Annotated in this window: 49 protein-coding genes and 1 tRNA gene (1 of these 50 running past the window's edge); 19 read left to right on the top strand and 31 right to left on the bottom strand. The window is 56.1% G+C overall.

Annotation, left to right across the window (positions count from 1 at the left end):
- The 9 genes from H0921_RS09790 to H0921_RS09750 all read right to left on the bottom strand — a co-directional run.
- Nucleotides 1-1288, bottom strand: partial view of a molybdopterin-dependent oxidoreductase gene (locus tag H0921_RS09790; protein ID WP_194537894.1) — the 5' portion only. The gene continues 440 nt to the left of window position 1, outside the view; the window shows 1288 of its 1728 coding nt (coding positions 1-1288); it begins with the start codon at nt 1286-1288; its stop codon lies off the left edge, out of view.
- A 66-nt stretch (nt 1289-1354) separates the two neighbouring features.
- Complete coding sequence (locus tag H0921_RS09785; RefSeq protein ID WP_194537893.1) at nt 1355-1771, bottom strand: hypothetical protein; 417 nt, start codon at nt 1769-1771, stop codon at nt 1355-1357.
- 341 nt (nt 1772-2112) lie between these two features.
- Entirely contained in the window at nt 2113-2697 is a 585-nt protein-coding gene (locus H0921_RS09780; protein ID WP_194537892.1) for a hypothetical protein, read from the bottom strand.
- A gap of 48 nt (nt 2698-2745) precedes the next feature.
- Complete coding sequence (gene nuoF, locus H0921_RS09775) at nt 2746-4110, bottom strand: NADH-quinone oxidoreductase subunit NuoF (protein ID WP_194537891.1); 1365 nt, start codon at nt 4108-4110, stop codon at nt 2746-2748.
- 59 nt (nt 4111-4169) lie between these two features.
- Nucleotides 4170-4652 (bottom strand): NADH-quinone oxidoreductase subunit NuoE family protein, encoded by a 483-nt coding sequence (locus H0921_RS09770; protein WP_194537890.1) that lies wholly within the window; start codon nt 4650-4652, stop codon nt 4170-4172.
- A gap of 57 nt (nt 4653-4709) precedes the next feature.
- Nucleotides 4710-5942 carry an NADH dehydrogenase (quinone) subunit D gene (gene nuoD / locus H0921_RS09765; protein ID WP_194537889.1) on the bottom strand — a complete coding sequence of 411 codons (1233 nt, stop codon included), beginning with the start codon at nt 5940-5942 and terminating at the stop codon, nt 4710-4712.
- A 59-nt stretch (nt 5943-6001) separates the two neighbouring features.
- Nucleotides 6002-6508, bottom strand: a complete 507-nt coding sequence (locus tag H0921_RS09760; protein ID WP_194537888.1) for an NADH-quinone oxidoreductase subunit C — start codon at nt 6506-6508, stop codon at nt 6002-6004.
- A gap of 87 nt (nt 6509-6595) precedes the next feature.
- Nucleotides 6596-7195 (bottom strand): NADH-quinone oxidoreductase subunit B, encoded by a 600-nt coding sequence (locus tag H0921_RS09755; protein WP_194537887.1) that lies wholly within the window; start codon nt 7193-7195, stop codon nt 6596-6598.
- Entirely contained in the window at nt 7186-7623 is a 438-nt protein-coding gene (locus H0921_RS09750) for an NADH-quinone oxidoreductase subunit A (protein WP_315851872.1), read from the bottom strand. The genes H0921_RS09755 and H0921_RS09750 overlap by 10 nt, the downstream gene beginning before the upstream one ends.
- 275 nt (nt 7624-7898) lie before the next feature.
- Between H0921_RS09750 and H0921_RS09745 the strand changes: the two genes are divergently transcribed.
- The 4 genes from H0921_RS09745 to H0921_RS09730 all read left to right on the top strand — a co-directional run bounded on the left by H0921_RS09745 (nt 7899) and on the right by H0921_RS09730 (nt 12310).
- A complete protein-coding gene (locus H0921_RS09745) occupies nt 7899-9137 on the top strand; it encodes a DNA polymerase Y family protein (RefSeq protein WP_194537886.1) in 1239 nt (412 codons plus the stop codon).
- A 687-nt stretch (nt 9138-9824) separates the two neighbouring features.
- Nucleotides 9825-11006 carry a hypothetical protein gene (locus H0921_RS09740; RefSeq protein ID WP_194537885.1) on the top strand — a complete coding sequence of 394 codons (1182 nt, stop codon included), beginning with the start codon at nt 9825-9827 and terminating at the stop codon, nt 11004-11006.
- A gap of 19 nt (nt 11007-11025) precedes the next feature.
- Nucleotides 11026-11619 (top strand): cysteine peptidase family C39 domain-containing protein, encoded by a 594-nt coding sequence (locus H0921_RS09735; RefSeq protein WP_194537884.1) that lies wholly within the window; start codon nt 11026-11028, stop codon nt 11617-11619.
- Between the two features lies 1 nt (nt 11620).
- A complete protein-coding gene (locus tag H0921_RS09730) occupies nt 11621-12310 on the top strand; it encodes a DUF1559 family PulG-like putative transporter (RefSeq protein ID WP_194537883.1) in 690 nt (229 codons plus the stop codon).
- 221 nt (nt 12311-12531) lie between these two features.
- Here H0921_RS09730 and H0921_RS09725 read toward each other — a convergent pair whose 3' ends face one another.
- The 3 genes from H0921_RS09725 to H0921_RS09715 all read right to left on the bottom strand — a co-directional run bounded on the left by H0921_RS09725 (nt 12532) and on the right by H0921_RS09715 (nt 16527).
- Nucleotides 12532-14514 (bottom strand): WD40 repeat domain-containing serine/threonine protein kinase, encoded by a 1983-nt coding sequence (locus H0921_RS09725; RefSeq protein ID WP_194537882.1) that lies wholly within the window; start codon nt 14512-14514, stop codon nt 12532-12534.
- Between the two features lie 162 nt (nt 14515-14676).
- Nucleotides 14677-15564, bottom strand: a complete 888-nt coding sequence (locus H0921_RS09720; RefSeq protein ID WP_194537881.1) for a hypothetical protein — start codon at nt 15562-15564, stop codon at nt 14677-14679.
- A 273-nt stretch (nt 15565-15837) separates the two neighbouring features.
- On the bottom strand, nt 15838-16527 hold the full coding sequence (locus H0921_RS09715; RefSeq protein ID WP_194537880.1) for a phosphoribosyltransferase: 690 nt from the start codon (nt 16525-16527) through the stop codon (nt 15838-15840).
- Between the two features lie 505 nt (nt 16528-17032).
- Between H0921_RS09715 and H0921_RS09710 the strand changes: the two genes are divergently transcribed.
- Entirely contained in the window at nt 17033-17893 is an 861-nt protein-coding gene (locus H0921_RS09710; RefSeq protein WP_194537879.1) for a hypothetical protein, read from the top strand.
- Nucleotides 17894-18074: 181 nt separating this feature from the next.
- Here the strand turns inward: H0921_RS09710 and H0921_RS09705 are convergent, their stop codons facing one another.
- The 6 genes from H0921_RS09705 to H0921_RS09680 all read right to left on the bottom strand — a co-directional run bounded on the left by H0921_RS09705 (nt 18075) and on the right by H0921_RS09680 (nt 25208).
- Nucleotides 18075-18392, bottom strand: coding sequence for a hypothetical protein (locus H0921_RS09705; RefSeq protein WP_194537878.1), 318 nt, complete (start codon nt 18390-18392; stop codon nt 18075-18077).
- 518 nt (nt 18393-18910) lie between these two features.
- Nucleotides 18911-19789, bottom strand: a complete 879-nt coding sequence (gene murB / locus H0921_RS09700) for a UDP-N-acetylmuramate dehydrogenase (RefSeq protein WP_194537877.1) — start codon at nt 19787-19789, stop codon at nt 18911-18913.
- 182 nt (nt 19790-19971) lie between these two features.
- Nucleotides 19972-22512: an ATP-dependent Clp protease ATP-binding subunit gene (locus H0921_RS09695; protein ID WP_194537876.1), complete on the bottom strand. Its 2541-nt coding sequence runs from the start codon at nt 22510-22512 to the stop codon at nt 19972-19974.
- 785 nt (nt 22513-23297) lie between these two features.
- Nucleotides 23298-24128 carry an Mrp/NBP35 family ATP-binding protein gene (locus H0921_RS09690; RefSeq protein ID WP_194537875.1) on the bottom strand — a complete coding sequence of 277 codons (831 nt, stop codon included), beginning with the start codon at nt 24126-24128 and terminating at the stop codon, nt 23298-23300.
- Nucleotides 24125-24484, bottom strand: a complete 360-nt coding sequence (locus tag H0921_RS09685; protein WP_315851871.1) for a DUF971 domain-containing protein — start codon at nt 24482-24484, stop codon at nt 24125-24127. The genes H0921_RS09690 and H0921_RS09685 overlap by 4 nt, the downstream gene beginning before the upstream one ends.
- Nucleotides 24485-24797: 313 nt before the next feature.
- Complete coding sequence (locus H0921_RS09680) at nt 24798-25208, bottom strand: cytochrome c (protein WP_194537874.1); 411 nt, start codon at nt 25206-25208, stop codon at nt 24798-24800.
- Between the two features lie 743 nt (nt 25209-25951).
- On the opposite strand from H0921_RS09680, the gene H0921_RS09675 reads away from it, so the two are divergent.
- Nucleotides 25952-27715 (top strand): DNA repair helicase XPB, encoded by a 1764-nt coding sequence (locus H0921_RS09675; protein WP_194538038.1) that lies wholly within the window; start codon nt 25952-25954, stop codon nt 27713-27715.
- Nucleotides 27716-27836: 121 nt separating this feature from the next.
- Here H0921_RS09675 and H0921_RS09670 read toward each other — a convergent pair whose 3' ends face one another.
- Nucleotides 27837-28034 (bottom strand): hypothetical protein, encoded by a 198-nt coding sequence (locus H0921_RS09670; protein WP_194537873.1) that lies wholly within the window; start codon nt 28032-28034, stop codon nt 27837-27839.
- Nucleotides 28035-28139: 105 nt separating this feature from the next.
- Here H0921_RS09670 and H0921_RS09665 point away from each other — a divergent pair, with 105 nt between their 5' ends.
- Together H0921_RS09665 and H0921_RS09660 are read left to right on the top strand one after the other, a co-directional pair.
- Complete coding sequence (locus tag H0921_RS09665) at nt 28140-28397, top strand: hypothetical protein (protein ID WP_194537872.1); 258 nt, start codon at nt 28140-28142, stop codon at nt 28395-28397.
- A 137-nt stretch (nt 28398-28534) separates the two neighbouring features.
- Nucleotides 28535-30847, top strand: coding sequence for a hypothetical protein (locus H0921_RS09660; protein ID WP_194537871.1), 2313 nt, complete (start codon nt 28535-28537; stop codon nt 30845-30847).
- A 117-nt stretch (nt 30848-30964) separates the two neighbouring features.
- Here H0921_RS09660 and H0921_RS09655 read toward each other — a convergent pair whose 3' ends face one another.
- Entirely contained in the window at nt 30965-31135 is a 171-nt protein-coding gene (locus H0921_RS09655) for a hypothetical protein (RefSeq protein WP_194537870.1), read from the bottom strand.
- A gap of 57 nt (nt 31136-31192) precedes the next feature.
- On the opposite strand from H0921_RS09655, the gene acnA reads away from it, so the two are divergent.
- A complete protein-coding gene (gene acnA, locus H0921_RS09650; RefSeq protein WP_194537869.1) occupies nt 31193-33958 on the top strand; it encodes an aconitate hydratase AcnA in 2766 nt (921 codons plus the stop codon).
- A 62-nt stretch (nt 33959-34020) separates the two neighbouring features.
- Here acnA and H0921_RS09645 read toward each other — a convergent pair whose 3' ends face one another.
- Nucleotides 34021-35109 (bottom strand): NHL repeat-containing protein, encoded by a 1089-nt coding sequence (locus tag H0921_RS09645; RefSeq protein ID WP_228499341.1) that lies wholly within the window; start codon nt 35107-35109, stop codon nt 34021-34023.
- Between the two features lie 614 nt (nt 35110-35723).
- On the opposite strand from H0921_RS09645, the gene bamA reads away from it, so the two are divergent.
- Together bamA and speA are read left to right on the top strand one after the other, a co-directional pair.
- Nucleotides 35724-38132, top strand: coding sequence for an outer membrane protein assembly factor BamA (bamA, locus tag H0921_RS09640; protein WP_194537868.1), 2409 nt, complete (start codon nt 35724-35726; stop codon nt 38130-38132).
- A gap of 255 nt (nt 38133-38387) precedes the next feature.
- Complete coding sequence (gene speA / locus H0921_RS09635; protein WP_194537867.1) at nt 38388-40340, top strand: biosynthetic arginine decarboxylase; 1953 nt, start codon at nt 38388-38390, stop codon at nt 40338-40340.
- 179 nt (nt 40341-40519) lie between these two features.
- Here speA and H0921_RS09630 read toward each other — a convergent pair whose 3' ends face one another.
- The gene (locus H0921_RS09630) at nt 40520-40693 is read right to left on the bottom strand and encodes a hypothetical protein (protein WP_194537866.1); all 174 of its coding nucleotides are present in this window, start codon (nt 40691-40693) and stop codon (nt 40520-40522) included.
- Nucleotides 40690-42249, bottom strand: a complete 1560-nt coding sequence (locus tag H0921_RS09625; protein ID WP_194537865.1) for a hypothetical protein — start codon at nt 42247-42249, stop codon at nt 40690-40692. The genes H0921_RS09630 and H0921_RS09625 overlap by 4 nt, the downstream gene beginning before the upstream one ends.
- An 82-nt stretch (nt 42250-42331) precedes the next feature.
- Here H0921_RS09625 and H0921_RS09620 point away from each other — a divergent pair, with 82 nt between their 5' ends.
- Nucleotides 42332-42814 carry a hypothetical protein gene (locus tag H0921_RS09620; protein WP_194537864.1) on the top strand — a complete coding sequence of 161 codons (483 nt, stop codon included), beginning with the start codon at nt 42332-42334 and terminating at the stop codon, nt 42812-42814.
- 63 nt (nt 42815-42877) lie between these two features.
- Here the strand turns inward: H0921_RS09620 and H0921_RS09615 are convergent, their stop codons facing one another.
- The gene (locus H0921_RS09615; RefSeq protein WP_194537863.1) at nt 42878-43612 is read right to left on the bottom strand and encodes a radical SAM protein; all 735 of its coding nucleotides are present in this window, start codon (nt 43610-43612) and stop codon (nt 42878-42880) included.
- Between the two features lie 111 nt (nt 43613-43723).
- On the opposite strand from H0921_RS09615, the gene H0921_RS09610 reads away from it, so the two are divergent.
- Nucleotides 43724-44773, top strand: a complete 1050-nt coding sequence (locus H0921_RS09610) for a peptidylprolyl isomerase (RefSeq protein WP_194537862.1) — start codon at nt 43724-43726, stop codon at nt 44771-44773.
- A gap of 269 nt (nt 44774-45042) precedes the next feature.
- Here H0921_RS09610 and H0921_RS09605 read toward each other — a convergent pair whose 3' ends face one another.
- Nucleotides 45043-45792, bottom strand: coding sequence for a pyridoxine 5'-phosphate synthase (locus tag H0921_RS09605; RefSeq protein ID WP_194537861.1), 750 nt, complete (start codon nt 45790-45792; stop codon nt 45043-45045).
- Between the two features lie 70 nt (nt 45793-45862).
- A complete protein-coding gene (locus H0921_RS09600) occupies nt 45863-46480 on the bottom strand; it encodes a hypothetical protein (protein ID WP_194537860.1) in 618 nt (205 codons plus the stop codon).
- A 450-nt stretch (nt 46481-46930) separates the two neighbouring features.
- On the opposite strand from H0921_RS09600, the gene H0921_RS09595 reads away from it, so the two are divergent.
- Entirely contained in the window at nt 46931-47233 is a 303-nt protein-coding gene (locus H0921_RS09595; protein WP_194537859.1) for a putative signal transducing protein, read from the top strand.
- A gap of 137 nt (nt 47234-47370) precedes the next feature.
- Here H0921_RS09595 and gatB read toward each other — a convergent pair whose 3' ends face one another.
- On the bottom strand, nt 47371-48894 hold the full coding sequence (gene gatB / locus H0921_RS09590) for an Asp-tRNA(Asn)/Glu-tRNA(Gln) amidotransferase subunit GatB (protein ID WP_228499370.1): 1524 nt from the start codon (nt 48892-48894) through the stop codon (nt 47371-47373).
- Between the two features lie 337 nt (nt 48895-49231).
- Here gatB and H0921_RS09585 point away from each other — a divergent pair, with 337 nt between their 5' ends.
- Complete coding sequence (locus tag H0921_RS09585; RefSeq protein WP_194537858.1) at nt 49232-50557, top strand: hypothetical protein; 1326 nt, start codon at nt 49232-49234, stop codon at nt 50555-50557.
- 152 nt (nt 50558-50709) lie between these two features.
- Here the strand turns inward: H0921_RS09585 and H0921_RS09580 are convergent, their stop codons facing one another.
- Entirely contained in the window at nt 50710-51627 is a 918-nt protein-coding gene (locus H0921_RS09580; protein WP_194537857.1) for a sugar phosphate isomerase/epimerase family protein, read from the bottom strand.
- 265 nt (nt 51628-51892) lie between these two features.
- On the opposite strand from H0921_RS09580, the gene H0921_RS18205 reads away from it, so the two are divergent.
- Nucleotides 51893-52768 (top strand): BON domain-containing protein, encoded by an 876-nt coding sequence (locus H0921_RS18205; protein ID WP_194537856.1) that lies wholly within the window; start codon nt 51893-51895, stop codon nt 52766-52768.
- A gap of 89 nt (nt 52769-52857) precedes the next feature.
- Here the strand turns inward: H0921_RS18205 and H0921_RS09570 are convergent, their stop codons facing one another.
- Nucleotides 52858-53277 carry a 2Fe-2S iron-sulfur cluster-binding protein gene (locus H0921_RS09570; protein ID WP_194537855.1) on the bottom strand — a complete coding sequence of 140 codons (420 nt, stop codon included), beginning with the start codon at nt 53275-53277 and terminating at the stop codon, nt 52858-52860.
- Nucleotides 53278-53793: 516 nt separating this feature from the next.
- On the opposite strand from H0921_RS09570, the gene H0921_RS09565 reads away from it, so the two are divergent.
- The 3 genes from H0921_RS09565 (at nt 53794) to H0921_RS09555 (ending at nt 55196) form a co-directional block, all read left to right on the top strand.
- Entirely contained in the window at nt 53794-54294 is a 501-nt protein-coding gene (locus tag H0921_RS09565) for a hypothetical protein (protein ID WP_194537854.1), read from the top strand.
- On the top strand, nt 54291-54830 hold the full coding sequence (locus H0921_RS09560) for a hypothetical protein (protein ID WP_194537853.1): 540 nt from the start codon (nt 54291-54293) through the stop codon (nt 54828-54830). The genes H0921_RS09565 and H0921_RS09560 overlap by 4 nt, the downstream gene beginning before the upstream one ends.
- A 291-nt stretch (nt 54831-55121) precedes the next feature.
- Nucleotides 55122-55196: transfer RNA gene (locus H0921_RS09555), tRNA-Pro, on the top strand.
- A gap of 261 nt (nt 55197-55457) precedes the next feature.
- Here the strand turns inward: H0921_RS09555 and H0921_RS09550 are convergent.
- Nucleotides 55458-56657, bottom strand: a complete 1200-nt coding sequence (locus H0921_RS09550) for an anhydro-N-acetylmuramic acid kinase (RefSeq protein ID WP_194537852.1) — start codon at nt 56655-56657, stop codon at nt 55458-55460.
- Between the two features lie 82 nt (nt 56658-56739).
- Nucleotides 56740-57537: a gamma-glutamyl-gamma-aminobutyrate hydrolase family protein gene (locus tag H0921_RS09545; protein WP_194537851.1), complete on the bottom strand. Its 798-nt coding sequence runs from the start codon at nt 57535-57537 to the stop codon at nt 56740-56742.
- Nucleotides 57538-57671 lie beyond the last annotated feature (134 nt).

The following is a 57671-nucleotide window of genomic DNA, read 5'->3' as shown; positions in this document are numbered from 1 at the left end:
CTGTGAAGTGGCGGAGAACTGCTGCCACCCCAACGCGATTGGGGCATTTTTCCGCACGTATGATGAATTTCGCCGGCTCCATGGCTCGACCATGCACATCCTTAGGATAGGCGTCGTCTTCACCAATGAGGGGCACCGGCCCCATGGTCAGTTGCACTTGGGGAGCCAGGGACCGCAAGGCAGTTGCCAGTAGAAAGGCCTCCTCCACTGTCAAAAATGGCGAGAGGACGGCGGCTACACGGGCGTGGGAATGTGCCAAGTTTTGCCACTCCCGGCGGAGGTAGGACAAAAGCACTGGCCACTGCAACCAACTGCGACCGTTGCTTCCTTCGATTCCTTCTCCTGCCCGGCGGATCAGACACGCTCGGCGGATACGCTCCGCGGATTGATTGAAGTGATAGCCGTAACGTCCTTCATCACACATAAAATGGCCGTTCACCTCGGGATTGTACCGCGGGCGCAGCCGATAGACGATATCTTTGTTGCAATCCACATAGATACTACAACCTGTACTACAACGGCAGCAGACACTTTCCCGACTCTGCAAATACCACACGCGCTGCTTGTACAAAAAGTCTTTGCTTCCCAAAGCCCCTACAGGACACAGATCTACGACATTGCCAGCCAATTTGTTTTCCAGGGGACGGCCGGGAAAGATATCGATTTCTTCATGATGTCCACGGCGTGTCACACACAGTTCCGCCGTTCCGCTGATCTCCCGGAGAAATCGCACGCACCGCGTACACATGATGCAGCGATCTGTGAACAACGTAATCTTGCTAGAGATATAGGGTTTGTTTGGCGGTGTATTTTTGGCATCCACCATTCGGGAGGTCGAACGCCCGTAACGGAAACTGTAATCTTGCAGCAAGCATTCTCCCGCTTTGTCGCATACAGGGCAATCGAGCGGATGATTGAGCAGGAGTCCCTCCAAGGTGTCGGCTTGGGCTTTTTTAGCCCGGCTGCCGGGCGGCCCGCCTTGCAAATAGGCGCTGTCATAGGGCAAGGCCGGCCAGGAAGGATCCCGCCGTTCATATTCCCCAGTCACAATTACCATCCCGTCTCTGACAGGTGTTTGACAGCCCGGCACCACCTTCGGTTGCATCACCACTTTCCCATCTTTCCACTCTCCGATCTCCACCAGACACATACGGCAAGATGCCACAACCGACAGTGCTTCATGCCAGCAATAATGGGGAATGAAAACACCTGCCCTTTGTGCAGCTTGGATGCAGTTCCATCGTTCAGAACCCAACTCCACTGGCTTGTCATTGACGTAAACAGGCATCGCTACGGTCCCTTGGGAATGATTTACAAGGCGCCTCTTCGGACTTTTGGCGATACTCCGATAGTGCTAACGTGTCTGAACCAGACGGCGTTTCAATTCAGATGCCGACACGTTCTCCACGCCACTTGGCCCCGCCACCCAGCCGCCGTGCTGCAAGGCCGCGGTTTCAAATGCCCAGACACTCTCGCGGTTTTTCGCCCCCGTCAAAATAATGGCACCGCTGCGCACCAACTCGGCTGCCTTAGCTTGGGTCTGAACCAGGGCCGCGTACACCTCAGCGGGAGGCGGCAAGCGACCACTCACAGCCGAGGCATTCTCCATATAAATCCATACCTCCTGCATATCCGCTTGTGTCACAGCCGGTCTTACCGACGTCACAGGTCGAACGGCGTCGTTATTGGCCGGAACCGTAGGCAAGGCTGGCGCTACTGGCGGCGAGCCGCCAACTGTCGTGGCTCCGGCTGTTCCGGCTGGTTGCTCCATCCGACCTGTTCCGGTTCCACCGCTTCCCTTGACACGAGCAGGATTCCTCTCCCGAACATAGCGTGGATCGCCGATCCAATTGGGTTGTTGTTCTTGCCCTTTCGACGAATTGAAAGAGGATGGTCCAGTCCCTGGTTCGGATATGGATAATCGACCCACCTCCTCATCACCACTTCCCTTCCCTGTTTTTGATGTTTCTGCAATCGAGCCGTCCGCAGAAGGGCCGGTCAACCGCACTTTACGCTGGCAGCTCGTCGTACCACACAACAGAACTACCATCATCCATATTCCCACCCGGTACTCCCATCGCAAATGGACTGGAATCATGGCATGCCCTCCTATCAGCGCCGCAGGTAGCGGGCGAGTTCCTCGGGGCTGATGGAGGTCACTCGTCCACCGATCACTGCTAGTCCAGGGCGGATGTCGGCTTCCACTTCGTAGGCCCATACACCGCTGCCGTCGGTGGTACCCGTGAGAATGTAGGACCCCTCCTGAATCGCCTGATACAACTGAGGATAACTTCGCTGCAACTCTTGGAGGATTTGTTCGCGCGTGGGCATTTTGCCGAATGGATCTCGCATCTGCTCGATGAGCAGGCCCAAGTTATGCAATTCATTGCGAGCCTGGGTGCGCCGCGCTGCTTTGCGGACCGCCTGGATGGCACCTCCACCTCCGCCACCAATCACGCCGGGAGTGACAATTCCAACACCTCCTGCCGGGTAAATGAGGCCACCGCCTGGTGTTTCATCCCCTGATCCGGCCTTCTTCGCTGCGGCGTCCTGGGAATCGTTGTGGGCTGAGACCGCAGGCGGCGGTGGAGTGTCGGGAGGCTTCGGTTTGGACTTGTGACAGCCAGCGGACAAAATCAACATCACTCCCAGGACAACTCCCCCCACATTCAACGCCCCTTTCACTCCGGGTTTCATGGCGCCCTCCCGCGACGTTGTTTCCGTCGCTACTGATGCCCTTCCACTTCAATGCGTGGCGACGACCTCCAGCGGACGGACATACCGGCTCACCTTTCCTTCTCGGATCGCTGCCTCGAACTCATCCCGGAACTTGCGGATCGCCGTCTTGACTGGCCAGCCAGCGCCATCCGCCAGGCCACAGATCGTCGTCCCTGGTATGATCCCAATTCTTTCGGCTACATCCAAGAGAATATCCAAGTCTTCTCGCCGGCCGCGGCCCCGACGCAACCGTTCCATGATCTTCAGCATCCATCCCGTCCCTTCCCGACAGGGTGTACATTGACCACAACTCTCATGACTGAAGAACTGACAGACATTGTGCACGACGTCAATCATGCTCGTTTGGTCATCGATGACAGTGACGGCCCCCGTCCCCAATCCCAAGCAACCGGCGCGGCCGGGACCGTTGAAGTCCAAAGGAATGTCGTATTCTGTACCTTCGCCATTCTTCAATGGAAGATCACAGCGTAAAAAACCCATAGAAATACCACCGGGATTAACTGCTTTTGCCTTACGTCCTTTCCACACTCCGCCACCATATCTTTCTACCAGTTCACGTACAGTAACTCCCATAGGCAGTTCCACACACTTAGGTTCATTCACATGACCTGCGAGCGTATAGAGCTTCGGTCCGTAACTACCGAGGTCACGGGGATTCTTGGGATCCGGTGGCACTCCTAGGGAGCGAAACCACTCGACCCCCCGCCGCATGATCTGCGTCACGCAGGCCAGTGTTTCAACGTTGTTGACAATCGTCGGCTTACGAAACGCCCCCTCTACAGCAGGAAATGGCGGCTTGATTCGAGGCCAAGCCCGTTTTCCCTCCAGCGATTCGATCAATCCCGTTTCCTCGCCGCAAATATAAGCCCCTGCACCACGATGCAAGACAATATCCAAACTATATCCACTGTTTAGAATATTTTGACCCAAAAGACCGGATTGGTATAATTCATCTATGGATTCGTGAAGAATCCTGTACGCATCTCCGTATTCATATCTGATGTAGAAAAAAGCAACACGTGCTTGAATTGCATAGCTACTAATTAATACACCTTCCAACACTTGATGTGGATCCTTTTCCATGAGAATGCGATTGTTGTATGTACATGGTTCAGATTCATCAGCGTTGACTGCCAAGTAGACAGGACCGGGATGGTTTTTGGGCAAGAAGGCCCATTTGATACCCGTTGGAAAGCCAGCGCCGCCTCGTCCGCGCAAGCCAGATTCCTTGACTCGGGCTACCACCTCCTCTGGCTTCATCTCGCGCAACACCCGAGCGAATGTCTCGTAACCGCCGTCCTGGCGGTACCCTTCCAATTGTTGGCTTCGAGGCTTGTTGATGCGGGCCAATAATACAGGCTCATAATTCATAGTAGAAACCATAGCTATGACTAACTTTATGATAGAGTATTCCAAATGCACTAATATGGCTACAAATTTTTCAATTCTCTCAATAAATTATTCAATTTTTCTACATTCATGTTCATTACGTGTACATCATTTCGCAAGCAAGCGGGAGCACCATCGCAAGCACCTATACATTCTGCAAATTCCAATGTTACTTGGCCATCCGGGGTTGTTTGGCCGCATCGAATACCCAAGTATTGTTCAGCCTGCTCAATCAGTTCGTAAGCTCCACGTAGCATACATGCCAAGCCCCGACATATCCACAAACGGGTCTTTCCTAATCGCTCTCCTTCACCTTTGAAAAATTCGTAGAAAGTCATCGTGTCATATACTTCGGACGGGTGTAGCTCCAGTAGTTCTGCGATCTCCACTATCGCTTCATGAGGAACATGACGGAGAGCATCATGAACAATATGTAGCGCTGGCAATGTCACAGCCCGCTTGTTCGGATATTTAGGGACATAAGATAGTATCTTGTCTCTCAACTCTTGTGTCAGGATTGTCATATATATCTCCTGCTGGCTATTTCCTATCATCCCACAAGAGTAATGGAAGGCAAAAAACTAACGATCTAACTCTGCAGCAATTATGTTTAAGCTACCCAGGACGGCGGGCACATCTGAGATCAGATGTCCTTCGATTAGGTGGGGGAAAATGGCAAAATGGATGAAAGAGGGCGGCCGGGTCCGAGCACGCCAGGGGCGACCGCTGCCGTCAGCCACAATGTAGAAACCCAGCTCACCATTCGCTGTCTCATTAGCACCATAGACTTCCTCTACCGGTGTCTCCCATCTCCGATTCCACATGAATAACTCAAAATGTTGAATCAATCCTTCAATACTGCGATAAACAGCAGTCTTATCTGGGATTGTCATCTTTTCGTTGACATCTACATTAACCGGACCACTCGGCATGTTCTCAATTGCCGCCTCAATAATATGGAGGGATTCTATCATCTCTTCCATACGCACAAGATAGCGCGCATAACAATCACCTTCCTTAGCACAAATAACTTTGAAAGAACCATTAAGCTCATCATATGCCAGGTATGGTTCGTCTTTGCGTAAATCTCGCACAACTCCAGAAGCACGCGCCACCGGACCAGAACAACTGAAGTTGATAGCCTCTTCTTTCGTGAGCACTCCGATGCCACGGGTGCGATCCAGAAAAATGCGATTGCGGTTCAGCAACCGACTAATGTCAGCGTGAGCCTTAGGGAATGTACGAACAAACTGTCGAACTTGGGCAATCCATTCGTCGCCGACATCCGCGGCCAATCCACCCACACGCGTGAAGCTCGGATGGAAGCGCTGGCCGCTGGCCGTCTCAATAATATTGTAAATCGCCTCACGTTGATTGAATGCATACAGAAAGGCTGTGAGGGCACCAAGATCCAAAGCGGCAGCTCCAATACATAACAAATGATCCGATATCCGCGCCAACTCCGCCAATATTGTCCGAATATACTTGCAGCGGGGAGTAATTTCGATGCCGAGAAGTTTTTCCACTGTATGATGCCAAGCAATTTCATTCGCTACTGGAGATATATAATTCATTCTATCGACAATGGTGATATATTGATTATAATCCAGGTCTTCACCAAGCTTCTCGAATCCAGAATGGAGGTAACCGATATCTGGCACAGCTTTAACGACCGTCTCTCCATCCAAGGTCAGTATTAGGCGTAATGTGGTGTGGGTCGCAGGGTGCTGCGGCCCGAAATTGAGAGTGTACAAATACTCGCGATCCGCACCGATTAGGTCTTCATCGGCTGGAGTTATAGCGGTCAATGGCATCGTCGTATTCCCCACTCAGAACTGTGGCTGCTTGGAATCGAAGGTCTGAAGAGCGCGTTTCAACTCTCGGCCCGACTCACGGGTGAAAAGTTGTGCCGTTCTCCATAACCTCGAAGCGGATAGTCCTTGCGCAGCGGATGATCTTCAAATCCATCCGGCATCAGGATCCGACGCAGATCCGGATGCCCAATAAAGCGAATCCCATACATGTCATACACTTCACGTTCCAGCCAATTAGCACCACGCCACAATCCTGTCACAGAGGGCAATTCCGGTTGGGGATCATTGGCATAGGCTTTTACAAACAAACGTTCACCTGTCTGCGTATTTGTCAAACCATAAACAACGGCGTAGCGGTCTTGCGCTTGGGGATAACCCAAATAGTCAATCCCCCCCAACTCGGCGAGCATGTCGAAGCCATACTCTTCTTTCAAACACTGGAGCAACGGAAGCAACACGTGCGGCGCATGGACAGCAGGAAGGATCAATCGGCGATTGTCCCGGAACTGACTGGTGGTAAATACCTCCCCGAAACGGTGTCGCAAGGCATCGAAATTGACAGGCACGGCGGTGGCTCCTGTGATCGTCTCTCCGGAGAATACAAACTAGCGGTGTCTGCCTGCCGGCATGCCTCAGGGGACTGTAGTATCCATTCAGTTCAGTGGCACTCGCAATCGGCTAGCCGTTCGATAGTCTCCCGGAGCTACAATAGTCTTTTCTGCTGCCAACTCGCATGCCAAGGCCGTCGGTCCCTCATAGCTTTCGCGGTGGGTGAACTCCCGCCCATCAATGGTACCTGTTTTTTGAATCTTTTCCTGCAAATCGAGAATGGCTCGAATTAGCTGTTCCGGCCGTGGCGGACAACCCGGAATGTACACATCCACAGGGATAAAGCGATCAATCCCCTGAACCGTCGCATAGGTGTCGAACACTCCTCCCGAACTGGCACAGGCACCCATGCTGATACACCACTTCGGTTCCGGCATTTGCAGCCAGATGCGTTGCATGACTGGGACCATCTTCATCACGACCCGTCCGGCCACGATCATGACATCACATTGTCGGGGAGAAAACCGCATCGCTTCGCTGCCGAACCGCGCGATGTCATAACGGCTGCTCGCCGTGGCCATCAATTCGATACCACAACATGCTGTGGCAAATGGCATCGGCCAGAGACTGTGTTTCCGCAATAAACTGGCCAGATAATCGATCCGGCTCACCAGGACATCGGGTAGCCAACTTGTCAGCGCCATGTGAAAGCCCCCTTGCGCCATTCGTAGTAATAGGCCAAAGCCAGCACCGCCAGAAACACTGCCACGGCAGCCAGAGCCGTTGACCCAAACGCCGCGCGCCAGGAAGCCGAGCTTTCCTCTCCGAACGCCACCACGGCCCAGGGATACAAGAACAGCAACTCGACGTCAAAGATCACAAACATGATGGCAACCATGGCATACTTGACGTCGAATTGCAAGCGGGCTGTCCCTACAGGATCCATGCCGGATTCGTAAGGCATCCGCTTGATCCCGGTGGGCTTGCGCGGCTTGAGGGGAAACAAATGCGAGGCCGCTAATGTCCCCGCAGCGAAAAGCAACACCACCACCGCATACAGCAGTATGGGATAGTAAGCCGACAGATCAAATGCCGGTTCCAGGCCTGCCGGTGTCTGCACTGGGATCACCACAACCGTATCCCCTGGTTACCTCGGCTTATCTTTGTGAATCTTTTCACAAGCCCCGGTAAAAAACAACCTCGACCTGATCGAGGCTTCTCCCTGCTTGATCTAGAGACCGCATGATCCGTAGTCAAGACAACTGCATGACTCACCAAACCGCTACTATTTCACCTTCCTGCACCCCTCCGCCCCCCTGTCACGCCTACCGACATTGTGCTGTTGTTCATAGTGTCATAAGTTCATTGTGGATTATAGTCCATTATCCTACTGGAAAGGCCATCGCCATGACTCTCCGCAAGCTTTTCATTGACATGAATGCCTTTTTCGCCAGCATCGAGCAACAGGACGATCCCACCTTGCGGGGCCGGCCCGTCGCCGTCATTCCGACCGATGCCCCCACCACCTGCTGCATCGCGGCCAGTTATGAAGCCAAGCGCTATGGTGTCCGCACGGGCACTCCCGTATGGCAAGCGCGGCAGCTTTGCCCTTCTCTGGTTTTCCGCTTGGCACGCCACCGCCGCTATGTCCTCTTTCATCAGCGTATCCTAGACGCTGTCGAGACGGTGCTTCCCATAGAAAAAGTGCTATCCATCGACGAAATGACTTGCTCTCTCGGTCTCAACGAACGGTCCCCTCAACAGGCACTTGCCCTAGCTAACGCCATCAAGCAGGCCATCCGCACTCGCGTAGGCGAATGTCTGACTTGCTCGATTGGTATCGCCCCCAACACGCTGCTGGCCAAAGTAGCTGCTGACATGCGCAAGCCCGATGGCTTGACTCTGCTCACCGCCGCCGACCTGCCCCATGCCTTACACTCCCTGCAGTTGACGGATTTTCCCGGTATCGGGCCGCGCATGCTGCGCCGTTTGCACTCGTTCGGCATTACCTCCGTCCGCCAGCTTTGTGCCGCTCCTCTTGCCACACTGAGTGCCGTCTGGAAAAGCAAAAAAATAGGCGAGCGTTGGCACCGCCTCCTCCACGGGGGTGAGGATGAAGACCTCTCCACGGCCCGCCGGAGTCTGGGCCACTCCCACGTTTTGCCACCGCCCCTGCGCAACGACAGCGACGCTTATGGCGTCCTGACGCGTCTCACCCACAAAGCGGCCGCTCGTCTTCGCAAGGAAGGCTACTGTGCAGGCTGTGTCAGCATCCATCTCACTTTCCTGGACTCAAAACGTCCCGTCAGCCGCCGCCGCTGGAGTTGGGCCTGCCGCATCCCACATGCCCAGGATACTCCCGCCATTCTCCGAGCTGTCAACCAGCTTTGGCAGGCACGCCCTCAAGGGTTCGCTCCTTTCCACGTCGGCGTCCTCCTGACGGAGCTGCGATCCGCCGATTGCACAACCCCCTCTCTATTCGATGACAATCGAAGGTCCATTGCCCTCTCCCATACCCTCGACGTGGTCAACACGCAGTGTGGCCCTCACGCCCTTCATTTCGCCTCCATTCACGATCACCGGAACACCGCTCCCACACGCATAGCGTTCACTCAAATTCCATGTTTCGATCGTGCTATCCTCTGATTGTTGGGGAGATTATCGAGCTACCACTACGTGCAACAGAGTCGTAAAAAATTTCATTTTGGGATTGACAGGTTCCAATTCGATTTGGTATGTTGTAGCGGAAGTCCCTGATTCCCCCTGATTCCCCCTGATTCCCCCTGATTCCCCCTGATTTCCCCTGATTCCCCCTGATTCCCCCTGATTCTGTAGATTGGTGGGGAGCAGGGCACGGGGCGAATAAGTAAGGGGGAAACGGAAAAGGGGCCAAAGAGATACTACTACACATCAGCCCAGGGGGAGTGCCTATGTTCAGCAAAGCTGGTCAAATCGTGTTAGCGAGTGGGGTTGTGCTGTTAGCTTTGTACGATGCTGGCCCGAAGGTGGTCGGTGAGCCGTGCCTCAAACGCCTTATCGGCAGCGAGGCAGATCCCGTCCCAGTTCTGCCCAATTGTAACACTTCAGGCCTCGTAACGGCACCTTGTGAACCAGCAAAAGAAGGAGTAGCATGTACATTGAGCTACAGAGCATGTGCAAAACCAAATCCAGGAATCAAGTTAACGTTACTATGCGATGCAGAGAATGGAGGATCTGCATGCCAGTCTCCTAAGGGAACATGCAAACATAAAAGACAAGATAGGTTAAGTTATGAGAAATGCAATCCAGTTATTCCTTAGTAAACAATGCACCTAGCAGTTAGAGGAATATAATATGTATAAACTTATAATTTTGTCGGTATTAACAATTCTAATATCTATAAAAACTAATATATACCAATATTATGATACATATATTTATTCTAGTGAAAAATCTAATTTTTTAAATATAATATGTGAGCCATTTGAGATTTATAAAAATGCGCACTACTCTGTAGTTACGAAGATGTATTTTGATACACCAAGATGGCCAGAACGCCATGTTCCCACGGCTCACAGTCGATGTACCTTAAACGTAAGGTATCCAAGATATCAGATAAATGAGGAAACAATTGGTCAAAGATATTTTGAAGGGAAAAAGATTAATCTCAAAGAACATGTGGAGATACTAGGAGATGATAAAAAAGTGATCATAAAAAGAACGGAATTTTCTGGTACAGATAAAGAACAAAACACCACATATTCTTCATGGGAACTCAGAAAGAATTTATTGTTAAGCAACTATGCATGTATCTATGGATATATACCTAACTTGTATGAAACGAACTCACTTTGCGAGGTAATATATAAACATATTGACAAAATAATTCAGAATGTCAATATGAAAATTAAGGATATAAACATATTACATAACGACAATTATGGAGAATATAAGATAAACATAATATTGCATAATAATAGATATTTGATAAAAAGTATTAATCGTATTTCAAAGCAGCATCACTGGTATAAGCCTAATACTCCCATATTCATGATGTCATGGAAAGACAATCCTGACTACCCCGAATCCTCCTTAAACTACGAGACGGAGTTGATTAACTATGATGAATTCAAGATTGTTGATGGAAAATTGACATTTACTAGTATACACAGTAAATTAGAAAGATATCATAATAACGGACAGCGTGTTCTTGAGGAAACTCACTATAAGATAGAAAATATCAGTCTCAATCATAATATCCCCATCAAGATTGATATACCAAATGATACACCTATCTCTATCTTCAGATACGACAAAGATACCGACTCTATGAAAACACTGGAGGGTATTGAGTACATCTGGCGTGATGGGCAAATCGTCAAAAAGGTTCCCCAGGGGGTTCTGGAAAAACTAACGGGTGCTCATTTTGAAGGAGGAAGTCTTTGGAGCCGAGGACTCGTCGTTATCCTCATCTTTCTTGTCCTGACCCTGACCCTCGCTGCTATCCTCTACCGCCGTCGCCGAGGAAATACCTAATGTGCAAGGACCTATGATCATGACTGGCGCCGCTGGTATACATACTCGTGCAATTGCCTTCCAAAGTAAACATATTTTGCCAAGTAAGACCTCTTTTTCTAGCTTCCTTGGCTTCGTAACTGTAACGTTACTGGCAGTCACACCCTCAACAATAGCCAGGGCAGATGATAACTTTTTGACTCAGGCCTCCGGCCCATATTGCGGTCTGTATTGTGTTTATATCACTCTCAACAGCTATAATATTCCTGTAGATTTTGAAAAATTTCTCGATCAGAAATACATATCTTCCTGGGAAGGTAGTACTATGGAGCAACTCAAGCTGCTCGTTGAAGATCATGGGGCTTACGCCATCCCCATGGAGGGTCTATCGATTTCGAGCTTGCGTGCCTCTCAGCATCCGATGATCTTGCACGTCAAACGTCCTGGCCCCGGTAGTCCTTATGCGCATTGGCTGCTGTTCCTAGGCGTCGATGGCAATCACGCTTGGATTGTGGACCCCCCACTCGAAAAACAACGCCTACCACTAGCAGATTTACTGGCTATCTGGGACGGTACTGGCCTGATCATTAGCCCACAACCTTTTTCTCCCACATGGATACGCCTCTGGTCATAGTATGAGGGTAGACGGTAATCGCTATCGTTATCTGGGATGGACAAGGCGTATTCTACCATACATCGAACAAGAGCCGCTCTGGCGTCAGATTGAACAAGCTTTTGCTACCGACCCTCATCCTGACAACTTTTATGGCCATCCTGCCCATCTGCCGATTTTGGCCACAGTCATTCGCGTCTATGTTTGTCCCAGTGATCCCCGCGTTCAACAGGCGGTAACCATGGGGAATTATCAATACGCCTTTACCAGTTATTTAGGTGTGATCGGGCAAGATCATTTGAATCCAGATGGAACTCTTTTTAGCGACTTACAACTATGCTTTGGAGACATTCGAGATGGTTTGAACAATACGATCTTGGTGGGGGAGCGTCCGCCTTCTTTTGATTTTCGCTTTGGGTGGTGGTATCGCGGATGGGGACAGAACAAAACGGGGTCCGCAGAGATGATCTTAGGGGTCCGGGAGTTGAACGCGTTAGGCATGCGTTACCCTTGTCCACCAGGACCTTACCACTTTCGGGCAGATCAACTCGACAATCCTTGCCATATGTTCCACTTTTGGAGCTTGCACAGCGGGGGAGCTAATTTTACCGCAGCAGACGGGTCGGTACGGTTCCTGCCTTACACGGCAGAGGCTTATTTGCCAGCACTTGCGAGTCGAGCTGGAGCAGAACCCTGGAGCTGGCCGGACTGATCAAAGCCTTTGTCCCACAAGGGTATCACATTAGATTCGAACTGCAATTGTGCATACATTATCAGTAATAATCAACGAGAACAGGAACAAGAACTGATAACTGTCAACGTTCTCTCAAGGAAGGCTGCTGGAGTAATCACGGCTCCTCGTGCAGGGATATTTGCGGGGCGCGGTTGAGTAAGGAAAAATGGAAGCGACGTGAAGTCCATCCCTTGGGGGTGCTAGATGATAGGCAGGCGCCAACGGCGAAGCCGCCCAGCGGCATCCCCACTGAAGGCAGCAGAACGATCAGGGGCAAGGGCAATCGCACGCACCGGTCCGGTGTGGCCAGGGTAACATGCCGCTTCCGTACCTTCATCGGTGCTCCATACACGCACAGTGTCGTCATGTCCCGCACTCAGGAGAACCTTGCCATCATCGCTGAGTACGACATTGAGAACAGGAGGAGTATGTCCCGGAAGATGGATGAAAGTTTTGTCGGGACGGCGCAGGACCAGTTGGTCTCCCGCCAAGGCCACGCGTTTGCGGGCAAAGGCCAGAGCACGCAGAGGACCCGCTTCGATTGCTTTGCTCGCTTTGAGTTGACCTGTCGTGAGGTCCCATTGGCGTAAGGTACCGTCATGTCCTACAGAGAGAAGCGAGTCCACCCCGACAAAGCATAGCCCTGTTACTGGGCCTTCGTGGCCGCGCAAGCAGTAAGTTTGCGGTCCTTTGGGATCGACGGACCAAACCCAGAGGAATCCATCATGTGTTCCAGCGGCGATTGTTGTTGCATCGGGTGAAATAGCCAGCGACAGGACATTATCCGTCGGTCCTCGGAGACGGCGGCGTGCCTGACCACTTTGCAAATCCCAGAGCTGCACTCCGATTTCTTCGGGTGTCAAGCGAATGGCACAGGTGGCGGCCCACCGGCCGTTGGGAGCGATAGCGATCTGTTCCACGACCCCGAAATCACCCTGGAAGGTCTGCCGCGCTGTCAGCGTCACCGAATCCCAGAAAGTCAATGCACCGTCATCTCCGACACTCAGGAGCGTTTTCCGATCCGGGTGGAAGGCCAAGGCCCGGATGGCTCCCTTATGGGCCACCACTTCGGCAAGCAGAGGCGAAACGGCGAAGACCTCCGGTGTCTCTTCTACCTGGACCTTTTCTCCACGCAAGATCCGGTCTAAAGCGGCAGCCAATTCCGCGGGGGTTTGGTACCGGCGGCGTGGTTCTGGGGCCAGCATTTTCCGCACGACCACATCTACGACCGGAGGAACCTCGGGACGTAGGGAGCGTGGCGAGGGCGGACCGCTTAAGGCTTTGCGGACTTTCTCCACTAAGGTGCGACCGGGATAAGGAACTTTCCCTGTGAGAAGGAAATAAAAAGTCGCCCCCAAACTGAAAATATCGGACCGAATATCGGCCTGCTGAGCATCCTCAGCTTGCTCGGGGGAGACATAGTCAGGCGTTCCCAGAAATACCCCCGGTTGAGAGATGCCGGCTTCGGAGTCGGTTCCATCCGGCGCTACCACTCGTGCTAAACCCATGTCCAGAATTTTGACACGGGGTAAGCGTCCCTTCAACTCCGGGGCACCTAGGGGTGCCGGAGTGACCATGAGATTGCTCGGTTTGATGTCCCGGTGGATCAATCCACGCTCGTGGGCATGCTGCAATCCTTCCGCGGCCTGGCGGATGTAATATACCGCGTCGAGCACAGGCACAGGGCCTTGTTGCCGGACCAACCGGAGCAGATCAATCCCCGGCACATACTCCATAGCTAGGTAGGGAAAGGGGCCATCGAGGTCCGCCTGATAGACTGTTACGATGTTGACATGATTAAGCAGAGCAGCGGCTTTGACTTCCAACTCGAAGCGGGCGCGGACGGTAGGCTGGTGCAGCTTGGCGGCATTGATGGCTTTCAGGGCCACGAGGCGATTCATGGCCAATTGCCGCGCTTTGTAAATAACTCCCATCCCACCCCGGTTGATCTCCTCCAAGATTTCAAAGCCGGCGACCACTTGGCCTGGAACCAGTTGGGACGGAACAACCCCAGTGCCTGAAGCCGGCTGCCGGGCCTCTTCAGGGGGTTGGCGAGTACTCTCGTTAGCCATCCGACAGGAGGGACACGCAGCACGCCAGTCTTCCGGCGTCACGGGCCGTGCACCGGGATGTTCCCAGCGATAGCCGCAATAAGGGCACGTCAAGCTAGCAGGAGTGGTCATATCAGCAATATAACCGTGCGGTTACAAACCGTGGTCCGCACTCTGGCTGCGATGCGAGTCCTGCGTGTTCCCAACTCTGCTGGGAAAGCGAACAGCTACCTTGACCCATCCCTCCCCCCATTCGTACCAACGGAGGGAAAAGAGAAGCCCCGAATGTAACGATCACTCCGCGCGGAATACCTTAGTACGCGATTCCCCGCTGAATGGGCCGCTCATTGCGATTTCCACTTCCGCGTCGTCCACTTTCTGCGTGCCGGCAAGGGTGATCTTGCCGCTGAATTCGCCTTTGATTTCCACACCTGTGCGGAGCGAACGCCAAGCTCTCCCTCGCATTTCCATTTCCACATCGATTGTGGGTTCGCCGTCCTCGTTTTTCATCTTACCTCGGATCTTACCTTGGGATTCGATCACGGCGCACTCTTCGCCATCGACCGTCTCCACTTTGACGAACTTCTGTTTCACTTTTCCGCTTACATTGACGATCGCGTTCCCGAAGAGTTTCCGCAGGGCCTCGGCTGGGACTTCCCATTCATGTCCTACCGCCACTTTCTCCGCCGGATACAAATCATCGTCGTTTTCGAGGCCAATCCGATTATCCAACTCCTTCTTTTGTTTTTCGGTCGGTTGGGCGTCCACCAGCCGGTGTTTCCATTTTCCCTTGCCCACCAATTCACTGATAACCGTTTGGCCTTCCAACTCGGTCGGCTGAGTGACTTCCATGCCTCCGCCAAAATCGGACTTGATGATGGCCCGCTCCTTGCGAATATGAGCCTGGGACTTAGTCACTTCACGCCCCTGAACTTCCAGAACTTTCTGCTCTTCTTCGCTGACCATCGTCATCGACATTTTCATCTTCAAAGACTGCCCCATGACTTTCAACGTGGTATCCGCGTCTTTGATTCTCAGGGTGGTGTTGGTCTCTAAAGTTAGGCCTTTGCGGGGAGCGGGACCGCGCAAGTCATAGGTCTTCCCCCCTTGCACTGCTTCAACCCAAGATGCTATCCCCAATAGCAGGACCGCACTACCGCCCAAGGCTAGAAGTGTACGCATGGCTACATCTCCTTTTCGTTCTCGTGCTCCACCGTCTTATCTTGTGAAACACCCAATAACGCTATCATTGTACTTCGTGATCTGCGTGGCAACATTACCCTGCCAGCACTCAACCGCTTCGCAAACCTTGCGCAGTGCTTGAATCCGCGAGAGTTCAGGCAGATGGTGAAAAACGCAGTCACTCAACTAGTGTTTGGCTTTCTGAATCCCTTGCACTACCATCAGATTCCCATTGAACCCACGTAACCGAGAACGAAATGCCAGGTGAACTGATCATCCAACATCGCCCGTCATGTTTTGGGAGCGGTGGTTCTGCTGGGCGGAACGAAGGATTTGAACCATTTCTGCATCGTCCACTGGTTCGAAGTGGACATAGTATTGGCCCACTGCCTGAAAATCCTCCGGAGCGAGGAGATAAACAATCCGGTCACAGTGACGTGCCAAGGCCCGCAGCCGTTCCGGAGGACCTACAGGTACAGCGAGGATCAATTCGCGGGGATGGCGTGCCCGGACAGTTTGCAAAGCGGCCAAGGCGGTGGAACCTGTGGCGACACCATCATCCGTGATGACGACAGAACGCCCCTCCACCTCCGCGGCAGGACGAATCGCCCGAACCAACTTCTGACGCTCAGCAATTTCCTGCAATTGGTACTGCCTCTCTGCTTCTAGGTATTCCTCGATGTCACGGATCAGATGCAGAGCATCGGGGTTGAGGATGATACTGCCATCCTCAGCGATGGCCCCTAGGGCATATTCCGGCTGAAAGGGCGCCCGCAGTTTGCGGGACAGAATAACATCCAGCTCGGCTCCCAAGGCTTGCGCCAGGGCTGCTCCCACGACAACACCCCCGCGAGGAATTGCTAGTACCACAGGACGAACCAATGGCACCGCACGTAACTGCTCGGCCAGCAATTGGCCAGCTTGTCGACGATCTCGAAATCGTTCCCCTTCCCAAATGGACATGGAGGATTCCTCTCTTTAGTTACCCACGAATGGGTCATTTTGACCCACTCCACAGGTCTGACTTGGTCACTCCCGCACATCGCAATTCCACCAACCACTTTCAGATTCAGATTAATTCTGCCCGATCTTTGTTGCGGATGGAACTGGCGGGACAACTCCTCAAGCGCTCACCCTTCAAACTGCCTCCATGTACGATGCCATCTCCATGCACGATGCCATAATTTCCCACGGAACATCCTACAACTTTCGTACCAAAAACCGAGCGCAGAGCATTACTCCATCCCACCGCAGCTCCTTCGCCCAATTGCGTTCGTGGATATACGGGGGGTTACTTGCCGCTAGATTGTTACATAGGGTCTATTGTCAGCTCCTTACAAACTCCGGTATGATCGGTAGTGGATAGAGCAGGCGTTCCGGGTTAGCCCCTCCGGTGTCAATCGTCTTGTTTGTAATGAGGGGTCGTGCGTTGGATACAGCAGGCTCATATACTTTCGGAGGCAGAATCATGTACAGTATCCTAGCAGGAGTTGCGTTGAGTGTCGCGGCGCCCGTTCCTCCTCCCCCGCCTAATGTGACGCCCGCTCCGACTGGCCCAGCGCCGGTGTTGCTGTTCCTCAAGGCTGATGCGAACGGCAAGGTCATGGTCCAGGTAGCACGGGAGGAAAAAGTGGAGGTAGCTCAACCGATAGCCCCTGCCCAACCCGGAGCAGCAGGCCGAGCTGTCATTATCCGCAATCTTCGCCGCCATGAGACTGTCGAGTTGGGCCAAGTCAAGGACCTTACCATCACCACTGTGGATGGCCGCAAAGTTAGCGTCGAGGAAGCCGCTAAACGCCTGGAGAAAGGTGAAACGGTCCTCATCGCTCCCGCGGGCCAACCCATCAGTCCGGCCTACCTCAAAGTATTCAAGGACGACACCCTGATCCTTTCGTCACCCGAACTGATCGGTGCCGGGGGAACGACGATTCCTAACCGTATTCAGCCCAGACCCGTGCAAATTCAACCTGCCGTCCCTCCCGCGGTGCTTCCTGCCCAACCGGGAGGCGTGATCCAAATTCAGATCGGCCCTGCGGTGGAAGCTATTCCGCTGCCAGCAGCCCCAGTTGTACCCGTTGAAAAACTCAAAAAGGCACTCCCCGCGGATCAGGCGGATCGCGAACAGCTACGGAAAGCCCTAGAAAAACTTATAAAGGAACGCGCCGATCAGGTGGATCGCGAACAGCTCGAACAGCTACGGAAAGCCCTGGAAAAACTTATAAAGGAACGCGCCGATCAGGTGGATTCCGATCGGAAGGCCGTACCTCCGCTGCCACCGGCCAAACCCACCGAGAAGGAATCCTCTAGACCCGAAAAGCAAGACAAGTGATGCCGAGTTAGACCGAGGAGGAAATACCCGCTTACCCTTTCAACCGTGAATACTCTGACCAACGCCTCGGCGTTCCGTTGAAACACCGCTGTCACTCTTTCCCGGAGTGGAGCGGTGTTTTGCATTGAGAAAGGTGTGAAGAGCGAACTAGTAAACGCCCCGCCTGGTCACTACTCCTTTCTCAATCCAAGGTTCGAGCCGCCACATGCAAGATTCGGCCATCTGCGAGGATCAGTTCCCAGTGTTGCTGGCGGTACTCCAATTGCCGGGGCTGATAGGCCTGAACCAAAGCTAAGGCCTGTAGTACAATCGGGTCTTCCCATTGCCGCCCAGCCGGAATATCTGGCGGCAGCCGGGGAGTACGTAATACCGCACCCGGCATGCCTCCGCTCGGATACGAGTTCAAAGGAGGCAGAAGTATTCCTTGCTCGTCCACCCAGCGCGGTGGGCCTTGCACCAAAGTCACTTGCAACACAGGAGTGCGAAAGCGGAGATCCACATGGACCTGACGCGGTAACGCGGAGGCAATCGTTACACTTCTGACCTCGGCAACCCACGGATGGGAAGCAAATGCCGCCCGCAAACTCTCCGCCAGATCGGGTGACAGGATAGAAAACCGAGGAGGATATTGTGAAAGATAGCGTACTTCCGCCAGAAAACTGAGCCGATCGGAAGCTGGTGGAGTTGGACAGTCGATAGCATGAAAATCAAATAGGTAGCGTTCTCGTGAGGAAATCTTTTGTTGCAGGGTGGAATGGATTCCCTGAAACCCATGGAATAATCCCAGGATGAGCAAACAGCCTCCCGCAAGGACAATGAGGAAACGAAGCGGACGGCCAGGCGTAGGACGTTTCGTTCCATCAGTTCGTCTTGAGACTCGCAGGCGGTTCATATCACCGTGTTGTGTTCCCCTTCGAAGATGATTCCTTTGGGAAACGCTCATGCTGATTGGATGCGTGGATCGGTTGTTGTCGGAGTCTGGCGCTAGTGCGAAAGCTGTGCAGCGGGACACTACGGTCACCACACATGGAGTTCCTGTTCCAGCAGGACGCCAGTCCGTGCTTTGACCTGGGTCCGTACTATATCGAGCAGCCGCAGAATATCCGCAGCCGTGGTACCGGGGTGGGCGACCACGTAGTTGGAGTTGCGTTCGCTCAGTTCTGCACTGCCGATGCGTGTTTTGGCCAGACCCGCTCGGTCGATGAGAGCGGCTGCGGTGTTTCCCGGAGGATTCCGAAAGAGGCGGACGGCTGCTTGGAAACTCCACGGTTCCTGCGCCTTTCGGAGAATCCAAGCCTTACGCATCCTTTTGAGAATAGCCGAGGTGTTCTCCGGCTCTAGCTCAAAGAGTACGGAAAGAATCACCGGTTCATCGATGTCACTGGAATGTTCGGCAAAGTGGAGATCGTCTCGCTGGCGGTGGTGAATGGTACCGTCCTCAGTCATGACGGTCACTTCACGGACGACCGTCGCGATCTCTCCGGTTCGATCCCCGACGTTGCAGCGAACGCTTCCTCCCACTGTCCCCCGAAGTCCGACGAGGGTTTCTAGTCCCGTGAGGCCAGCGCGGACAGAGGTGGCAATGAGATGCCAGAGCGATCCGCCCCCTCCTGCTCGAAGATATTTCCCCTGCACTTGGACTTCCGTAAACGCCGGAGCTGTTAGGCGAATCACCGCGGCAGCGATCGGATCGTCCCGGACGAGGAGGTTATTTCCGCCCCCCAACATGCGTACGGGGAGTTGGGCTTGCCGGCACGCCAAGAGGACTTGCCGTAATTCCTCCACCGTTCGCGGTTGCACCAGATAATCTGCTGGTCCGCCAATGCGCAAATGGGTGTAAGGAGCCAATGGCTCCCGACACCGCACGATTTCTGGGAACTGTTGGGCTAGGGACATGCCAACCTCCTCCACTTGCCAACCTTGGTGCTACTGTAGCGGCTCCGCTAGCCATTCACCACCCGACCCCTGGAAAATCTCCGATAGACGAAGTGGAGTTGCACCGCATAGACAAAAGAGGACGCTTGCATGAGGCAAGCGTCCTCAGACTCACCATTCCGTGGTTTGCTGGTGGTCCCGGTTTAGCCTACCGTCACAGGCACGGCTTCCGGGGATGACTCCTTGCGACTGATTTCAAAGCCGAGTTTCCGCTGATCTCCTTCGCCGACGACTTTGACCACGATTGTGTCACCGGGATGGAACGTATCCTTGAGCAGTTCCTCGGCCAGCATGTCTTCCAGGTGTTGCTCGATAGCCCGGCGCAACGGACGGGCACCGAATTCGAGGCTGGAACCTTTTTCGATGAGGTAATCGCGTGCATCATCGCGTACCTCTAAGGACAGGTTCTTGGCCTCCAGACGCTTGGCAACCTTCGCCAGCTCCATGTTGACGATCTGCTTGAGGTCGTCCTTGGTCAACTGCCGGAAGACGATAATATCGTCAAGGCGGTTGAGGAATTCCGGACGGAACTCCTTCTCCATGCGGGCGCGGATTTTCTTCTGCATCTCTTGATAGCTGGCTTCCGCGTCTTTCTTGACCCCACGCAGCAGCGGGGCAGAAATATCATCCTGCGCCACGATCAACTCCGCCCCAATGTTGGTGGTCATGATGATGATTGTGTTTTTGAAGTCGATCGTGCGGCCGACGTTATCGGTGAGCCGCCCTTCCTCCATGATCTGTAACAGCATGTTCCAGACATCGGGGTGGGCCTTTTCGATTTCATCAAGCAGGACCACGGAATACGGCTTGCGGCGGATCTTCTCGGTAAGTTGGCCGCCTTCCTCATAGCCGATGTAACCGGGCGGTGCACCGACGAGTCGGCTGACATTATGTTTTTCCATGTACTCGCTCATGTCAAGCTGAACGAGGTTGTTCTCGTCGCCGAACATGAATTTCGCCAGTTGCTTGGCCAAGAGGGTCTTACCCACCCCCGTAGGACCAGCAAAGATGAAGCAGCCGATGGGGCGCTTCGGGTCTTTCAAGCCCGAGCGGCTCTTACGCACGGCCCGGGCGATAGCCTTGATCGCCTCGTCCTGGCTGACAATGGCGGCGTGCAACTCGGCTTCCATGTTCAGCAGCCGCTTGGTCTCATCCTCGCCGACCTTCTTGAGGGGGACGCCAGTCATCTTGGACACCACTTCGGCGACCACCTCCTCATCGACGATGGCTTCCGACTCCTTGGCTTTTTCACGCCATTCCCGTGTCAAACGCTCTTTTTCCTTCTTCAGCTTCTCCGCCTGATCCCGCAGATGGGCAGCCTTTTCGAAATCCTGCTCCATCACGGCGGCCTCTTTTTCGGCGTTGAGTTTTTCAATCTTTTCATCCAATTCTTTGAGGTCCGGCGGACGGGTCATAGCCCGCAGACGCACTCGCGCCCCGGCCTCGTCGATCACGTCAATGGCCTTGTCCGGCAGGCAGTGGCCTGTGATGTAGCGCTCCGACAACTCCACCGCCGCTTTGAGAGCAGCATCCGTAATCTGCACATGGTGGTGGGATTCGTAACGGTCGCGCAGTCCCTTGAGGATTTCCACCGCTTCCGCCATAGTCGGCGGATTGACAATAATCGATTGGAAGCGGCGGGCTAAAGCCTGGTCCTTCTCGATGTATTTGCGGAACTCATCGAGGGTCGTCGCCCCGATGCATTGAATTTCACCACGCGCCAAGGCAGGTTTGAGTACATTCGAGGCGTCAATGGCTCCTTCAGCTCCACCCGCACCGACCAGCGTGTGCAACTCGTCGATGAACAGAATGACATTTTTGGCCCGGCGCACTTCATTCATGACGGCCTTGATGCGCTCCTCGAATTGGCCGCGATACTTGGTACCTGCAACCATCATGGCCAGGTCTAACACGACAATCCGTTTGTCGCGGAGCAATTCCGGCACGTTACCATCGACGATCATCTGGGCCAGACCCTCGACGATCGCGGTTTTCCCTACGCCTGCTTCACCCAAAAGCACGGGATTGTTTTTCTGCCGCCGGGACAGAATCTGAATGACACGCTCGATCTCGTTGGTGCGGCCAATGACAGGATCGAGCTTGCCCTGGCGAGCCAACTCGGTCAAGTCACGACCGAAGCTATCCAGAGCAGGGGTTTTTGAACGAGTTCGGGCAGCCGCTCCGCGTTCCGAAGCGCCGCCACCACTTCCGATTCCCGGTTCATTTTCGTTTGGCATGTTATGACCCAGCAGATTGAGAACTTCCTCGCGAACATCTTCCAGTTTCAGACCCAAATTCATGAGCACTTGGGCAGCGACACCCTCCTGCTCGCGTAGCAACCCCAGCAGAAGGTGCTCAGTTCCCACATAGTTGTGGCCGAGGTTGCGAGCTTCCTCCAGGGCATAGTCAAGAACTTTCTTGGCACGCGGGGTGTGCGGCAGCCGACCCATGACGACTTGTTCGCCGCCTTGATGGCCGTGCTGCACAATTTTCTCCACCTCCGTGCGGATCTTCCGCAAATCCACGTCCAGGTTTTTCAAGACATTGGCGGCCACACCGGAGCCTTCCTTGACCAGTCCCAACAGGATATGCTCCGTTCCAATGTACTCGTGATTGAAGCGTTGAGCCTCTTGATTGGCCAACTGCATCACCTTGCGTGCTCGATCAGTAAAACGCTCGTACATACCTGCCGCCCTTCCTTTCCCTCAAGGGGATATAAGCTGCAGAACGGGAGGCTAGACACTGGCCTTGCCGTTCCTTTGCCTTCTCAGTTGACTTCTTCCATCCTCCTATTGCTATCCTGGAAGATCGCCTTCCCACTGTATCTATTCATTTGGATAGTTTGCCCTGAGAAACGATTCCCTGCTTTCCAGCTCTTATTTCAGTATGTTATAGGGGTGATTTCCGCCCTTCGCGTTGATTTCCAGACAATCCGTGAATGTTTCATCTCCAGATCGAAGCAACCTGCTCATTTACAACCTGTTGATGACAAAGGTGTTGGAGAAATAACCACTCCAAATATCGTTCCCCTGAGATTCCTCCGATCTCTGGAGCTAGCATATCGGGACACTCATCTGACCCCGATCAAAACCTCTCCCTGCTTCCCACGATTGTCTTTCCATCCCTTCGATAGCTTGTTCCGTTTTTGCTCCCTGGATTTACAACCGCTCCAAGCCAAGATTCCCGCTGGCGGCCAATTCCTGTTGCTAAGCCATTAGGTCCCGTGTGGGTGATAAATCTGCCGCATTCTAGGGCTTTATGGGGGGGAGGATCAATATGGCCGCTAACCTTACCACCCCCCATAGTACCAGTCGCTTACTCTTGAAACAAGAGTTCGGGGTTGTTGCCTAGGGGATCATCATGTCTGCGCCTGCAGCCATAACATTATACACGACACCCGAAGCTACTGACTCATACACAACCTTGGGGAGATATCTGACCAGTTGGGCGGTGTCCTGGTAGATCTCTCTCAAAGCTGGACAGACGGTAGAGACGCCCCCTGCTGTGGGCGCTGGAGAATGTCCCAAATCGTTTGGGCGATGGTGCGGTAGGCTTGGGACACGGGAGAATCCGGATAGCGGCGGACTATCGGCTCACCGCCATCCACGCACTCGGACACTTGTGGATCGATCGGCAATTCCCCAAGAAACGGCACACCAGATTCCAGGGCCAGTTTCATGCCTCCGCCCATGCCGAAAATCGAGGTGCGTCTGCCGGCGCCGTCGACATAGTAGCTCATATTCTCGATGATTCCTAAAATCGGCACACGGACCTCCCGGAACATTTTCACCCCTTTACGGGCATCGATCAGGCTCACTTCTCCGGGTGTGGTCACAATCACAGCACCGGTGAGGGGGGCGGATTGGCTGAGGGTCAACTGAGCGTCCCCTGTGCCGGGGGGCAAGTCCACCACCAGAGCATCCAATTCTCCCCAGTGGATTTGAGCCAGAAAAGCCTGAACGGCTTGGGCCACTTTCGGTCCTCGCCAGATGACAGCTTGTTCCGGGCTGACGAGAAAGCCCATGCTCATGAGTTTGAGGCCATACTTTTCGAGCGGCAAAGGGGTGGTCTGTGGATCAACAGTTCCCAAACCAAACATCAAAGGAACGGAAGGACCGTAGATGTCAGCGTCCAGCAGGCCGGTGCGCAGCCCCATGTGGTGGAGTGCCATAGCCAAATTAGCCGCCACAGTGGACTTTCCCACGCCCCCCTTGCCGCTAGCCACGGCGATACAGTGACGCACGCCGGACAAAGTTGGGGGCCGCGATGGCGAAACAGGTTGGGATGTTGGCAGGCTCATGGACTCTCCGGCGGAGATACCGCATCTGACTTCGAGGACATACTCAGTGGTTGACTCAACTGTCGCAGGCGCTCCAAGGTGTAGATTCCTGTGGCATGCCCGTCGTTCCAAACGATTTGGTAGGCGTAGCGACCCACGGGAGTCATAGATCGAGGTCGGGGCGTGCCGGCTGCCACCTCTTGAGGTGACAAGACGCGAAAGGGATCAGGAGGGCGCTGGCGTTCCTCAATGCACGAAGCACAAGGACAGTTCTCCCGCAACGTCTGCCAACGCACAAAAGTAGCCACACCGTCGTTCCATTCGATCCGCAAACCGTCTCCCTCGTTCCGTAGTGCCACTGGCCACAATTCCGCCACGATGGAGTTGCCCCCTGCGTTTTTCGCCCTTGCTTCCACCTCACTCAACCTTTGCTACCAGAAATTATAGGAACTGAAGCGATAGGATTTCCCCAACAGAATCTTCGGTCGATACATGGGAGAGAAGAACCAACCAAAACGACACTAGTAAAAATGGGGCACGTTTACACTCGTGCCCCTGATGAGTGATGTCTTGTTTTCCCAAGAGTTAGGCTACAGTTAGCCTTATTGGTCACCGCCTGCGGTCTTCGGCCCGATACACCGGGGACTCGGAGTCACTCAGGCGGTACCCTCATCGCAGCCGGATGGGACATTACTTGTGATTCTTGTGGCAATCGCCGCACAACTTGCCGACAGCACCGATGCCGGCATTGATGCCTTTGCCATCCCCCTTCTCAGCCGCTGCCAAAATGTCACGTGTGATCTTGAGGAATTTTTCCGCTCGCTCTTTCCAGGCCCCCTCGTCTCCCTTGGGAGGCTTGTTCTGGAGGAGATTCTCCACACACGCCACCCAGCTTTTCGCCAACTTGGCGGCTTCATCGTAGTTCTTGCTCTTGACCGCCTCAGTAATCTTGGCCTTGAATCCGCCCTTGCCAAAGCTGGCCTTCATCACATCGCTGATGCTGGCGGCCTTGTTGGCCGAAATGGCCCATCCGTAAGTCGCCAGCACCCCTACCACCCCCATCAGGGCAAACACACTGGACTGCATCAGCTTGCGGAACATAACCCCGTCCTTTCAGCTAACAGGTTCCCCGTCATGCCCTTGGGAGCGACCGTCACTCCCAAGCCATGCCGTGGGTCTGTACGCAACGGTGTCCGCCTTTTCGGCCCACACCCCGCAACCCCCTGAATTGCCAACCGTGGGAGATGGAGGTGCCGGGTTTAAGGTTATTGGAAAAAACCCTGCAGACACCCTTTACTTTCACGCAACGATAGGGAAAAAACTTTGGCAGGACGCAGGCGAGAATAGCCTATCGAGGCCATTACGTCAAGCATCAACGCGAATTTTTTCTTGGCTGCCGAATTTCCCTCTCTCCTCAATCCGATCCCTTCCCCGGCGCGGTATGGCTGTCGTTGCCGGATCCGAAAAGGCCTAAATCGGGCGCATGAGTTGGATATCGACTCTAGTACCCGAGGACAGGGTGCAACCAAATTCTCTGGGGGTTCCCTGCCGGGCAGCTCTGCTAGTTTGGGGAAACACCTCGCGGGTTCAGCCCCCACCCCCAGAAAATCTGGTTACACCCAGACAGGCGAGGACGAGTTCGCCTTTACGCTGCGATGCTCTGAGGCGACAATAGCAGTTGTGATGCGCGCCGTCACGGGAGGATGGCGCTGCCAGTGTCCGATCCAGAAGATCAGCGGGGGCATGACGCCTCGGATCACCGGGCGAAGGCGGTGGAGCAGTCCGACTGGTCCATCGACCCCGGCAGGTTCAGTCCCCCCACCTGCGAGCCTCATCACCCCACTATGCCACGTATCGCATCAACCGGAACTGGGCCTCAGGTCCCCCCTACCTGTGATCTTGCCAATCCCTGCATTGTGCAGTCTGACCGGACCATTTTGGTCGAAGTGAATAATCCCCGCTACGCCGCCGCACGGGATGCCCTAGCTCCATTCGCTGAACTGGAAAAAAGCCCGGAACACCTCCACACCTATCGGATCACCAATCTCTCCCTATGGAATGCTGCCGCTGTGGGGCTAACCTCTCAGCAGGTGATTGAGACCCTGCTCCGCTTCACCAAATTTCCGCTGCCCCCCAATCTCCCGGTGGACATCAGCGAAACCATGGCCCGTTATGGGCGGATCCGGTTGGAACGGCTATCAGGTTCGCAATCCGGCCTGGCATTGCGCTTGGTATGCGACCAACCCGCTTTGTTGGCTGAATTGCGGCGGCAGAAGGGCCTACGGGACTATTTGGGCGAGAGTCTCGATGAGCGGAGTTGCCAGGTGGCCGCGGCCCACCGCGGCGTCGTCAAACAGGCCCTGATCACCATTGGTTATCCCGCCGAGGACTTAGCCGGCTATACCGATGGGGCGGACTTACCTCTGGCCTTGCGCGACCGCACCTTGGAAGACCGGCCCTTTGTGGTCCGCGACTACCAGCGCGAGGCGGCTGCTGTCTTCCATGCGGGGGGTCAGGCCCGCGGCGGCTCTGGCGTGATCGTCCTCCCCTGTGGTGCTGGTAAAACCATCGTCGGCCTGGCCGTCATGGCTTTGTTGCAAAAACACACCCTCATCCTGACGACCAGCATCACTGCTGTCAAACAGTGGAAACGGGAATTGCTCGACAAAACCACCCTGACCGCTGAACAGATCAAGGAATACACCGGCGAGAGCAAAGAGATTGGCCCTGTCACCATCGCCACCTATCAGATTCTGACCTATCGGCCGGACAAAACGGAGGAGTTTCCCCACTTTGGCCTCTTTGAGCAAAGAGACTGGGGATTGATTATTTACGACGAGGTACATCTGCTGCCTGCACCGGTGTTCCGCGTGACAGCTCAGATTCAGGCCCGGCGGCGTCTGGGGCTAACAGCCACCCTCATCCGGGAAGATGGACGGGAAGGGGACGTGTTCGCCCTCATTGGTCCCAAACGCTACGATGTACCGTGGCGCGAACTGGAAACCCAGGGATGGATCGCCTCGGCCCAATGCACGGAAATTCGGGTCAATCTCTCGAATGATGCCATCCGACTAGAGTACGCTGTGGCGGAACGGCGGGCCCAGTACCGCATCGCTAGCGAGAATCCCGCCAAGGATGAGGTGGTCGCCGCTCTGCTGCACCGACATGCTCAGCAGCAAGTACTTATCATTGGGCAATACCTCAGCCAACTCCGCCGCCTCGCCCGCCGCTTCCAACTTCCCCTCATCACGGGTTCCACCCCCAACAGCGAGCGCGAGCAACTCTATCTCCGCTTCCGCCAAGGGCAACTCCGCCATCTGATTCTTTCCAAGGTCGGCAATTTCGCCATCGACTTGCCCGATGCGAACGTCCTGATTCAGGTGTCAGGAACCTTTGGCTCGCGCCAGGAGGAAGCCCAGCGGCTGGGGCGCATCCTGCGGCCCAAAAGCGACGGCTCCACCGCCCACTTCTACACCCTTGTCACGCGGGACACCTGCGAACAGGACTTTGCCCACCACCGCCAACTGTTCCTTACGGAGCAAGGATACTCCTATGAAATCCTCGACGCTTCGGAGTTGGTCCCCCTTTGCCGACGGGAGGCGGGCTGATGACACTTTCTTTGGGCATCGCCTAGAGACGGCAACTGGTCGGACAGTAAGTCACCGCTCAGACAGTAAGTTATTGCGAGAAATGGAAATGGAATTGGAGGTTCTGCAGAAGTGGCTAGCTTCAACCCCAGTGCCGCCCAATCAGGACGATAGTTTCCGCAGCCACAGCATCCGTTTGGGACACGCCGGATGCATAAGACAAGACCACGGACGGGAAACCCCCACCGAGGCCGAAAAGCAAGGCAGCAAAGCCAAAACCCTTCCCTTCCTCGAAACCCGCCAAGCACCCAGCGGGAGAACGGCACAGCGTGGGCGGCACACTGATGGACTCCCGGAACCGATATTGAGCTAACACAGTGAAAGGATCATTAGCTTAAGGTGGCGAAGAGGATCGTGAGCTAACCCAGGGAGCGAGGAATACCCGATGAGGAGGCCTTCGGGACGTTTAGCTGTGAAATTGCACCAGCGGGTCTGTGTCCTGATGACGGATAAGGCCGTAACAGCCGAAGAAGTGCTAGCACGGCCGAAACTGGCGGCGGAGATTGTGGGGCGCCTGAGCGAGACGGTGCTTCTCATCCGTCCGGGCCGGTGGGAAGCCGTGGTTGCGGAACTGCGGAAGCTGGGGCATGCTCCGCGGATTGTTCAGCCACCGGCTTCCCCCAAACGATCTGCCCGTGAATAGGACTTCCGCCGGCAGCCTCGAAACGCGGCATCACTACGGTTTGGCATCCTGGACATCCCGTGATCTCAGACCAGCACGACTTGGGAAGGACCCCACCCGTCACACCCCCGGTTCCCTCAAGCTAAACAGACAGGACCATGTCATCACCGGTTTCATGGTTTGACCCCCCCGCTCTATGGTCGCAGCGCTGCCGAGATGCGCTTGAGCACTATCCGGAGGAACAATTGCGCTCCGTAGCGATGCGCTTGACCGGGCGAATGCTGCGGCAGGAACGCACCGCCGTGGCCCAAGCCATCGTCACTGCCCAACTCAATCCACCGCTCATCGATCGCTGCTTGCGCAAAGTTCGCCCGGAAGTGGTCCAGCTCCTGTCCGTCATGGCGTGCTGCCGCAAGCCGGTATGGGAACGCTGGCAACTGCTAGCGATACTTGCTGCCTTGGGAATCCACGACGGACCTGCCATCTTGAAGGAGGCCCTGGAATACGGGTTAGTCTTCCCTTTTGTGCAAGACTGCTCCGCTGGCACGGCATCGGTATCGGTAGCACGAGGTGTACCTGGCGAAGAGACCAGAGCATCTCCGCCTTACAGATCGACCCAAGGTTCCAATCCGCTGGCTTTAGCCTCCCCCCCATCCCAAGCGGTGCAAAGTGGAGAGATCACCCCCTGGCTGGAGGTTATGGGAGGCGCAGTGGCGCACGTGTTCCTGCATCCCGCTGTGGGCGAACGGATACGTTCCCGACCCCTTCCCCTCCCCTGCTTCGCGGGACCGGAGAGCGAGCCTGGCGCGGGTCAGCGCCGGGATGGCTGGGACTGGCCTCTGCGGCTGGCCGCAGTCTGGCAGCGGGTGCGAGACAATCCTGTGCGGCTGACCCAGGAGGGAGAGTTTTACAAAAAAGATATTCAGCGATTGCATCACGATCCCGTCTTCGAGGAGGGCTGGGAAGGGGGAATCACCCCCTCGGATGCGGGCATTCTCGCCCTAAGCATGGCAGTGGCGACCGGGCTGCTGGAACGGCACGGCGATAGTTTGCGAGCCGCCCCTTTCCCCCCGTGCTGGCGCACATCGCTGCCGCGTTTGCTGGTGGAATTATTCCCTCACCTCGTGAGTGTGGAGCGGTGGGACCCCTTATTGGGCCGGCGCCCGCAGATAGCCAGCGAAGCAGGCATCACCCCCAGCGCGGGTTGGCTGATCCTGTTGTTGCTGGCTGCTGCACCCGAAAACGCTTGGATCGACCCGGCTGACTTGGCTGCCTGGTTGTGGAACCATCATCCCCATTGGGCTGGTGTCCTTCCTCCCGCAGAAGCCCAGGAAGGAGGCCGAGGGTGGGTGGAACGCTGGTTGCATGCGATTCCTTTGCCCCTTCAGATGGTGGAAGTCTGGAACGAGCGGGTTCGTCTGACCCCCCTGGGCCGGTGGTATTTTCAAGGAGCCGGTGAAAGCGAACTGCCCATCCAGTCTGCGTTTCCCCAAACGCTGCTGGTGCAACCCAATGCCGAAATCATCGCTTACCGGCAGGGGTTATGCCCCTCCTTGGTGGCGGACTTATCCGTGCTGGCCTGGTGGAAGCGGATCGGACCAGCGTGCGTGTTGGAATTGCAGGAATCGTCCCTTCATTTGGCCCTGGAGGGGGAATGGACCCTGCCCCAGATCCTCCAGACGTTGCAACGCCACGCCAGCCATCCCCTGCCTGCTACCGTGCTCGACCTGCTGGAACGTTGGGGCAGCAAGCGGGAACGATTGGCAATTTTTCCCTCCGCCGTGATCGTCGAATTCGCCTCTTCCGCGGATGTCGAGCTGGCTTTGGCCCAGGGCTGGATTCGCTGGCGTCTGGGCGAGCGCTTCGGAATGACCGCCGATGGATCGGAACCGGACTTGCGGCACTTCCGCCTGTTGGCCAATCGGAACTATGAAACCCCGCCCCAACCGTGCCTGCGCCAAGCCGAGGACGGATTGACGCTCGAAGTCGATCCGATTCAGGCGGATCTGTTTGTGGACCTGGAAGTCGGACGCATCGCGGAACTCTGTGCCCCCTCCGAGCCGTCGGAACCGCGGCGTTACCGGATCACAGCGGAACGCCTGCGCCAGGCTGTCGAAACATCCTCACTCGAAGCTATCGACACCTGGCTGATCGCACGCAGTGGTGCACCCTTGTCTCCAGCCGCTCGATTGCTGGTGCTGGGACCGCACTGGCCGCCGCTGCGTGCGGAACGGTTGCTGGTCATTCGCCTTCCTGCACCGGAAGCCGCCGATGGCCTCCTTCAGTGGCCTGCCACCCGCCATCTCATTGCCGAACGACTGGGGCCGACCACACTGGCCATTGCACCGGAACATCTCCCACCGCTGCGCTTGGCTCTCCAGGAGGCTGGCTTGACATTGCTGGAGGACCTTTCCGCTGCCCCGGCCGCGCTACCGCCGACATCCCCGCAGCCACCTTCTCCTGAATCCTGAAGGACCTGCCCACGTCCACCTTGTTACCACACCTCCATTTTTCTGTTGGCCTGCCTTCGCCGCCCTTCTCTTATCCTCGATCACCCCTCTGCACCTTCAGGGAAAAGACTCCGTCACTCAGCACTCCAGATCGTGCAGCGTGCCCAATCGTGGGGCGTCCTTGGGGAAAGTGCAACGGGTGTTCACCGGTAATTGCCATTTGTCCGCCATTGCCAACAATACCTCCAGGAAGGCGATGACTACCAGGGTGCCGCCATCCAACCCAACCGCCAGCCCAGCGCAGCTCAAAGGGGAATTTTGGCAACAGCGAGCGGCTGGCAGGCGCGCAGGAAACGGGGTGCGACCATGCCCAACAGCTTTCAGACGCAAACCACTCTGAGTGTGGGGTCCCGGCAATACACCATCCACAGTTTGCCATTACTGGAAAAGGTGTTTCCCCGCATCCGGCGGTTGCCCTTTTCCCTGAAGATTCTGTTGGAGAATCTGCTGCGCAATGAGAACGGCCTAGCCGTTCGGGCCGAGGATATTGAGGCGCTGGCCAATTGGGAAGCGTCCGCGGAGCCGACCCGCGAGATCAGCTTCATGCCGGCGCGGGTCCTGATGCAGGACTTCACGGGTGTGCCCTGCGTGGTCGATCTGGCCGCTATGCGCGACGCTATGCGAGCATTGGGCGGCGACCCCTCTCGCATCAATCCCCTCGTCCCGGTGGAATTGGTCATCGATCACTCCGTGCAAGTGGACAAGTTCGGGACGGCCGATGCCTTCCGACAAAATGTCGAGCTGGAATACGAGCGGAATCGGGAGCGGTATTTGTTCCTCCGTTGGGGCCAACAGGCATTCCGCAATTTTGCGGTGGTCCCTCCGGGAACCGGCATCTGCCATCAGGTGAATCTGGAGTTTCTGGCTCGCGGCGTGTTCGTGGACCCTCAAGGCCAGGCCTACTTCGACACGCTGGTGGGAACCGACAGCCATACGACCATGATCAACGGTCTGGGCGTGCTGGGCTGGGGCGTTGGGGGAATCGAAGCGGAAGCGGCAATGCTCGGCCAGCCGGTCGCCATGCTGATCCCGCAAGTGGTGGGCTTCCGGCTATCGGGCCGCTTGCCGGAAGGAGCGACAGCGACGGATCTAGTCCTGACCGTCACCCAGATGCTGCGGAAGAAAGGGGTGGTGGGCAAGTTCGTGGAGTTTTTCGGTCCCGGCGTGTCGCAGCTATCCCTGGCCGATCGGGCCACCATTGCCAACATGGCTCCTGAGTATGGAGCAACGTGCGGCCTATTTCCCATCGATGCGGAAACCTTGCGTTACTTGCGGCAGACCGGCCGCCCCGCGGAAACGGTGGCGCTGGTCGAAGCCTACGCTCGTGCCCAGGGTGTCTTCCATGATGCCTCCAGCCCGCCCGCTGATTACAGCGACGTGCTGGAGCTGGACCTGGCCACTGTTGAGCCTTCCCTGGCTGGGCCGAGCCGGCCCCAGGATCGGGTGCGTTTGCGGGAGGTACCTCAATCGTTCCGGGAAGCTCTGCCGAAGCTGACGGCCAGCAGTGGTGGGAAAAGCGATCCCAAGGCCTTGAGCGTGCTATGGAATGAGAGCGGAGACCCCACGGCCTCGGATACCGTCAACGGCCCCGCTCCTGCTCGCACCCAACCCGTGGGCGAAGCAGTGCACCAGATTCGCCACGGCTCGGTTGTCATTGCCGCGATCACCAGTTGCACGAACACTTCCAACCCGTCGGTCATGCTCGGCGCCGGCCTGCTCGCCCAAAAGGCGGTCGCACGGGGTCTGAAAGTTCCGCCGTGGGTGAAGACCAGTTTGGCTCCCGGCTCGCAGGTGGTGACGGAGTATCTGCGTGCCGCCGGCGTCTTGCCCGCTTTGGAGCAGTTGCGCTTCCATCTGGTGGGCTATGGCTGCACTACTTGTATCGGTAACAGCGGTCCGCTGCCAGAGGAAGTTTCGCGTGAAATCAACGATCGTCGGCTGGTAGTTGCCGCTGTCCTGTCCGGCAATCGGAACTTTGAAGGCCGGGTGCATCCCGAAGTGCGGGCCAATTATTTGGCTTCTCCACCGCTCGTCGTTGCTTACGCCCTAGCCGGACGCATCGACATCGACTGGGAGCGCGAACCCGTGGGTACCGATTCCCAAGGCCAACCGGTATATCTCAAGGACCTCTGGCCCAGCCATGAGGAAATCCAAGCAGCCATCGACCGCTGCGTGCGGGAAGAGTCCTTCCGGCGTATCTACGCTTCCGTTTACGAGGGGGATGAACATTGGCGGAGCTTGCAAGTGTCCGGCGGGGAATTGTATCTGTGGGATGCATCCTCCACCTACATTGCAAAACCACCGTACTTTGAGGGGATGCAGTTGACTCCGCCGCCGCTGGCCGACATCCACGGCGCGCGGGTCCTGGCCCTGCTCGGCGACAGCATAACCACCGATCACATCAGTCCTGCCGGAAGCATCAAGAAAGATTCCCCCGCTGGGCAATACCTCATCCGCCGGGGTGTTGAACCGAAGGACTTCAATTCCTACGGCGCTCGGCGTGGCCACCACGAAGTGATGATGCGCGGCACCTTCGCCAACATCCGCCTCAAAAATCTCCTGGTCCCTGGTGTGGAAGGAGGTGTGACCCGCCATTTCCCTGACGGGACCGTCCAAAGCATCTACGACGCTGCTATGACGTACCAAAAGGAAGGGGTTCCCCTCATCGTCATCGCTGGGAAGGAGTACGGTTCCGGCTCCTCCCGCGATTGGGCCGCCAAGGGAACAGCTCTTTTGGGTGTACGCGCCGTCATCGCGGAGAGCTTTGAGCGGATTCACCGCAGCAATCTGGTGGGCATGGGGGTCGTGCCCTTGCAGTTCCTGCCGGGTCAATCCGCCGCTAGCCTGGGAATTACTGGCGAGGAAACCTTCGACATCGCGGGTTTGGTCGCAGGAGCGGAGCACAACTTCAGTGGGGAGCACCGCCAACTCCGCGTTACTGCTCGCAAACCAGAGGGACAGCAGATCACGTTTTCCGTGCTCTGTCGTATCGACACTCCCCAAGAGGTGCTCTACTACCGCCACGGCGGTATTCTGCCTTACGTCCTGCGACAATTGCTGGCGGGTCAATAAATCTTTCCCTGGCTTGGCCTGGAAAATGACAGAGCGTTCTTCTGCCCTGAACCGGATCCGTTCTAGCGGCGAACGATCTTGAGGATGCGGTGATTGCTGGAATCGGCGATGTAAATATCGCCGGTAGCGGGGTGGACGTGGACGCCGTGCGGTTGGGCCAGTTCTGTCTGCCGCGGGTTATCGTGGACCAGGCGGTTTCCGCGCTTGCCTGTTCCCGCAACCACTGTTAGCGTCTGGGACTTGGGATCGTACCGGACGATGCGGTGATTTTCGGTATCGGCAATGAGGACGGTACCGTCGCGATCCAGGCAGAGGTGTTTCGGGCCGTTGAGGGCGGCCTCGCGTGCTGGACCTATCCCCTGTCCGGCCTTGCCAGTGCCGGCCACAGTGCGGATGGTGCCGTCGCTGTCCACCACTCGCAAGGCATGACCGCTGCGTTCCAGAATCCAGATCCGCCCTTGAGCATCGACTACCGCAGCCCGCGGATCGACTAGCGGTTGTTCAGTAGCTCGCTGGCCATCTTGTGGCACGCCTTTTTCCCCATTGCCTGCTACGGTCGTCACCACCCCGCTCTTCAGCTCCACCCGTCGGATGCGCCGATTGCCCAGATCGGTCAGGTACAAATACTTCCCTTGGGGATCAAAAGCCAGGTGATGAATACCCCGGAAGGTCGCTTGGGCTGCCGGACCGCCGTCACCGGAGTAGCCAGCCTCGCCCGTCCCCGCAAACGCGGTTAGAGTCTTACGCTGCGGATCATACACTCTGACCCGATGATTGAAGGTATCCGCCAGGTAGATTCGGCCATCCGGTCCCACGGCCAAGGCGTGCAAGCCGTTGAACCGAGCCGATAAAGGGTCTCCGCCGTCGCCAGCATTCCCTTTCTGGCCCACTGTCCCGGCCAGCGTAACCACCTTGCCGTCCTCCGTAATCGCACGCAGCCGATCCCCGCCGAGCATCTCGACGAAGTAAAGGGTGGAACCAAGAAAATCGACACCAAAAGGCTGGATCAGTTTAGCTTCTCGTGCCGCACTCCCGTCGCCCCCCGTGCCGCCACCGGCCACCAGGACCACCTCGTCACCTTGGATCGTAACTATTCCTCCGAGCCACGCTATGGCCCACCCTAGAAAACCCATGCGAAATGCCACCTTCATCAGATCCTCCTTCCCGCGGCGGGAATCATATCTCGCCCAATGGCAGGTGACCGTTCCGTTCCTGTCTAGGTCTTTCAGCCAGCATAGCTGCCCACTTCCCAATGGCTAGCGTAAACGACTCTTTCCTAGGTCAGGCCGGAAGCGAGTCGCTCCCCCCAACCCGGCATCCAGATTCCTGCCGTGGCTTGATCGCTGCACAGAAGGACCGGCCCTAGGGGTGTACCTAGATTCTCTGGGGGTGGGGGCTGAACCCGCGAGGTGTTTCCCCAGACTAGCAGAGCTGCCCGGCAGGGACCCCCCAGAAAATCTGGCTGCACCCCCTAGTAGGGTGTACCTAGATTCTCTGGGGGTGGGGGCTGAACCCGCGAGGTGTTTCCCCAGACTAGCAGAGCTGCCCGGCAGGAACCCCCAGAAAATTTGGTTGCACCCCCTAGTACCCTGTCTTTCAGACAATCTTGACATGAGAATGCACGGCTCGTATGGCGGGGCATTGCTGGCACGCCGGGAGTACGCACTGTTCTGCGATCGTCACGAAAAACAACCGGCGAGATCAGAATGGGGTGTGAACCCATTGGGGGCAGGCGTTCTGCATCAGAACACAAAGGGGGGCAGTAATGCCGCAACAACGCCGAAAGGAATGCTGTCCGTCCAGCTTCTGGACAGGCGTTTTCGGCAGGCTGCTGAGCCATTTTCCAGCACTCGCTTTCCTGGGTTTTGTTGCGGCGCTGATGCTCATTCATCCAGCAAGGGCTGAAGAAAATCTCCAAGGAAAGATCATTGCCGATGTCATTCCCGTCGGTAACAGGATACGCACGGCGGAGCAAATCCGGAGCAAGATGCTCACCCGTCCCGGCAGTCGCTACGATGATCAAACACTGCAGGAGGATGTCCGCCGATTGCACGCCACGAAGTGGTTCGTACCCGGCGGTGTGCAGATTCTGGCTCACCTGGACCCCGATGGCCGAGTCACCCTGCTCGTTCATGTCCAAGAACTTAGCCAAACCGTGGAAGAGGTCCACTATCTAGGTGCCCAACATTTGCGGCTATCAGAGCTGCAGCAACTGACCGGCATTCGCAAAGGCGAACCCATGAACCCGCTGGCGAATGAGCTGGGGCGTCAAGCTATTCAGCGCCGCTATCAGGAGGACGGGCGCTATTTTGCCACCGTCGAATTGGTGGAGGGTAGCCGCCCCACGGATCGGCGGGTCGTCTACCGGATTGTCGAAGGGCCAGTGGTCAAGGTGGCGGGAATCGAGCTGCGCGGCGTCGAGCAGGCCAGCCAGGCCCGGATCCGAACCCTTCTGGTCACGCAGAAACGCCTGCTCGGCTTTCTAGGGGGGAAATTCAACCCGATGACCTTGGAAATTGACCGCCAGAAGATCATCGACTACTATCATGGCCTAGGTTACCTCGATGTCCAGGTCACTCCCGAGGTAGTTCCCCTACCCGACCCCGGCTTGGTTCGTGTTGTCTATCACGTGCGGGAAGGCCGGCCCTATCACGTGGCCGCTAGGGTGATTAGTGGTGCCAAGTCTTTTCCCCCAGAACGACTCGAAGCCCTCACCGAATTGAAGCCGGGGGAGCGCTATGATCTACGTGTCGTCCAAGCCGACGCCCAGAGGATCAAAGATTACTACGGCATGCGGGGATATCCCGTGGCGGTGGAGCCGCGACTCTACGAAGTCGCTGGGCAACCTGGCGCGGTACAGGTCCAATACGAAGTGATTAATGATCGAGGAGAACCGGACCGCGTAGGTCGGATCATCATCGAAGGGAACGAAGTGACGAAGCGGCGGGTCATCCTCAATGAACTGCCCTTCCGCCCCGGCCAGATTCTCCCCTACGACCGCCTTGATGAAGCCCGGATGAGACTGGCCCGGTTAGGCATTTTCGACCCGGAGGACCCGCCGACCGTGGAAGTCCTACCCAATGAATGGGATAGCGTCTTTAAAGACATCCGCATCCGGGTCAAGGAAACGCGAACCGGTCAGTTCATGATCGGGGGTGCTGTCAATTCAGACATGGGTCTGACCGGCACCATTGTCATCAACGAGCGGAACTTCAGTCTGACCCGCTGGCCCACAAGCTGGGATGATATTCGCAGCGGCCGGGCATTTCGCGGCGACGGCCAGGAACTGCGCATCGAAGCTGCACCGGGAACGCAATTCCAGCGTTACGCCATCACCTTCCGGGAACCGTATCTCTTTGACACCCCCTTCGGATTGACCACATCGGGCTATTTCTTCACTCGTGCTTTTGCCGAATACATTGAGGATCGCTACGGCGGACGCTTCACCATTGATCGGCGTCTCGATCCGATCTGGCGGGCCAGCTTCATGACACGCGTGGAGGGAATCGACATCGGCCACGTTCCCTGGTTTGCTCCCAAGGAGATCGCCGAGGACCGCGGCAACCACTTTCTGCTCGGCCTGCGAGCTGGCTTGACCCGCGACACCCGCGACTCCTACATCTATCCCACCCGTGGCGGGGTCTTCGACATCGGTTTCGAGCAGGTCCTCGGATCGAACGCCTTCCCCATTGGCACAGCCGAGTGGACCCAGTTCTTCTCCTCTCGCTACCTGGCGCGCGAGGACGGCAGTGGGCGGCATGTCCTCGGCCTGCGCTCCATGCTAGCAGTCACCACGGGCAATGCCCCAGTCTACGAACGGTTTTATGGAGGCGGTATTCGCAGCATGCGCGGCTTTACCTTCCGCGGCATGGGACCGTTTGAAAATAATCTGGCCATTGGCGGCACTTTCCTGTGGATCAATACGGTCGAATATCAAATCCCCTTGCTGGCCAATGACAAGCTCCACTGGGCCATCTTTGTCGATCACGGCACCGTCGAACGGAATGTATCGATCCGGAATTATCGCGTCAGTGTCGGTACCGGTTTGCGCATCAGTGTTCCCGCTCTGGGTCCGCTGCCTTTGGCCTTTGACTTCGCCTTTCCGGTGGTTCGCGGACCGGATGACCATCGTCAGATTTTCAACTTCTCAGTGGGGGTCTTTGGAGGTCCATGAGAGTCGGTCCAGAACTCCGAGCGTACCGGGGGTTGCCGACACCTTGAGAGGCAGTTGAGCTTCAGGCTCAGCGCGGGCCAGGTGGTGCGAGATGTAGATTTCATGAAGGTGAGAGACTTGACGCAATACCGGTTGCATCCTGAAGAAACGAACGTATGATGTCAACGAACCGTTGATGTGTGTCTGGGGTATCCGCGACCTGACGAGGGCCGCTAACTTCTACTCGCCCGCCGCCGCGGGGAAAGGTTCCCGTAGATGGGCAAGATCCTCGACCGCCGTGCCACTGATTCGGACACGCCCGTCGCCTGGAAACTGCAAGACGCTTGCGAAACCTACGGCATCTTGCGCTGGGGGAAAGGATACTTCGGCATAAACAAATTCGGACACGTCACCGTTCATCCCAACAAGGACCCCCAGCAGGCAATTGACCTGAAGGAACTGGTCGACCAGATCCGTGCCCGCGGGATTCAAACGCCGCTGTTACTCCGCTTTACGGACATTCTCCGCCACCGTATCGCCGAGATTGCCGAAGCCTTCGCGCAGTCCCGCGCGGAGTACGGTTACACCGGCAATTATCACTGCGTCTACCCCATCAAGGTCAACCAACAGCGCCACGTGGTGGAGGAAATCCTGAATTTCGGCAAGCCGTATGGCTTCGGCATCGAAGCGGGAAGCAAGCCCGAACTGCTCGCCGTGCTGGCCATCACCAATGGCGGCGGAGACACCCCCATCATCTGCAACGGTTTCAAGGACGACGAATTCATCCAGATGGTGGTTCTGGCTCGCAAAATCGGCAAAAACATCATCCCCGTCGTCGAAAAATTCACAGAGCTGGAATTGCTGGTCAAATACATGGAGCAACTCGACGTCCGCCAGCCTTTGGGAGTCCGTGTCAAATTGGCGGCGCGGGGTGCTGGCCGGTGGCGTTCCAGTGCGGGTTATCGCTCCAAGTTCGGCCTGACCATCACGGAAGTCCTGGAAGCCTTCGAGTATCTGAAAGCCCGCGGCCTGGAAGATTGCATGCAGATGACCCACTTCCATATGGGTTCGCAGGTCTCAGACATCCGCAAAGTCAAGGAAGCTCTGACCGAAGCTGCCCGAATCTACGTCGAACTGTACCGCCTCGGAGCACCGCTGAAATACCTGGATGTCGGCGGGGGACTAGGCATCGACTACGACGGCTCGCAAACGGCCTTCGAGTCAAGCATCAACTATACCCTGCAAGAATACGCCAACGACGTCGTGTACCGGATCAAGCAGGTTTGCGATGAGGCGGGCGTTCCCCATCCGCATATCATCTCGGAAAGCGGCCGGGCTATGGTCGCTTACCACTCCGTGCTGATCATTGACGTGCTGGGAACCTCCAGTGTGGATCGTTCTCCCCCGCCGGAAACGATTTCCCCTGACGCACCAGAACCCTTGCGGGACCTCTTCGCCAACTTCCGAGAATTGAACCGGAAAAACTTCCTGGAACACTACCATGACGCCATCGACCAGATGGACAAAATCCTAACCCTCTTCAATCTCGGTCATCTGTCCATCGAACAACGAGCTGCTGCAGAACAAATCTTCTGGGCCTTGGGACGGAAACTGCAACGGATTGTCCGTACCCTGGATTATGTGCCTGAGGAATTGCACGGCTTGGATGCCATGCTCTCAGACACCTACTTCTGCAACTTTTCTGTCTTCCAGAGCATGCCGGACTCCTGGGCGATCAAACAACTGTTCCCCATCATGCCCATTCATCGCCTCAACGAAGCCCCGACCCGCCGGGCTGTCCTTGGCGATATTACCTGCGATTCCGATGGCAAAGTGGATCAGTTCATCGACCTGCGAGATGTCCGTTCCACCCTCGAGTTGCATCCTTTCGATCCCAGTGAGCCGTACTACTTGGGCGTTTTCCTCTTGGGAGCCTATCAGGAAATCCTCGGCGACCTCCACAATCTCTTCGGCGATACCAACGCGGTCCACGTTTCCCTCGATGAAGATGGAACACCCTCGATTGATCACGTCATCAAAGGAGACACCGTTACGGAAGTGCTGAACTACGTGCAATATAGCGCGGAAAAACTCATGGACCGCATGCGCAAAGATGTCGAACGCGCTGTCCGCCAGGGACGGATCACACCGGCCGAAAGTCGTCAAATTCTGAAGTTTTACGAAGCCGGTCTGGAAGGTTATACCTACTTGGAAGAACCCAGCGCCTGACAAACTCTTCAATTCCGCCCCCAGTCTCGCTTAAGCTGGGCTTCTGATGTGTCCCCTACACCAGGCGATCGGCTGGATCATTCGGTGTTCAGAAATACGGCATAATCTGGCGCCCCCCGAATCCGGCTCATCCACGCCGTCCGGAGGTAGAGGCGCTCAATGCGGTCCAAGATTCCGGCTCATTCGACACGGTAAAGAATGTAGGCGTGATCCCGATACACAACACGCAGGTAGTCTGCGGCAAGATGCTGAGCTGCGGGAGCCACCACGTGGGTAATACCCTCCGCTTTCAACTCCTCATGGCGGAACGGGGAATCCCACCCTCCGGCGTACCATTCCTCGCATTGTTTCATGCGGCGATACCACTCCAGCACTTCAAGATCGTAATAAGGGATGGATTGAAATCGACGTAAATGGGGGCACCGGTCGCCAAGCGGAAGCGTTGGAGGTCCACCGGAATGAGGGGAGATCCCGGTCGGGGTCGCGGCGGCGGTGTAAACGTTGTCGAGGCTGTACCTCGACCCTGTCGGACAGCCGGAAAGCGGATAGGCAACAGATAGGTTTCCCCGGCTTGCACGTGGTTCCTGACATAGCCCAATAAGCCCTCCTCATCCGGACTCATCTGATATCCCCAACCCTGGAGCATCGTTGCGACCCCAATCGCAGCCAAGCCCCCGCACAGGATGCCAGACACATATGTTACGCCGGGGTACAGGGTCAGTGCTTGTGCCAGTCTTGCTGCCAGGACCGCCGTGGCTGTGGGAACTAGCAGTGCAGAGATTCGCCACGGGAATAACAACGCCAGGAGATGGGATTGGGTGCCGTATTGTACCAACGATAACACCAAACCTATCAGTGCAGCGACAATGAGCGCTCTACCCCAAGGGCAACATCGCACAAGCCACAAACCACAAGAAATCCAGACCAATTGGCAGGCATCCGCCCCGGCAAACCAACGATCAATCACGGCATGGTGAGGAATGCGTACTTCCACCAGAATCCGTTGGGCTTCACCCCAAGTCTGCGGATTGGCAGAACCGAAGGTGAACAGGGAGTAGGTAGCGATCGGCAAGCAAAGGATCGAAGCGGCCGCCATCATAGCAAACGCCCGTCGGCCTGCCCCTGGCCCCTGCTTTTCCCCCAGCGTCACCCCGATGTATCCCATCAACAACAGAGTCAGCGGCAGAAAGTAGGTGAAGTGAAACACACACGATGCCGCGGTGAGGATGGCAGCCCACACGGTCCGACCCTGAGCAAACGCCGCCACACCACTTACCAGCAGAACACCAAACGCCGACGGCTGTAGGCCGGGACCCAAAAGATACTGATTGGCCACCCCACACTGCAAATACCAGGGGTAATCGGTACCCGTTAGGATCACCGACAGCAATCGCGGTCCAGCCGCATGAGCCAAGGTGAAAAGGGCGGCAAATCCCCAGCGTGCAGCTAGCGTATCTCGCCAAAATGGCAAAGCGGCGATCAGGCAGCGAAAGCTCAGGAAATACACCATCAGTAGCACGAAGTAAGCCAAGTGCAGGCTGAGGGGACCGAAATGCGTGTAAACCCCAGCCACCAGATACGAGAAAACCGGCGTCGGATCACGGGTATTCGCTAGCCAATCCTCCCGAAGGTAACCGACGCCTGCCGACGCCAACCCATGCAACAAGTACTGGTTTTGGTTGGAGTAAAACAACGGCGACTGAGTGTGAGCAAGGGCAAAAAGGACAGCGAATAACAAACCTTCAGCGTATCGCCACCAGTGCCTCGTACCAGGCTGCGCTGCTGCGTCCGTCCTCGAAGAAGCGTCCACCACGGAAGGCTGCCCTCCCCAACAACACTCTCCACCGTATTCTTCGTAGTAGATCCAGGTAGGAACGTCCTGTTCCGAACGACCGAGTCGTTCGGCCACACGTTTCCCCAGATAAGAATAACTTCATCTGGAGGATGATAAGAAATAACCCCATGGGGGGATAAGCCCGCGAGGACCGCCGATGTGGTCTGCTCAGGAAGCCGTCGCAGCGTTAGAAACTGCGGGGTTTACTCATGTCGTCTGGATTCCCGATAGCTTTTTTGGGGCCTGGGACGAACCTTTGTGTCGTTCCTCGTTGCCCCTGATTCGTGTCACCCGAGAAGGAGAGGCTATCGGAGTGGCAGCGGGGCTACTGCTAGGCGAAGCCCGACCCTTAGTGATTCTTCAATCCACCGGCTTTTTCGAGGCAGGAGATGCCTTGCGGAATGTGGTTTATGATCTGCAACTACCTCTGAAATTGCTCATCGGATTGCGCAGCTATCGGGCTTGGAAAGCCGGGCAAAGTCAGGATAGTGCCGCTCGCTTCGCCGAAGCTGCCGTTCAGGCGTGGCAACTGCCTTATCAGATTTTGGATCCGGAAACCCAAGGTATCCATTCCCTGTCGGCGGCGCTTCAACAGTTGAACCATTCTCCCCACGCCGCCGCCCTCCTCATCGCCGAATGAGGATTGGTCCTATAGCACCCCTGCCCCCAGTAGACAATCCCCTGACGATAAAACTTACCCCAATCAAACGCCCCGTGTTGTCGGTTCCCACACGTACTTGTGCAACTGCAACTGAAATCGAACCTGCTGCAAGCCTGACTCCAGGAGCCATGTGACCACTTCTAGCGGTGTGACCCGGCCAAAGGCAGGACTGACCAAACACTGGAAACGCTCCTCGAGGCCATGTTCCCGAATGGTCTGTTCCGCCCATTCCCAGTCTCTGCGACTGGCCACGACAAATTTGATCTGATCGGTAGGTTTGAGGACCTCTAGGTTAGGCCAGTAATTCCGTTCACATTCGCCGCTGTCTGGACATTTCAAGTCCATGATGATATGGACTCGGGAATCCACTGCGGAGACATCGTGAGCGCCGCTGGTTTCCAGGAGCACCGTGCATCCCGCATCGGCCAGTTCCCGCATGAGCGGGTACACCTCCTGTTGCAGTAGGGGTTCCCCACCTGTAATTTCGACCAGAGGACAGTGATAGTCGAGAACCTGACGCACCACCTGTTCACGTCGCAGCGGTTGCCCTTGGGTAAAAGCATGGGGTGTATCACACCAGGTGCAACGAAGGTCGCACACCGCCAACCGGACAAACACACAAGGCAGACCAGCAAACGTAGATTCCCCTTGGATACTCCGGTAGATCTCGTGAATGAGCAATTCGCCGGGCTGCAACTGTCGCAAAAGGCGCACCCGGTGTTCTACCGCCGGCGGAATCTCTGCCATTGCCAATCTTGGAATCTTGCGGTCCCCCATACTGCCATCTTATAGCATCTCAGCCGGACTCGCGTTGCCCTTTCCGCAGGGTACCGATATACGCCCTTACCGACCCGCCTCAAGCTGTACGATAAAGGGAGGTGTTCCTCCATGCTCTGGCCCAACCTTTTCTTCCCTTCCTTGCTTTTCTTCCCTTCCTTGGCTGCTTTCTGCTTTGGCCTTCTCCCCAAGGGCGTGTCCGCGGCCACCCGCAGCGATGTCGCTGACCCTCCTCCGGTAAATCTGGCTCCCGCCCACCCAGACCCGACCACCTCCTCCCCGTCATCTTCCTCTGCCGCTGAGGAAACCGTGGCATATGTCAACGGGGCACCGATTCCCCGCACCGCTTTGGAAGCGGCTTTGGCGGCGGCGGTCCGCCAACTCCCCTTGACAAACCGGGACCGCGATGCACTCCGCACCGCTATCCTCAATGACCTGATTGATGATAAGCTGCTGGAACAATTCTTAGACCGGCACAACATCCCCGTGGAGCCGCAAGTGATTGCAACACAAAAGGACTTGCTCATCCAACGCTTGCGGCGCGAACAGCGAACCCTGGCCGACTACTGCCGCGAGATAGGTACCACGGAAGAATACCTACAAAACCTATGGTCGCTCCACAGCCGTTGGCAACGCTACGTCCAGCGGGAAGCGACCGATGATCGTCTCCGAGTGTTTTATCACACGCACAAGGAGCGATTCGAACGTACAACTGCCCATGCCAGTCACATTCTCTTGCGGATTGATCCTCACGCCAGTGCAGGAGAACGCCAACGCCTCAAGAAGCGATTGGAATTATTGCGGGAACAAATTATGTCGCAGCGCCTCGACTTTGCCTCAGCGGCCCGGCGGTATTCCCACTGCCCAAGCGCTTCTTCCGGCGGAGATTTAGGCACCTGGAGCCGGCACGCAATACCCCACGATGAACGCTGGCTTCAACACGCTTTTACACTCCCCGTGAGGACACTCAGCCCTGTGATCGAGTCGGAGTTGGGTTTCCACTTGTTTTACGTCCATGAACGTACCTACCGTCCCGCTCCTCCTTTGGAGGAATGCCTGCCCGAAGTTCTGGAAGCCTTCGCCGAGCATCTCCGGGAACAAACACTCCAGCAACTCCGCCGGAACGCTCAGATCACGTATTCCAAGCCCAAATCCCCTTGAACTCTACCCCGCTGCTTTCTGAATTCAAACCTCTGCTCTGGTCATCCTCAACATGTTACACTTCCTCTCTTGGGATACTTTGTTTGGGTATCAGTTTTGTTGCGATCCAGATACCGCGGGACTCATATCTCGGTGAGGCGGAACGTTGAAGAAAAGCTTCATGTCCCCCGCTGTGGTCAGCGCAACGTTGGCGTCACGACTCCCAGCGGAATAGCGATTGCTTCATTGCAGTCCAGTAAACCTTACAGGAGGAATGGAAAAAGAACCTCCTACATTATCGCTTGACGATAGCGTAGAAGAATGTCTTTCATTTCCCGAACAGCCCGTTCCATGCCTACAAGAACAGCGCGGGAGACGATGCTATGTCCGATGTTCAATTCCTCCACTTCTGGAATTTGCACAATCGGGATGACGTTGCTATAGTTGAGGCCATGACCCATGTGGACGTGCAGTCCTTGTTCCGCCGCGCGATGCGCTGCCTGGCGCAGCTTCTCCAGCTCGGCGATTTGAGCATTGGCAGTCCTCGCTTCCGAATAGCTGGCAGTTTGCAACTCGACGGCCTCGGCTCCCACCCGGCAGGCTGCCTCGATCTGCGCGGGTTCCGGATCAATAAAGAGCGAGACCGAGATACCCGTTTCCTTGAGACGATCCACTACAGCACGAACCGCTGATTCATGAGCGATCACATCCAGACCGCCCTCAGTCGTCAATTCTTGCCGACGTTCCGGGACCAAGGTGGCTTCATCTGGGCGGACTTTCAAGGCAATCGCTACGATCTCATCGGCTACGGACATTTCCAGATTCAGGCGTGTGGTCACGATCTCTCGCAGCACAAAGAGATCGCGGTCCTGAATATGACGGCGGTCCTCACGGAGGTGAACTGTAATGCCATCCGCGCCCCCTAAGGTGGCCAGAATGGCAGCCGCTACCGGGTCGGGTTCCTTTGCCCGCCGGGCTTGACGCACCGTGGCCACGTGATCAATGTTGACACCCAATCGTACATTACTGGTCGTGTGCATCACCTCTCGTCCCACGTGTGCTTGTTCCTAACGACTCCGTGTTCGTTCCCCGTATCATGCGGCATGGAACCTACAAGGGGCGATTGTACCAGCGGCTCATATAGTCCCGCACGCGGCGGTAACGGATCAGTTCCAGTTTGATGAGTTTGTAGGCAATCAGAGTGGCGATGACGATTAACAGGCGTTCCAGGATGGGACTGACAAAAGGCACGGTAAACCAAACAGCGAAGAAGAAGTAGTCAAATACGATAAGTCCCACGAGGGCCAACAGCCCCAATTGCGTCAGGCGGCTCATGCGGTAGTGGGGATCAAAGTACATGGCCAATACTAGACGAAGATCCGCCAGAGATTGCAGCCAACTCCAGAGGCGATGGGAGGAAGCGGTGGTATCAGGGGGGATGTTCCCTGCCTCAGCTTGGGATTGAGAAGTTTGCATTGGCAAGATCGTTCCCTCCGGCGGAGGCTCCGGGGGAAGGGGAACCACAGAGGAAGGCGGCGGGGGAGTCAGGATTAGACCATCTTCGGCGCTGCGGGGTTGATGGCGGCGTTCCGCGGCCAAAGCCTTGAGACGACTCAACACCTTTTGCACCACAGCTTCTTCCTCGACCACCACCGTTTGTCGGGCCAGAGCTTCTTCTAGCCGGCTCACACGTTGTTCCAGTTCCTGCCAGACCGTCATCGCATCCATGGGAACTCCTGCCCCTTTTCCTGGACTCCCCTCACCTCCTAAATCCGTGAGCGACTTACTTCCGCCTCTGTAAGCTGAATGATCAACCGATCGGCTGCAAAATTCTATCAGCTTGAATCCGTTCCGCCACCTATATGATAAGTATTCTACTCCTCTGATGAGTTATTCGCAGTTGTGGGGCGTTGTTATAGAAAATCCGCCGCAATCATCCCCATCCTAAGTAAACGGTGCGTAATGCTCAGGAAAAGGTCAGTTGCCGCGGGAAATCGTGCTGCTAGCCTAAACCGGAAGTGATAAAGTAGTCAGTAAAGGTGGACTGAGGGAGCGATTGTTGCCTTGAAAATATGGAACGCCCAGGGGTAGAGCAGGAGGCGTTTTGGCGGCTCTCAGGCGACCTCCTGCAACGGATACTGGAACAAGACCCTTTTTGGAATTCCAGGAGTGTAGCTCATGCCGGTAGAAGAGCATCCGGAGGATATTGTTCGGGTTTACTCCGGCCCTTACGTCACGGCGGAGATTTACCAGCAGATTCTGCAGGAGGCAGGCATTCCAGCACGGGTTGTCGGCGAAGAATTGTTGGCCAGTTTTGGTTCGGCAATTCCGGATGTGGTCGAACTATGGGTCCAACGGAAGGATGCCGAGAAAGCCCAGGCAGCCATTAAACTTTACGAGGAACAGCGCGAGGAGCGTGCTTCCCGACATACCGATTTCCCCAAGCCCAAGGACGATCCTTTGCCGCGTCCTCCTCAGTAATTCAATTCCAGGGAAGAACATCGTTTCCGTGCGAGGACGGACTCTTTCGCAGGGTCTACGGGATGTGCAGATCACGTTCATCAGGGAAGACTGGGCATATTGGCAGTTACTTTTGGGAACAGCGGCGGTAAAAGCCTTCAACTCTGCATCAAGGCTTCATCCACAAGACGTCGAACCAGATCATTGGGCGCCCCTTTATTCGCCTTCATGACGGCACCGACGATAGCCATCTTGGCCGCTTCTTTCCCCTTTTTGAAGTCGCTGACAGCCTTGGGATTGGCAGCAATGGCTTGTTGCACGGCGTCCCGTAAGGCCGCTTCATCCCATTCTTTGATCCCGGCTCGCCGCTTGGCTTCGGCCACATCGACTCCGTCGCGCAGCATGATGGCGAAAACATCTCGGCGATCCTGGGAATTGCCAGGCGCCTGGCGGAGAAAGTTCGCAAATGCCTCGGGACCGATGGGAAAGGTTGTGATCTCTTCCTTGCGTTCCGTCAATGCTGGATAAATCAAGTCACTCATCCGGTTGGCTACCAAACGAGCATCGCCCAATATAGCGGCCGCTTTCTCAAAGTAGGCGACCATCGCCCGCCCCTTGGCGGTGAGAACCTGGGCATCATAAGCCGTCAGGCCATATTGGCTAACCAAGCGTTGGCGTTGCTGCTGGGGCAATTCCCCCATCTCGGCGCGGACCTCCTCCAGCCAGCGATCAGAAACAATGACGGGCACCAGGTCCGGTTCGGGAAAGTAACGGTAATCGGCCGCCTCTTCCTTGTGTCGTTGCACAACGGTGACACCGCGAGCATCGTCCCATCCCGCTGTCGTTTTGAGAAGCTTGCCGAGGCGATAGTGTTGGGGCTGGCGCTGATACTCCTCGAATTGGCGGCGTCCTTCGTAAGCCAAGGCCCGGCCCACTGCCCGGAAACTGTTGAGATTTTTGATCTCCACGATCGGAGTCGCCACATAGCCTCCCGGTTCTTCCTCCGCCGGAATATGGACGTTGACGTTGGCATCGCACCGCAGCGATCCCTCTTGCATCTCGCAATCCGAGACACCGATTTCCCGCAGGAGCAAGCGGATTTCCTCCAAGAAAGCGATTGCTTCCTCTGGGGAGTTCATGTGGGGATGGGTAACGATCTCCAGGAGGGGGGTACCGGCCCGATTGAGGTCCACGAGGGAGTCCCCGCCCCGTCCCGTTTCATCGTGGAGGTTTTTGCCAGCATCTTCTTCGAGATGCACCCGGATGATGCCGATGCGTTTAGGAACGTAGTCCTTCTTAGGATCGGCTGCCACATTGATTTCCAGCCAGCCGTCGTGACTGAAGGGCAGGTCGTACTGACTGATCTGGTAATTCTTAGGCAGATCGGGGTAATAGTAGTTTTTGCGATCCCATTTGGTAAAGCCAGGGGGATGATGGGGATGGCGAGCGATGGTGCAGTTGAGCGCCAGAGCAGCCCGCAGAGCCAAGCGGAAGGCCTGCTCATTCATCACCGGCAAAGCCCCCGGCAGACCCAAACATACCGGGCAAGTCGCGGAGTTGGGAGGTAGTCCAAACTGATTACGGCAACCGCAAAAGAGTTTGGTACGCGTCAGCAGTTGGACGTGAACTTCCAGACCCACCACAAGGCGGTAAGGCACAGTCATCGAGGCTGGAGCGGTCATGGCCACCTGAGTCTCTCCCAGCAGGTGCAGGAATCGGATGTCCAGGTGTGGTGCATTGTAGGAAGGCCGGCAGCCGCCGGAAGCGGTGGTATAGTGGCTATCCCTGCGGCCGGCTGGTTTTCCCGCGGAATGGGAATCGGCTGGTTTCCCCGCGGAATGAGTATCCTGGCAGGTTCACCGCGTTTAGCACAGGGAAGGAAAACGGCCGAACACCTCGGCTCGCCGCTGTTACCCGGTGGTGTGTACAATCGACCGCGGACTCTCTTTAGGACCGCAGAGCACAATCGTGATCGTGGGACAGGTTGCGAACGATGAATAGTCGAGGGCGCCCCCATCTATGGGTATCACGCTGACCTTGCAAGGGATGGTCTGCCGGAAAAACCGAGCACCGTTAGCCTTGGAAGCCGTGCGGGAATGGCTGACACGGGTTGCGGTCTGGTTTGAAGAGGTGGGGGACGTGGTCTTGGATGCCCAATTGGGCCGCGATGCAGAGGAACGACCAATCCTGCGCGTATTTGTCCATCCAGCCGCTGAGCCGATCGAGGTGCGCTTGGACACCGAGGGGCGGGTGCGTGCCTCAGCTATCACCACACCTGCCGGACCGGGCTATCACATTTGGTTGTGCCGGCTCTTGCGAACCATGTCCCAGGAATTCTCCTTTTCCTGGGTTCTGGATGATTGCCGGGATGACACCGGTTATTTCCTGCGCCAGGATCGTCAGGCTGCCGAGTCGGCATTCCTTGAATGGTTGGCGCGGGAATGCCAAAACCGGCCTCACAGCCCAGGACTTCGCGGAGACTGCGAGTACACCTATCCCGCTGAGGTTCTCACGCCGCTCGGACCACGCGACCGACACTGGCGGGAGTGCATCACTCAGAATCCCGGAGCAGGCACGGACTTTTTTCCTTGGTGGGACGTAGACATCCACGCCAACTTTTATCGGAATCGGGCCTTGGTCAATTTGTGGTGCCATTATCCGTGGCGCCCGCCTCTGACGGAAAGCGAAGGAGAAAAGACTGATCAGATTGCCGCTGATCTGGCCACCGCTTTCCAACTGGACCCTGCGGCAGAATTGCCCTGGGTGGAATGGCTAGAAGTCCTACAGCACATTCATCAGGACGCTGCCGATGAGCATTTCTGTGTCACACCGGATGATCGGGACCTGAGCATCCAACTGTGGAGGCGGGCCGGCCCTGTACCCAACCTGCGCCAGCCGCCGTTAGGGTACCGTCGATATCCGGTCTGGGTGCGTCTGGACGGCGGATGGCGTGTGCAAATCCCCGGTGACTTTCTCTGGGAATGGGACGAGGAGCGAAATTGGACGGCTTGGAATCGTCACCGTGCCATTTGGTTCCGCCGTCTCGGTTTCCACAGCGGCAATGGCAAGGTGCGCAGCCCCCAGGAACTACTCAACTTCGGGCGGCAAACCCTCTTGGGCGAAGGGGAAGAAATCCAGGGTGAACCCGCCTGCGGACCCGATCGCCTCGCCGTCTTTGGACAGGTCGAAGAAGATGGACGTACCCTTTGGCGGCTCATGGGGGTGGCGGTAGCCGATGAACAGCTTGTCCTGTGCAATATCTACATGCAGGACAGCTCGGACCTTTCCTGGGCTAAAGACATTTGGTGCAGCCTTCACCATCAAAATCCGCGCGAAAGCCGGTGAATCAGCCATCATCTTCGGGCAGATAGACTGAACCAACACCGGAGACACAACCTGCGGGAAAGGACCACCTGAAGATTACTCTTTCTAGACCCTAGATATCGGACTACAGACCCCGTGAGAAAGGCTCTCTCCAAAATCAGGGTCATTCCCTGCTATCCGAAAAAGGAGAGGAGGAACCTTCGGCTTTGCCGCAGAGCGCGCTTGCGATCCTCCAGTGAAGTTTCGTAAGCTCGGTCTTCCACTTCGATACAAACAGGCCCCCGATACCCCACATCGGTCAAAGCAGCAAAGAAAGGCCCCCATTCCACGCTACCCAGACCAGGCAGTTTGGGGACGTGCCACTTGTAACCATAGATGCCCACCTCGTAGAGCTGATCCCGGTCGATCCGTTCATCTTTAGCGTGGACGTGGACGATGCGGGGGCCAAACTCTCGGATTGCTCGTACAGTGTCGATGCCCTGCCAGACCAGATGGGAAGGATCAAAGTTCAAGCCGACGACACCCGGCGCCAGGGAGTCGAAGAAGGCGAACAGTTGCCGCCAAATGGCTGGAGTCGAGGCGACGTTCCAGCCGCCGGGCCATTGATCGTCGCTAAAGAGCATCGGACAGTGCTCGATGCCGATCCGCACGCCGGCTTTCTGAGCCTCCGCTACAATCGGCGGCCAGACCTCCTGTACCAATCGCAGATTCTCGCTGACGGTCTTGTGGGGGTCCCGTCCGATGAATGTATTGACCACCCGGACTCCCACCTGGGGAGCCGCCTGGATGACCTTGCGCAAATGGTCCACCACCCGGCGCCGCTGTTCCACGTCGGGATCGAGAGGGTTGGGGTAATACCCCAGCCCGGAGATCTGTACTCCGTGAATCCGAACCAAATCGCGGACGTGGCTGGCCAAATCCTCCCGGAACTGGGTAACATCCAAATGGGTCACCCCCGCGTAGCGCCGCTCCGCCTTACCTACCGGCCAGCACATCAACTCGACACAATCGAACCCCTCCTCCGCCGCAAATGCTAGCACTTCTTCCAAGGACAAATCTGGCAGGATCGCCGAGACGAAACCCAATTGCATGGTGGGTCCCCCTGAAGTGTTAATCCCTTACTCCGTCCCCGACCTAATTCCCCCCTGCTAGGCTAAAAATCTTCACTCCTCTAGCCAGTCCCCCCTGTGATCGGTTGTGTTCTCTCATCAATTTTTCCAAAGAAGTTCCCTGGACTACCTCCTTCCGAGCGTCGATACTGACGATAGGAATACGAATGCCAGCATTTCCCAACCACCCAGGGTGGGTACCTGCAAGTGTAGTCCGGCTCGTCCTAGAGATCAGGGGAACATGGTCATGGACCAGATTGCACGATTAGCCTTGGTGGGGATACTGATCGCTCTATTGGGTGGGAAAGCGGCTGCCCAACAAACGGGAGGGAGCGGTACAGGAGGCTTAGGCGGCCTAGGAGCAGGGACAGGAACAGGGGGAACAGGTGGCGGGACAGGGCTAGGCACAGGAGGATTGGGAGGCGGTGGTGGCTTGGGTACCGGCAGCGGCAGCAGTTTTCAACTCCAGCAAATCATGCAGGCTCCTACTATTGCCCCTCCGACCACAACCACGACTGCTGGCTCAGGAGTGAGCAGCAGTAATTTCCTGGCACCGTATTTCAGTAATGTGCTCTACCAAGGCTCCGCCCAAAACAATCGCTCTTCGGGTGGTAACACGGGAGCACCCGGCGGCTTTGGACAACCGACCTTCGGCACCAATGGCGGCATGGGAGGGGGAAGCATTGGCTTTGCAGGAAGCGCAGGCAGCAGCCGCGGCGGCAGTGTTGGGAGCAGCCGGGGAGGGACCATGGGAGGCGGCCGAGGAGGCAGTATAGGAATAGGAGGCAGTTTTGGTGCTGGAGGCGCGACCAACTTGCAGAGTGGGGTGGTTATCCCTCACCAGACCGGAAACAGCTACATGATGGTCGCCCGTTTCCCAGCTCAGACAACACCAGCCCCGCAACTCCAGCAGCAAATCCAAACTCTCTTGCAGCGCAGTACCAACATCTCCAATCCTGGAAGCATCCAGGCCACTGTCTCCGGAAATACGGTGATTCTGCGGGGGTCGGCCGCAGACGAGGAAGAAGCCCGCCGCATCGCAAACATGATCAGCCTGACCCCCGGAGTTCGAGAGGTGCGGAATGAGTTGGTGTATCCCAAACTTCCCGTACTGGATCGTTGATTTCCTGGGCTCTGCTAACTAACTTCCTCGGCGTAGCCGACAGAAAAGCCGTCCGATCCAGGGGACATGAGACAAGGGGGAAACCCGTCTTAGTGGCCTTCTTTGACTAGATTACGGTTCCATTTCGGGATAACCACCACGACATCACTGCTGCCATCGGGAACACATTGGCAACTCAGGCGAGACTCCGGTGTCACCGCGGGCGCCTCATCCAACATATCCTCCTCATCCTCCGTCGGCGGCGGGCAGGATTCCAAACCTTGGGTTACATAGACATGACAGGTTGAACAAGCACACACCCCACCGCAGGAGTGGTTGATCTCCACCCCCGCTTCTTCCGCTATGGCTAGCAAGCTCCCATCCTGGCCAATTTTGCCAAACGGAAACGTCTCAGGATCCATGCGATACGTCGTGGTCTTGCCCGTTTCTTCATCGATAAACGTCACCGTGTAGGGTCGTGTGGGCCGTTTCAACGGAACCTTGCGAATATATGGGTTGACTCCAGCCATGTTGGGTCCTCGAACTTTGGTTTCCAGGGTGATCTCTCTGCACCATTATAGTTACCCAGAGCCAAACTCTTCGGGGGGTCACAAAAATACCAGCTCCCGACTGTGCCAAACCAGCTACGATCTCAATAGGCTCCAAGATTATTTGCAGTTCCTTCTTTCAAGCCTTGACCGTGACTTGCCCGCCGCATGCTCCATAACGAGAACATTACCTCCTTACGTTGGGAGGCTAGGTTGGCCTTTGCCTTGCAGCAATCGTCCTAATCCGCTATGGTGGCCGGCGAATGACTCGGGTGAGCGTGAACTTCCGCTAGTTTCAACAGCACCCGACCGCCCACTGAAAAGGTTTTTGACAAGGTGTGGCGACTCCTCGGTGAGAATCAACACTCCTGGAACCATTCCTGGTACGTCGTGAGCTTGAGAAACGGAGGCCAAACCGTGCGACACGGAAAGTCATGGATGTCCTGGGTTAGTTGGATACGCGTGTTGGGGATCATGAGCTTGGGGGGAGTGTTCGCATTGGGAGAACTCGGCATTCCACGTTTGGCGGCTCAGATCCCAGAGTTTCTCCCCTTTGCTTCTGGAACAGGGCGTTACAAAACGATATTTCCCGGCCCTGTGAAAACCGAGGAAGTAGAAATTCCCGGAAATGGCAAAACGGGGGACAAGATCAAAGTGGTGATTGACTCTGTCGAATTGCGCGGGGGAACTTTGTTCCTGGTCAGTTATGCAGATGCACCACCGGAAGTCGCTCAACAGCCAACTGCGAGCCGAATGGACAAAGTACGCGACGCCGTCAAAGGACCACGGGGTAAAATACTGGAGGAAAAAGAATTGACGATCGGATACGAAAAATATCCTGCAAGGGACCTGCTCATTGAAACGCCGGAGGGATTTTTGCGCCACCGGATTGTCATTGCCGGAGCGCGTTTGTATCAAATATCGGTTCGAGGAAGCCGGGAGGTAGTGACTTCTCCCTCCGCAGACCATTTTATTCAAGCCTTTGAGGTTACCCGATGATCAACCTGTTGTGCCTGCTAACGTGGTTCACCGCACTGGTTATCGGCATGAACCACCACGCAATGGACTCTCTGGCCCACCCTGTCCGCCTTTTGGAAAAGTCTTATCGCTTCTCGACCCCCGACGGGAAAGGGACTGTGCAGTTTCCCGATAAGCCCAAGGAGTCCAAACGTACTCTCCGCATCGGGGGGAACTCGGTCACATTACGGCTCGCCACTTACGCCACTGTAGAGGGGGATATTTTCCTCTTTGGGTATGCCGATTTACCGACTCAACCCCCAGATGCGAACGCCATTCTTCAGGGAGTGTTCGAAGGATTAGTACGCGACAACCCCATGATCCAACTGAAAAATCTTGTCTTCGGGGAGCAAAAACTGCCGGGTCAAGAAATCACGTGGCACACGGACGACAGACAAATGGTCTGCCGTTACATCCTGTGCAAACAACGCTTGTACCAAATCATGGTGCTTGGCTCACCCCAATTTGTCACAAGCAATACAGCTCGCGCATTCCTCGACTCGCTGTTGATTAAGTGACTGCCGCCAATTGTGAAAACCATCCCCGCAGAGAAAACAACCCTAAGGAGTGGAACGAACTTGCCGGTGACCCTTGGGCACCTAGGCTCTGACCAAATCCCATCAGGACGGAAAGCATGGGGAGCGTTGGGGTCACTTTCCACCACCCATGCTCGTAGACCCACGGGGGATGTTCCCCTGAACTTCCCACATTCGCCCTTTATTTTTCCGCTCTTTTTCCTACAATAGCGGATAGGAAAGCTATGATGGAGGGATGGGAAAATATCACCGCCCCCATCGAAGCTAAGACAACGGGGTGTAGCTCAGCCTGGCTAGAGCGCGTGGTTTGGGACCACGAAGTCGCAGGTTCAAATCCTGTCACCCCGACTTGTCACTTGAAACTCAGGTGAAACTAAGTGCAGTGAAACCAAATGATATGATCCACTCCAGCTCTTTCGAGCGGATTCTTCATTTCACTTAAACACGATTCAACTCATATCGCTGTGTGGCACAGCGCTGTTTGCAATTTGTTTGTACCATCTTAGAAAATTGTTTATGAAGTTTCATGTGCATATAACTCATGGCGACGAGTATGATAGGAGACCCCCTATCGTGTGAGCATTACTTGCGGCCAGTATTGGTGGCAAGTCAGGCGGCACGGAGAAGCGCCAAGTCCTTGGTTTGTTCGGCAACCCAAGCACTCAATCGCGACCAATGTCGTGGATCGCCAGGACAAAAACTACCCAACCATCGTCCTCCTCGGGCGCCTGTGAGAAAGGGGAATTGACCGGCGACACCATCGCAAGTCAAGGTAGCGAGGATCGCAGCAGCAGCCGCCTGTCGGCCTAGTGGAGGAATCCCCGCCACATCGGTCCGCTGCAACCCAACGGGGAAGTGCTGGGCCAACAATTGCCAGAGGAAGCCATTGCGTACGCCACCGCCGCTGACGAGAAGGGGATGGGTCAAGGCATCCGCGGGCAACCATTGGCGGACGGCGTCGGCAACGGATCGAGCTATCCAGCACGTGGCGGTGCATAACAGGTCCGAGAGGGTGATTCTCAGCGACTGAGCTGCTGCGAATGCCGAGAGAAGAAAGGCTCGGCCAAAGGTCTCCGGAGGGATGGTCTTGGGAGGACGGCGTGAGAGGTAGGGGTGCTCATCCCAACGGGTCGACAAGGATTCATGATGATGCCCTTGCACTGCCCGTTTTCCACCATGGTCACAATACTCCCGTCCACGGGTGCCATGATATATCAGGCTATCCAGCCAATGGTTCCCTGGTCCTACTTCAAAGCCAAATAACTGTTTGAGACTGCCATGACCCGGAAGATACAGGAGGCTGGTCACGTGACCCACATGCAACAACACTCGCGGTAAGGGGAGGTGGCGGAACAGGAGAAAGTCTGCCAAAGCGGTCAGAAGCCGGCCGGAACCGCCGGCAGCCCGATCGCGTTGTGGCATACTATGCACCACACTACATCCTGTTTGTTCTGCCAGCCGTGCCGCCATTTCGGCCCAATCCAGCCAGGTGCTCCCAATAACTGGCTCTAACAGACCGCAAACAAAGAGGTCCCGAACTCCCACCCCGGCTTGAGTTAGTGTCTGACGCAGAGCTTGTACGGCCACCTCGGCCACACCAGTTCTTTCGCTATGACTCGCGGGCCTCCCATGGTCACGCACTTCCAGGCGACTGCAGATGCACCAATCCCGCAGAGACAAAGGAAACGGCACGCGGACGGACGCCAACAGCCGCGGCTGCAATTCCAAACCAATACCTTGGACTTGCAGGACAACGGCATCGACGCCTTCCCATCCAGAACTGATGCTGACTCCGACCACCAGGCGCATGACAGATCTGCCATTGTCAGGTCACAAGGCTGCCAGCACAAGCGGAGAGATCAGAATGAACCGGTTCCAACGGGAGGATGGCTCACGCCGCCACACTCAAAGCACTTCCGCTCCGAGCTGCCGCCTGCACGAAGCACTCGAAGATCTGCATGTCCAACGCGCTAGCGGTTTCATCCTCGGGATGCCACTGGACCCCGACACAGAACCAATTCGGGTCGGTAGACTCAATAGCTTCGACGACTCCATCCGGAGAACGAGCCGCCACCCGCATTCGCCGTCCGAGTTGATGGACCGCCTGGTGGTGCATGCTATTAACCCGCAATTCCGGCGTGCCATAAATGTCCTGCAAACGGGTATTCGGCTCAATCAAGACCATATGTCGGTGGGGTGCTCCCGTGTGGTCATAATGCGGCATGGCGCGGGGATTGTCGTGCGGGAGATGCAAAAACAATGTCCCACCGGCGAATACATTCAACTGTTGCATCCCTACTCCGATGCCCAAGACCGGCAGCTTCCGCTGGAATATCCACGCCAGCAAATAGCGATCGACCTCTTCCCGTCGCTCCGGCATCGGATGCACAGCAGCGGTCAGCGACTGGCCATTGCGCCGAGGGTCCATGTCCGCTCCACCGGTCAGTAACACACCAGAGAGGCGTTCCAACAAGCTATCCAGCTCTGACAAAGAATCCTTACGCAGCGGCGGAATCAACAGAGGCATACCACCAGCCGCCCAGATGGCATCCAAATACCCTAGATTCAGACGCAAATGCGGGGTCACGCCTCGCTCGGCGATCACATCCATATTGATGCCAATGACCGGGCGCGCTACGGAACGAACGGAAGGTGTGCTCTTGCTTTCTTTCGTGCGAACGGATGCCATGGGTCTCCCTCCTTGGAGTGTCTCACGACGAGGTTTCCTACCCCGCATCACAGACTATTGGGAGTGATTAGTGTAATGACCACCCTCCGCAGCCTGCAAGAGCAAAATCCCGATGGCTGTCCCTTGCGGTGGGG

The organism is Thermogemmata fonticola, from assembly GCF_013694095.1.
GTDB lineage: Bacteria > Planctomycetota > Planctomycetia > Gemmatales > Gemmataceae > Thermogemmata > Thermogemmata fonticola.
This window is presented reverse-complemented; position numbering and strand designations above follow the sequence as displayed.

Coding starts and splice junctions, on each gene's coding strand:
- H0921_RS09740 (WP_194537885.1), top strand. CDS start 9,825: ATGTATAAACTTATAATTTTGTCGGTATTAACAATTCTAATATCTATA.
- H0921_RS09680 (WP_194537874.1), bottom strand. CDS start 25,208: ATGTTCCGCAAGCTGATGCAGTCCAGTGTGTTTGCCCTGATGGGGGTG.
- H0921_RS09755 (WP_194537887.1), bottom strand. CDS start 7,195: ATGGCGCTGACAAGTTGGCTACCCGATGTCCTGGTGAGCCGGATCGAT.
- H0921_RS09665 (WP_194537872.1), top strand. CDS start 28,140: ATGAGGAGGCCTTCGGGACGTTTAGCTGTGAAATTGCACCAGCGGGTC.
- speA (WP_194537867.1), top strand. CDS start 38,388: ATGGGCAAGATCCTCGACCGCCGTGCCACTGATTCGGACACGCCCGTC.
- H0921_RS09645 (WP_228499341.1), bottom strand. CDS start 35,109: ATGAAGGTGGCATTTCGCATGGGTTTTCTAGGGTGGGCCATAGCGTGG.
- H0921_RS09630 (WP_194537866.1), bottom strand. CDS start 40,693: ATGAAACAATGCGAGGAATGGTACGCCGGAGGGTGGGATTCCCCGTTC.
- H0921_RS09720 (WP_194537881.1), bottom strand. CDS start 15,564: ATGCGTACACTTCTAGCCTTGGGCGGTAGTGCGGTCCTGCTATTGGGG.
- H0921_RS09770 (WP_194537890.1), bottom strand. CDS start 4,652: ATGACAATCCTGACACAAGAGTTGAGAGACAAGATACTATCTTATGTC.
- H0921_RS09545 (WP_194537851.1), bottom strand. CDS start 57,537: ATGGCATCCGTTCGCACGAAAGAAAGCAAGAGCACACCTTCCGTTCGT.
- gatB (WP_228499370.1), bottom strand. CDS start 48,894: ATGACCGCTCCAGCCTCGATGACTGTGCCTTACCGCCTTGTGGTGGGT.
- H0921_RS09550 (WP_194537852.1), bottom strand. CDS start 56,657: ATGCGCCTGGTGGTCGGAGTCAGCATCAGTTCTGGATGGGAAGGCGTC.
- H0921_RS09730 (WP_194537883.1), top strand. CDS start 11,621: ATGAGGGTAGACGGTAATCGCTATCGTTATCTGGGATGGACAAGGCGT.
- H0921_RS09675 (WP_194538038.1), top strand. CDS start 25,952: ATGCCACGTATCGCATCAACCGGAACTGGGCCTCAGGTCCCCCCTACC.
- H0921_RS09620 (WP_194537864.1), top strand. CDS start 42,332: ATGTGGTCTGCTCAGGAAGCCGTCGCAGCGTTAGAAACTGCGGGGTTT.
- H0921_RS09615 (WP_194537863.1), bottom strand. CDS start 43,612: ATGGGGGACCGCAAGATTCCAAGATTGGCAATGGCAGAGATTCCGCCG.
- H0921_RS09745 (WP_194537886.1), top strand. CDS start 7,899: ATGACTCTCCGCAAGCTTTTCATTGACATGAATGCCTTTTTCGCCAGC.
- H0921_RS09580 (WP_194537857.1), bottom strand. CDS start 51,627: ATGCAATTGGGTTTCGTCTCGGCGATCCTGCCAGATTTGTCCTTGGAA.
- H0921_RS09725 (WP_194537882.1), bottom strand. CDS start 14,514: ATGACCACTCCTGCTAGCTTGACGTGCCCTTATTGCGGCTATCGCTGG.
- H0921_RS09715 (WP_194537880.1), bottom strand. CDS start 16,527: ATGTCCATTTGGGAAGGGGAACGATTTCGAGATCGTCGACAAGCTGGC.
- H0921_RS09610 (WP_194537862.1), top strand. CDS start 43,724: ATGCTCTGGCCCAACCTTTTCTTCCCTTCCTTGCTTTTCTTCCCTTCC.
- nuoD (WP_194537889.1), bottom strand. CDS start 5,942: ATGCCATTGACCGCTATAACTCCAGCCGATGAAGACCTAATCGGTGCG.
- H0921_RS09710 (WP_194537879.1), top strand. CDS start 17,033: ATGTACAGTATCCTAGCAGGAGTTGCGTTGAGTGTCGCGGCGCCCGTT.
- H0921_RS18205 (WP_194537856.1), top strand. CDS start 51,893: ATGGACCAGATTGCACGATTAGCCTTGGTGGGGATACTGATCGCTCTA.
- H0921_RS09735 (WP_194537884.1), top strand. CDS start 11,026: ATGACTGGCGCCGCTGGTATACATACTCGTGCAATTGCCTTCCAAAGT.
- H0921_RS09695 (WP_194537876.1), bottom strand. CDS start 22,512: ATGTACGAGCGTTTTACTGATCGAGCACGCAAGGTGATGCAGTTGGCC.
- H0921_RS09585 (WP_194537858.1), top strand. CDS start 49,232: ATGGGTATCACGCTGACCTTGCAAGGGATGGTCTGCCGGAAAAACCGA.
- H0921_RS09785 (WP_194537893.1), bottom strand. CDS start 1,771: ATGGAGCAACCAGCCGGAACAGCCGGAGCCACGACAGTTGGCGGCTCG.
- H0921_RS09690 (WP_194537875.1), bottom strand. CDS start 24,128: ATGAGCCTGCCAACATCCCAACCTGTTTCGCCATCGCGGCCCCCAACT.
- H0921_RS09660 (WP_194537871.1), top strand. CDS start 28,535: ATGTCATCACCGGTTTCATGGTTTGACCCCCCCGCTCTATGGTCGCAG.
- acnA (WP_194537869.1), top strand. CDS start 31,193: ATGCCCAACAGCTTTCAGACGCAAACCACTCTGAGTGTGGGGTCCCGG.
- bamA (WP_194537868.1), top strand. CDS start 35,724: ATGCCGCAACAACGCCGAAAGGAATGCTGTCCGTCCAGCTTCTGGACA.
- H0921_RS09595 (WP_194537859.1), top strand. CDS start 46,931: ATGCCGGTAGAAGAGCATCCGGAGGATATTGTTCGGGTTTACTCCGGC.
- murB (WP_194537877.1), bottom strand. CDS start 19,789: ATGTCCCTAGCCCAACAGTTCCCAGAAATCGTGCGGTGTCGGGAGCCA.
- H0921_RS09560 (WP_194537853.1), top strand. CDS start 54,291: ATGATCAACCTGTTGTGCCTGCTAACGTGGTTCACCGCACTGGTTATC.
- H0921_RS09605 (WP_194537861.1), bottom strand. CDS start 45,792: ATGCACACGACCAGTAATGTACGATTGGGTGTCAACATTGATCACGTG.
- H0921_RS09600 (WP_194537860.1), bottom strand. CDS start 46,480: ATGGATGCGATGACGGTCTGGCAGGAACTGGAACAACGTGTGAGCCGG.
- H0921_RS09570 (WP_194537855.1), bottom strand. CDS start 53,277: ATGGCTGGAGTCAACCCATATATTCGCAAGGTTCCGTTGAAACGGCCC.
- nuoF (WP_194537891.1), bottom strand. CDS start 4,110: ATGAATTATGAGCCTGTATTATTGGCCCGCATCAACAAGCCTCGAAGC.
- H0921_RS09780 (WP_194537892.1), bottom strand. CDS start 2,697: ATGAAACCCGGAGTGAAAGGGGCGTTGAATGTGGGGGGAGTTGTCCTG.